We start from the raw sequence: 57,671 nt of genomic DNA on the forward strand, positions 1-57,671 counted from the left end.
CTTGCACCGTGCGGGTGTCGCCGGATTCCTTGTCGCGGGTCCGGACGGTGGACTGCCCGGACTGATCGAAGCATCCGTGGAATCGCCGGACGCGCGGGTGATCTCGGTGCTGGGAAAGGGACGTTCGGAGCCCTCGTCCGCGCTGGCGGCGGTCGCCCACCTGGATGGAGTGGATTGGGCCGCGGTGTTTTCCGGCCGCGCGGTGCAGCGAGTCGAACTGCCGACGTACGCGTTCCAGCGGCGCCGGTACTGGGCGGATTCGATGGCGGGTTCGGGGGATGCGCTGTCGCTGGGCTTGTCCACCCTGAGTCATCCTGTGCTGGGTGCCGTCGTGAACGCGCCGGAGTCGGGCGGTGTGGTGCTGACCGGCCGCCTGTCGCAGCAATCCCAGCCGTGGCTGGCCGATCACGCCGTGGCCGGGGTGGTGCTGCTGCCCGGCACGGGCTTCGTGGAGTTGGCGCTGCGCGCCGCTGACGAGGTGGGCTGTGCGGTGCTGGCGGACTTGACCTTGCAGGCACCGCTGCTGGTGCCGGTCGAGGGCGCCGTACGGATCCAGGTCGTGGTGAGCGGTCCCGAGCAGACCGGTGACCGTAGTGTCTCGGTGTATTCCACCACCGAGAACGGGAACGGGGAGTGGGTGCTGCACGCACGCGGCACCGTTGGGCCGGCCGCGAAGGTGCCGGAGTTCGACTTCGAGACCTGGCCGCCGTCGGGGGCATTGCCGGTCGACGTGGCGGGCGCCTACGACCGTTTGTCCGACCTCGGGTACGGCTACGGTCCCGCTTTCCGCGGTCTGACAGCGATGTGGCAGCGGGCGGAGGAGGTGTTCGCCGAGGTCGTCCTCCCCGGCGTGGCCGATGCGGCAGGGTTCGGCGTGCATCCGGCGTTGTTCGATGCTGCGCTGCATGCCGGTGCGGTGCACGGAAGTTCGGGGTCGGATGGGGACGCGACAGCGGTGCCGTTCCTGTGGGAGGGTGTGTCGTTGTTCGCCTCGGGGGCGACACGGTTGCGGGTGCGGATCTCGCCGGTCGGCACCGACAGCGTCGCGGTGGAAGCGGCGGATCACGCTGGAGCGCCGGTGTTGTCGGTGCGGTCGCTGTCCGTGCGACCGGTGTCGGAGGAACAGTTGAGGGGACCGGGTCGGGGAGATCTGCTTCGGATCGCGTGGCGGGCGGCTGCGGCTGCGGGTTCGGCGCCATGGGCGGAGTGGCATGAGGTCGAAACCGGCGGTCAGGTACCGGATGTCGTGGTCTACCGGTGTGCAGCCCGTTCCGATGGGGTGGTGGCCGATCTGCATTCCGTCAGTGTCGACGTGCTGGAGGCACTTCAGCGGTTGCTGGCCGACGAGCGGTTCGCCGACACGACCCTGGCCGTGGTGACCGAACGGGCCGTCGATGTCACCGGCACCGACCTGGCTGCTACCGGCGCCGAGCTGAATATGGCCCATGCTCCCGTATGGGGTCTCCTGCGCGCGGCCCAGGCCGAACACCCCGGACGGTTCATCGTGGTGGACGTCGACGGCGATCAGTCCTCGACCGCTGCCTTGTCGGTGGCGTTGGCCTCCGGCGAGCCCGAGGTGGCGATCCGGCTCGGCCGGGTCTGTGTCCCTCGGTTGGCGCGCATCGCGCGGGCCGAGATCGGCGAACCAGTCCGACTGGATCCCGATGGCACGGTGTTGATCACCGGTGGCACGGGTGGGATCGGAGCCGAAGTTGCGCGGCACCTCGTTGCGCGGCACGGTGTGAAACGTCTGCTGCTGGCAAGCAGGCGGGGTTCGAGTGCTCCGGGCGCGACCGTTGTGCGAGACGAGCTCGAGGCGCTCGGCGCATCCGTCGATATCCTTGCGTGCGATGTGGCCGACCGAGCGGCACTGCAACGGTTGATCGAGGCGATTCCCGAGGCATGTCCGCTCACCGGGGTGGTGCATGCCGCAGGGATCGGCGACACCGGCCTCGTCGACGCGCTGACCGCAGATCGGATGCACTCGGTGTTGGCTGCCAAGGCGGATTCGGCTTGGTATCTGCACGAGTTGACCGCGGGTATGCCGCTTGGTTTGTTCATGATGTTTTCCTCGGTGGGCGGCTTGGTGTTGGCCGAGGGGCAGGGCAACTACGCGGCGGCGAATGTGTTCTTGGATGCGCTGGCCGCGTATCGGCGAAGCAGTGGACTTTCGGCTGTGTCGGTGGCGTGGGGTTTGTGGTCCGGTGCGGGTATGGGCGATCTGCTGGGTGCGGCACGTATTCAGCGCATCGAACGCCAGGGCATCACACCGCTGTCGGTCACCGATGGGTTGGCGTTGCTCGATTCGACGCTCGGCGTGGCGGATTCGGTCGTCGTGGCCACCCGCATCAGTACCCGAGCACTGGCCGAGCGCACCGACCTGGTGCCCGCTCTGCTGCGTGACCTGGTTCCACCGGCTCGGCGGATGGCCGCGGGCGACACGGGTGATTCCACCAGCCTGCGGAAGCGGCTGACGGGTTCGACCCAGACCGAACAGATCCGCGTGGTCCTCGAGGTGGTTCGTACCCAAGTGGCGGTTGTTCTCGGACATGACAGCGCAGCCGATATCGATCCGGACCGCAATTTCCAGGAGCTGGGTTTCGACTCGGTGACGGCGATCGAGGTCCGCAATCGGCTCAACACCGCCACCGGGCTGCGCCTGCCTGTCAGCCTCGTTTTCGACTACCCGAGCCCGGCCACCCTCACCGAATACCTTGTTCGGAAGCACCTTTTCGCCGACCGACCCGGATCTCCCGATCCCGCGCAGGCACGACTACGGGACATCATCGGCGCGATTCCGCTCGACACGATCCGTCGCGCAGGGTTGCTGCCCGCGCTGCTCGAACTGTCCGGGCAGGCGCCCGACACGGACATGGAATCCGACGGCGATGCTATCGACTCGCTCAGCGCCAGCGCGCTCATCGAGATGGCACTGGAGGACTGATGACCGCTTCGGACCAGACCCTGCTGGACGCGCTCAGGGCGTCGTTGAAGAAGTACGAGACGGTGCGCGCGCAGAACCGGCAGCTGGTGGCCGCCACCAGGGAGCCTGTGGCGATCGTCGGGATGGGGTGCCACTACCCGGGCGGGGTCTGCACACCTGAGGACCTGTGGCGGATGGTGGCCGACGGGCGCGACGTGGTGTCGGAGTTCCCGGCCGACCGCGGCTGGGACGTCGACGGGCTGTTCGACCCGGATCCCGATGCGACCGGGAAAACGTATGCGCGCGAGGGCGGCTTCCTGCATCGGGCAGGCGAGTTCGACGCAGGGTTCTTCGGGATCAGCCCCCGCGAGGCCGTCGCCATCGATCCGCAGCAGCGGCTGGTGCTGGAGACGTCGTGGGAGGCACTGGAGCGGGCCGCCATCGACCCGAAGGCGTTGCGGGGCAGTGCAACCGGCGTCTACATGGGCGTGATGCATCATGACTATCCGCGCAATGACAGTGCGGGCTCGATCGTTTCGGGCCGGGTGTCGTATGCGCTCGGGCTGGAAGGGCCTGCGGTATCGGTGGATACGGCGTGCTCGTCGAGCCTGGTCGCGCTGCACCAGGCGGTGGCGGCGCTGCGGTCGGGCGAGTGCACCTTGGCCTTGGCCGGCGGCGTGACGGTGATGGCGACTCCCGGACTGTTCGTGGAATTCTCGCGGCAGCGGGCCTTGTCGGCCGACGGACGGTGCAAGTCGTTCGCGGAGGCCGCGGACGGTACCGGGTGGTCCGAGGGCGTCGGGGTGCTGGTGCTGGAACGGCTATCGGATGCCCGGCGCCATGGCCGCCGCGTGCTTGCGGTGATTCGCGGTAGTGCGGTGAATCAAGATGGTGCGTCGAATGGTTTGACGGCGCCGAACGGACCATCGCAGGAGCGGGTCATTCGTCTGGCGTTGGCGAATGCTGGGCTGGCCGCGTCCGAGGTGGATGTGGTCGAGGCGCACGGGACCGGTACGGCACTGGGTGATCCGATCGAAGCTCATGCGCTGCTCGCCACTTACGGTCAGGATCGTCCCGTCGACCGCCCGCTGTGGCTCGGATCGATCAAGTCGAACATGGGCCACGCCCAAGCCGCGGCCGGTGTGGCCGGGGTGATCAAGATGGTCGAGGCACTGCGGCGGGGGGTGCTGCCGAAGACACTCCATGTGGATTCACCGTCGTCGCAGGTGGATTGGGACAGCGGCCAAGTGGAACTGCTTGTCGAACACCGGGATTGGGACGAACTGGATCGGCCGCGACGTGCTGCGGTGTCGTCGTTCGGGATCTCCGGAACCAACGCCCACCTCATCCTCGAGCAGGTCGCCGAGCATGATGTCACCGCCGACACGACGGGCTATCGGCCTGTGCTGGTGCCGTGGGTGTTGTCGGCGCGCAGTGCGCAGGCGGTGGCCGACCAGGCGGGTCGGCTGCTGGACTGGGTGTCGTCCCGTCGGGAGTCGGATCCGGTGCATATCGGATGGTCGCTGGCGACGACGCGATCTGTATTCGAGCATCGAGCCGTGGTGCTCGGGCCGGATCGCGACGGCTTGCTGACCGGCACCGTGGCATTGCACGAGGGTGCCACCGCGGCTGCCGTGATCCGAGGTTCGATACAGCCCTCGGGCGGCACGGCATTCGTATTCCCCGGGCAGGGGACGCAATATCTCGCGATGGGCCGCGAACTGCACGGCGCGTTTCCGGCATTCGCCGCGGCATTCGACGCGGTGATGAGCGCCGTCGATGCACACGGTGATCAGTCGATCCGGGACGTGCTGTGGGGGGAGGACCGGAACACACTGGACCAGACGTCCTGTGCGCAGGCGGGCCTGTTCGCCGTGGGCGTCGCACTGTTCCGGCTACTCGAATCTTGGGGTGTGCGCGCCGATTTCGTCATCGGGCACTCCGTCGGTGAGATCACCGCCGCACATGTGGCCGGCATGTTGTCGCTCGACGACGCCGCCGCGTTGGTGACCGCACGAGGTCGGCTGATGCAGGCGCTGCCCTCCGGCGGCGTGATGTACGCGGTGCAGGCGTCCGAGGCGGAGGTGCTGCCGCTGCTGGTGGACGGAGCGGCGCTGGCGGCTGTCAACGGCCCGGAATCGGTTGTGGTGTCGGGTGCGGCGCAGCCGGTCGCGAAGGTGGCCGACCGCTTGGCCGAAATGGGCCGTCGCACCGGTCGGCTCGCGGTATCCCACGCGTTCCATTCGGCATCGATGGAACCGATGCTGGCCGAGTTCGCCGAAGTTCTCGCGGGGCTGGACTTCGCCGAGCCCACCATCCCGATCGTGTCGAATGTCAGTGGGAAATCGGCTGGCTCCGAGATGACCGCACCCGAGTACTGGGTGCGGCATGTCCGGGAGACCGTGCGCTTCGCCGATGGGGTGCGCACGCTCGCCGCGGCCGGGGCACGCCGGTTCGTGGTGGCAGGTCCGGACGGTGGGTCGACGGGACTGATCGAGCAGTGCCTGGAGCCCGCCGATCCGGTGGTGACACCGATGCTGGTGCGGGATCGTCCGGAGGCATCGTCAGTGCTTGCCGGGGTCGCGCGTGTGTTCGTGACCGGAGTGGACGTCGACTGGAGCGCGGTGTTCGGCGGACACGGCCGACACGTCGATCTGCCGACCTACGCATTCGAACGGCAGCGGTTCTGGCTGGAATCGGTGGGGGATTCGGCCGACGTTTCGCGATGGGGACTGGCGGGCGCCGACCATCCGTTGCTGGGTGCGGTTGTGCGACATGCCGAGTCAGGGGACGTGGTGTTCACCGGTCGGTTGTCCGCAGGCACGCAGGCGTGGCTATCCGATCACGCTGTCGGTGGTGTGGCGCTGCTGCCGGGGACCGGTTTTGTCGAGCTGGCGCTGCGGGCGGGGCAGCAGGTGGGTTGCGGCGCCGTGGAACAGTTGACCGTGCAGGCTCCGCTGATCCTGCCAGCGGCGGGCGGGGTGCGGGTCCAGGTGGTCCTCGGTCGTCCCGAGGAGGGCGGCGGGCGTTCGGTCGCGGTGTACTCCTGCGCAGAGGACGAGGATGTCGATGGAACGTGGGTGCTGCACGCGACGGGCCGGGTGCACACAGGGGGAGCAGATACCCTGCCGGACTACGTATTCGAGACATGGCCACCAACGGGGGCGACGGGCGTGGACATCGCCGGAGCCTATGACCGCCTGTCCGACTTGGGATATGGCTACGGTCCCGCCTTCCGGGGTTTGACGGCGATGTGGCGGCGAGGGGAGGAGGTGTTCGCCGAGGTCGTGCTGCCGGAAGTGGCGGACGCGGCCGGGTTCGGTGTGCACCCTGCCTTGTTCGATGCGGCATTGCACGCGAGCGCGCTGGCAGATTCAGGACCGGACGGACAGGCCACGGCGGTGCCGTTCCTGTGGGAGGGGGTGTCGTTGTTCGCTACCGGGGCGTCCCGGCTGCGGGTGCGGATCGTGCCCATCGGCTCCGGCGCTATGTCGGTGCAAGCAGCTGACGGTGCAGGGATTCCGGTGGTGTCGGTGCGGTCGCTGTCCGTCCGGCCGTTGCCACCGAAGCAGCTGGCACAGTCCACACCGGGGGAGCTGTTCCGGGTGCAGTGGCGCGCAGTTCCCCGCGGCGAGCCGGTCTCTGCGGTCGAGTGGGGAGAGGTGGCGCTGTCCGGATCGGTCCCGGAAGTCGTTGTGCTGAAGTGTGACACAGAGGTCGGCGAGGTGGTCGCGGGTCTGCACTCGGCTACCGCCGCTGTCCTGGCGGTGTTGCAGCGCTGGCTGTCGGATGAGCGGTTCGCCGATGCGACGCTTGCGGTGGTGACCGAGCGGGCGGTCGACATTCCGGGGACGGACGTCCATGTGGCACACGCCCCCGTGTGGGGCCTGGTGCGTGCGGCTCAGTCCGAGCACCCGGGCCGCTTTGTGCTGGTGGATGTCGATGGGGCCGAATCGTTGTCGGAGCTGCCTGCCGTGCTGATGTCCGGCGAGCCGGAGATCGCGATTCGGCGGCGCGCGGCGTTCGTACCCCGGTTGGCTCGGATCGCGCAGACCCCACAGCGGGAGCCGGCGCTCGATCCCGATGGCACGGTGCTGGTGACGGGTGGCACGGGTGGGATCGGGGCCGAGGTTGCCCGGCACCTCGTTGCGCGGCACGGTGTGCAGCGTCTGCTGCTGGCCAGCAGGCGGGGTCCGGATGCTCCCGGTGCGACCGCTTTGCGGGAGGAGTTGTCGAAGCTCGGTGCGCATACCGACATCGTCGCGTGCGATGTCTCCGATCGCGGATCGCTCGCGCAGTTGCTCGCGGGAATCCCGGAGTCGTCTCCGCTGACCGGGGTCGTGCATGCGGCGGGGATCGGCGACAGCGGTCTCGTCGAGGCACTGACCGCTGATCGGATGCATTCGGTGCTGGCCGCGAAGGCGGATTCGGCGTGGTATCTGCATGAGCTGACCGCGGGTATGTCGCTGGGTGTGTTCATGTTGTTCTCGTCGGTCGGTGGTCTGGTGCTGGCCGAAGGGCAGGGCAACTATGCGGCGGCGAATGTGTTCCTGGATGCGCTTGCCGCTCATCGCCGAGGTCTCGGTCTCGCGGCGGTGTCGGTGGCGTGGGGTTTGTGGTCGGGTGCGGGTATGGGTGATGCGCTGGGTGCGGCACGTATTCAGCGCATCGAGCGTCAAGGCATCACCCCGCTATCGGTAACCGAGGGCCTCGCCATGTTCGACGCGGCGTTGTCCGCGACCACCGCGCTGGTCGTAGCGACACGCATCGACCCGCAGGCGCTTTCGCGACGATCGACCGAACTACCAGCTCTGCTCAGGGAATTGGTGACGATCCCGCGGCGCCGAGTGGTTGGCGACTCCGACGACTTCGGCATGCTGCGCCGGCGCCTGGCCGGTGTGAGCGAGACCGAACAGCGGCGGGCGGTCCTCGACGTAGTGCGCGCCCAGGTGGCCACGGTCCTCGGACACCGCGACGCCAGCGCTGTCGATCCCGACCGTAACTTCCAGGAACTGGGTTTCGACTCGCTGACCGCCGTCGAGGTCCGCAACCGGCTCACCGCCGCCACCGGGCTACGACTACCAGCAGCCCTCGTTTTCGACTATCCGACACCTACGGCACTCGCCGAGTACCTCCACCGGCACATGGTGGGCGAGGCTCCCGGAGAATCCATTGCCGCGGCTGCGTCATCCGGTGCAGTCGCGGAGCCGGTGGCCATTGTCGGGATGGGGTGTCGTTTCCCAGGAGGTGTGTCCTCCCCGGAGGATTTGTGGCGGCTGGTCGCCGAGGGCCGGGATGTGGTGTCGGGGTTTCCGTCCGACCGCGGCTGGGATGTCGCCGGATTGCCCGTGCGCGCAGGCGGCTTCCTGTACGACGCCGGTGAATTCGACGCGGGATTCTTCGGGATCAGCCCGCGCGAGGCGATCGCGATGGATCCGCAACAGCGGCTCATGCTGGAAACCTCATGGGAGGCGCTGGAGCGGGCCGGCATCGATCCGACGTCGTTGCGGGGCAGCGACACGGGCGTCTTCGTCGGCGTGATCAGCCAGCCGTACGGTCTCGGCGCTGACGATGAGGCCGCGGGCGAGGGCTACCTGATGACGGGGACGACACCGAGTGTGGTGTCGGGCCGAGTGGCGTATGCCCTCGGTCTGGAAGGGCCTGCCGTGTCGGTGGATACGGCATGCTCGTCGAGTCTGGTCGCGCTCCATCAAGCGGTGCAGTCGGTGCGCTCGGGTGAGTGCGCGCTCGCCCTCACCGGCGGTGTGACGGTGCTCGCGACACCGGCGATATTCGCCGAGTTCTCCCGTCACGGCGGGTTGGCGACCGACGGGCGGTGCAAGGCATTCGCGGCGACCGCAGATGGTACCGGCTGGTCGGAGGGTGTGGGAGTGCTGGTGCTCGAGCGGCTCTCCGATGCGCTGCGCCATGGTCACGAAGTGCTGGCGGTGGTGCGCGGGTCGGCGGTGAATCAGGACGGTGCGTCGAATGGTTTGACCGCGCCGAACGGTCCGTCCCAGCAGCGGGTGATCCGGCGGGCGTTGGCGAACGCGGGTGTCGCCGGCACCGATGTGGACTTGGTCGAGGCGCACGGCACCGGAACGACGTTGGGTGATCCGATCGAGGCGCAGGCACTGCTCGCGACATACGGGCAGGACCGGCCTGCCGATCGGCCGCTGTGGCTCGGATCGATCAAATCGAATATCGGCCATACCTTGGCCGCTGCGGGGGTGGCGGGCGTGATCAAGGCGGTGGAGTCCATGCGACGCGGCATCATGCCGCGCACCTTGCATGTCGACGCACCGTCGCCGCACGTCGATTGGGACAGCGGTCGGGTGGAACTGCTTGCCGGGCAACGGGAATGGGACACGGTCGGTCGGCCCCGGCGCGCCGGGGTGTCGTCGTTCGGTATCTCCGGTACGAATGCCCACGTCATCATCGAACAAGCCCCCGAACCCGAGACGATCGATCCTTGGAATACCGAGGAGCCCGGCGCTTCGCGTGCCGTGCCGTGGATGATTTCCGCGAAGAGCGAATCGGCCATACCCGCCCAGGCATCGAAGTTGGTGGAATGGGTATCCGCGCATCCCGAGCCGGATCCGGTCGATGTCGGATGGTCGCTGGCCGAAACTCGGTCTCGGTTCGATCATCGCGCAGTGGTCGTCGGGTTCGAGCGTGCGGAGTTGTTATCCGGGTTGACCGCCCTGGCGGCAGGGGAGCCTTCGGGCGCTGTGGTGCGCGGGGTGGCGGACACCTCGGGCAGAACCGCATTCATCTTCCCAGGCCAGGGGGCGCAGTATCTCGGCATGGGCCGGGAGTTGTACGACGCGTACCCGGTGTTCGCGGCGGCCTTCGACGCGGCCGCGGATCGGCTGGACGGATATCTGGAGTGCTCGCTGCGCGAGGTCGTGTGGGGCGACGACACGGACACCGTGAACGCCACGGCGTTCGCGCAAGCGGGATTGTTCGCCGTCGGAGTCGCCCTGTCGCGGCTGCTCGAATCATGGGGTATCCGACCGGATTTCGTTGCGGGTCATTCGATCGGTGAGGTCGCGGCCGCCCATATCGCCGGCGTGTTGTCCCTCGACGACGCGGCCGCGCTGGTGGCGGCACGCGGCCGGTTGATGCAGGTGCTGCCGGACGACGGCGCGATGTGCTCGGTGGCGGCAACGGAGACCGAAATCATGCCGTGGTTGACCGCCGACGTCGCCGTCGCCGCCGTCAACGGCCCGGGTTCGGTCGTGGTGTCCGGTGCTCGAGCGGCCGTACGAGACGTGGTGAGCCACTTCCAGGGCATCGGCCGCGCAGCGACGTGGCTGCGGGTGTCACACGCGTTCCATTCGCCGTTGATGGAACCCATGCTGGCGGAGTTCGCCGATGTGCTCGCGGGGCTGTCGTTCACTGAACCGGTCATCCCGATCGTGTCGAATGTCAGTGGGGAACTGGCCGGTTCGGAGTTGGCCGCGCCGGAGTACTGGGTGCGGCATGTCCGTGCGACGGTGCGCTTCGGCGATGGGGTGCGCTCGCTCGAGCTGGCCGGGGCGAGCCGTTTCGTAGTGGTCGGCCCGGATGGCGGATTGACGGATCTGATCGAGCAGTCCGCGGGCGTGACAGCGGTACCGGTGCTGCGCAAGGATCGCCCTGAGTCGTCGACGGCGGCGGCAGCCGTTGCGCAGCTCGACGTGACCGGAGAAACCGTCCACTGGCGTGCCCTGTTCGGCGAAGGCAGGCGCCGGGTCGGGTTGCCGACGTATGCGTTCCAGCGCCAACGATATTGGCTCGGCGGCACAGCCACGGCACAGCGGCCCGGCCGCGACCGGGTCGACGGTGAGTTCTGGGCCGCGGTCGAACGCGGCGACGTGAGCGCGTTGGGCGTTGATCCCGGTCGGCGGTTCGACGAGGTGCTGCCGTTGCTGTCGTCCTGGAGGCAGCGGCGCCGGGACGAGTCGGTGATCGACTCATGGCGGTATCGGATCGAATGGACGTTGCTGGCGGACAGCGCGACACAGCCGTCCGGGAGCTGGCTGGTCGTCGCCCCATCCCACAGCATGATCGCCGATGAGGTTGTCGAGACGTTCATCGAATCGGGTGTCTCGGCGCAATCGGTGTCCGTCGATGTCGACGGGATGGACCGCGCCGCGATCGCCGATCTGATCCGGGCAACCCGAGTGGATGAGCTGCACGGTGTCGTATCGCTGCTCGCCATCGACGATCGAGCCGGTGCGGTCTCTTCGGTATCTCGCGGCGTGCTGGGGAATCTCGCGCTGCTCCAAGCACTGAGCGATCTGGCACCGGGCGACCCGGCGCATGGCGTGCCCATCTGGTGCGTGACCAGCGGCGCAATGGCAGCCGTTCCGTCCGATCGCATCGCCGACCCCAGACGTGCCCAACTGTGGGGGATGGGGCAGGTAGCAGGCTTGGAATTCCCCGACTGGTGGGGCGGCATGATCGACCTGCCACCGGAATCGGATCGGACCTCGCTGCGGCGGCTCCTGTCCGTGTTGTCCCGTGACGATGGCGAGGATCAGCTCGCGATCCGCGAAACCGGTGTCTACGGGCGGCGAATGATGCGCGCCCCCGCGCCCCGCGCAGCTCGGACCTGGACACCGCGCGGGACCGTGCTCGTCACCGGTGGAACCGGTGGAATCGGCGGGCACCTCGCGCGCTGGTTGGTGAAAGCCGGTGCCGAACATGTCGTTCTGCTCAGTCGGCGAGGCCGCCACGCTCCCGGCGTGGCGGAACTCGAAACCGATGTCGGCGTCTTGGGCGGCCGTATCACGATCCTGGCCGGTGATGTGACCGACCGCGGCGCTGTGGCCGCGGCCGTGGCGCTGGTCGACCGCGACGCCGGCGCGTTGACCGCGGTGATCCATGCCGCGGGCGTCGCCGCGCACCATCCGCTCACCGAGATCGTGCCCTCGTCCATGGTCTCCGTCCTCGCCGCCAAGGTGCTCGGGGCCGAACACCTCGACGACGTGCTCGGCGACCGTCCCCTGGACGCGTTCGTGCTGTTCTCCTCCGGTGCCGCGACCTGGGGCAGCGCAGGCGCCGCCGAATATGCAGCCGCGAACGCCTTTCTCGACGGCCTCGCCGAGCAGCGGCGGGGTCGCGGCCTGGTCGCCACCGCGCTGGCCTGGGGCGGCTGGGCCGGTGACGGTATGGCCAGAACCGGGGACGCCGGGCAGTACATGACCCGGATGGGTGTCCGACTGATGCGACCCGAACTGGCGATGACCGCGCTCGCCAACGCCATCGGTGGCGACGACATCCGGACCACCATCGCCGACATCGACTGGGACCTGTTCACTGCCGTCTACACCATGGCGCGGACACGCCCGCTGATCGCCGATATTCCGGACGTGCGAGCGATTCGGGAGGCGGATCGACACGACACGGCGGGCGCGGCGTCATCGGCGTTGGGGCAGACACTGGCCGCGATGCGGGAATCCGAACAGCGACAAGCCATTCTCGAGGTTGTCTGTATGCAGATCGCCGCGGCACTCGGCCACGACGGCCCCGACGACGTCGAGCCAGGCCGCAACTTCCGTGATCTCGGTATGGACTCGCTGACCGCCGTCGAAACCCGCAACCGGTTGAAGGCGGCCACCGGGCTCACGCTGCCCGCGACCCTGCTCTTCGACTACCCGACACCACAAGCCGTCGCCGAGCACATACACCGGCAGCTGGACCTCGGCGCAGGCTCGGACGGCGATATCGATCCGGACGAGCGCGAAATCCGGCGCCGCCTGGCCACCGTGCCACTGGCGCATTTGCGTGAGATGGGAATCCTGGACGCCTTGCTTCGCCTGGCCGACACCGACCATCCCGCGCCGCTCTCCGACCGGACCGGCGCGCCGGAGTCGATCGATGCGATGGACTCGGAGAGTCTGGTCGCCCACATCATGAGCAACCGGCTCAGCTGAGAGTGAGGAAACAGCCGATGGCTCTGTCTATCGACGAACTTGTTGCGGCGCTGCGTGTTTCGGCCAAGGACAATGCCGTGCTGCGGCAAGCGAACGACAAGCTGGTGGCGACGATGTCGGAGCCGGTGGCGATCGTCGGGATGGGCTGCCGCTTCCCCGGCGGGGTGTCCTCGGCGGCGGATCTGTGGGACGTGGTGACCGAGGGCAGGGACGTGATGTCCGGCTTTCCGGCCGATCGAGGTTGGCAGGTCGCCGCGTCGCTCGAGGTGCGCGCGGGCGGATTCGTCCATGACGCGGACCGGTTCGACGCGGGATTCTTCGGGATCAGCCCGCGCGAGGCACTGGCGATGGATCCGCAGCAGCGGGTACTGCTGGAAACCTGTTGGGAGGCACTCGAACACGCGGGTATCGACCCGAACTCGTTGCGCGGCAGTGACACCGCCGTGTTCATGGGAGTGGCGGGATCCGGCTACGGGCTGGGGGCGACCGAGGACGACGGAGTCGAGGGCTACCTGCTGACCGGGACCGCGTCGAGCGTGGTGTCGGGCCGGGTGTCCTACGTGCTCGGTCTGGAAGGTCCCGCGGTGTCTGTGGACACGGCGTGCTCATCGAGTCTTGTCGCGCTGCATCAGGCGGTTCAGTCGGTGCGCTCCGGTGAGAGCTCGCTGGCGCTGGCGGGCGGTGTGACGGTGATGGCCACCCCGGCGGTGTTCACCGAGTTTTCGCGGCAGGGCGGCCTGTCGGCCGACGGGCGGTGCAAGGCCTTCGCCGACGCGGCGGACGGCACCGGATGGTCGGAGGGCGCCGGGGTCCTGGTCGTCGAACGGTTGTCGCAGGCGCTGCGCCGCGGCCACCAGGTGCTCGCCGTGGTGCGCGGGTCGGCGGTGAACCAGGACGGTGCGTCGAACGGTTTGACGGCGCCGAATGGTCCGGCGCAGCAGCGGGTGATCCTGCGGGCGCTGGCGAACGCCGGCGTGCCCGCGTCCGAGGTGGATGTGGTCGAGGCGCACGGGACCGGCACCAGATTGGGTGACCCGATCGAGGCGCAAGCGTTGCTGGCCACCTACGGCCAGGGTCGGCCCGCGGATCGGCCACTGTGGCTGGGCGCAGTGAAATCGAACATCGGCCACACCGTATCCGCGGCGGGAGTCGCCGGAGTGATCAAAATGGTGGAGGCGCTGCGCCGTGGCGTGCTGCCGGCCACCCTGCACGTGGATGCGCCGTCGACACAGGTGGATTGGTCCGCCGGTGCGGTGGAGTTGCTTGTCGAACAACGGGAATGGCGCGTCGACGGTCGGCCTCGGCGGGCCGGGGTGTCGTCGTTCGGGATCTCCGGCACCAATGCGCACGTCATTCTCGAGCAGGCCCCCCAGATCGAAGTCACCGACGACACCGTGACATCCGAGGTGGGGCTCGCCGGGGTGCCGTGGGTCCTGTCGGCACGCAGCCGGCAGGCATTGGCGGACCAGGCGTCGCGGTTGTCGGCATGGGTGCGCGAGCGCCCGGACTCGAACCCGGTGGATGTCGGCTGGTCGTTGGCGACCACCCGGGCGCGATTCGAGCACCGGGCAGTCATCGTGGGTGAGGATCGCGCGCAGCTGCTGTCCGGGCTGGCGGCGCTGGCCGACGGCGAGCCGTCGCCGGACGTGGCCGCCGGCGTCGCCGGTGTCACCGGAAAGACCGTGCTGGTGTTCCCGGGCCAGGGCTCCCAATGGGTCGGAATGGGTGTCGAGCTGATGGATTCGGCACCGGAGTTCGCGCGGATGATGACGGAGTGCGCCGAAGCGCTTGCGCCACTGGTCGACTGGTCGCTGCTCGAGGTGCTGCGCGGAGCGCCGGGTGCGCCGTCGCTGGACCGCACCGATGTGGTGCAGCCGGTGCTGTTCGCGGTGATGGTGTCGCTAGCGGAATTGTGGCGCTCGCTCGGGGTGGTGCCGGATGCGGTGGTCGGCCACTCACAAGGTGAGATCGCCGCCGCGTATGTGGCGGGAGCGCTGTCGCTGGTGGACGCCGCACGGCTGGTGGTCGTCCGTTCCAGGGCGTTGACCGAATTGTCCGGTGCCGGTGCGATGGCCTCGGTTGCCTTGCCCGCCACCGCTATCGGTGCGCGATTGGCCGGGCGGGACGGGCTGGCTGTGGCCGCGGCGAACGGGCCGACCACGACCGTCGTGTCCGGCGCACCCGAGCAACTGGAGGAGTTTCTGGCCGAGTGCATCGCGGAGGGCATCTACGTGGGCCGGATCGCGGTGGACTACGCGTCGCACTCGCCCCAGGTCGACTCGTTGCGCGCGGAGCTGCTGGACGCCGCGCGCACCGTCACGGCGCGATCGTCGCAGGTGTCGTTCTATTCCACGGTGACCGCCGCGGCACTGGACACGGCCGAATTGGATGCGGCGTACTGGTTTCGGAATCTCCGCGAGACCGTGCGGTTCGAGGAGGCTGTGCAAGCCTTGCTTGCCGACGGATACCGCACATTCGTCGAGGCCAGCCCACATCCGTTGCTGACCTTGGGAATCGAGCAGTGCCGCGAGGCGGCGGCCGCGGACGAGAAGACCACGATTGTGGGATCCCTTCGGCGCGGCGAGGGCGGGCTGACCCGGTTCCTTGCGTCGGTGGCGCTGGTGGATGTGGTCGGTGCGGCGAAGGTGCGGTGGGACGCGGTCTTCGAAGGGCACGCGCCGGAGCCGGTGACGTTGCCGACGTATGCATTTCAGCGGCAGCGCTTCTGGCTGTCGCCGACTCCTGCCGATACCGCCGACGGTCTGCATGTCGTGCAGTGGCGTGCGATACCGGCACCGCGACGACCGCACCATGTCTCCTTCGCGGACTGGACCTCCATCGATGGCGATGCGGTGCCACCGGTGCTGGTTCTCGATTGCCGGGTCGATCGTGGTAGCGATGTGCCCGCCGAGACGCGGCGGGCCGTGCACGAGACGCTGGAGGTGTTGCAGGCGTTTTCGCGCGAGCCGCGATGGGCATCGAGCACGCTGCTCATGGTTACTCGCGGCACCGTGAAGCTTGCCGGAGAGGACGTTCCGGATCCGGCGGGATCGGCGGTCTGGGGGTTGGTGCGTTCGGCACAATCGGAGGATCCGGGCCGGATCGTGCTCGTGGACAACGACACCGAGGGCGCCCTACCCTCGGAGACCGTCGCCGCGGTGCTGGCATCCGGGGAACCACAGCTTGCCATTCGTCATGGTGTGCTGCATGCGCCGCGGCTGATCCGAGCCGGGGCAAGCGAGGGCACAACCAGAGCGGGAATCGAAGCAGCTCTGGCCGCTGGGACGGTCATGATCACCGGTGGCACAGGTGGTTTGGGTGCGGCGGTAGCTCGGCATCTGGTCGCCGAGTGGGGTGCCGCGTCGCTGATGTTGGTGAGTCGGCGCGGGATGGCTGCGGTGGGGGCAGCGCAGCTGGCCGGGGACCTGACCGATTCAGGGGCTCGGGTACAGGTGGTGGCATGTGACGTGTCGGATCGCGACGCGGTGACAGCGGCGATCGCCGCGGTGCCCGACGAGTTCCCGCTGGTTGGCGTGGTCCATGCGGCGGGTGTGCTCGATGACGGTGTGCTCGGATCACTGACCCCGGAGCGGATCGATTCCGTGCTGGCGGCGAAAGCGGATGCGGCGTGGTATCTGCACGAGCTGACGCGGGACCTGGATCTGGCGATGTTCGTGCTGTTCTCGGCGGCCGCCGGAATCCTGGGAGCGCCCGGGCAAGCCAATTACGCTGCGGCGAATACGTTTCTGGACGGGCTGGCCGCGCATCGTCGCAGCACCGGCTCGGTCGCGACGTCCATTGCGTGGGGTCTGTGGGAATCGAGTACCGGAATGACCGGGCACCTGGGGAGTTCCGATGCTGCGCGGCTGAGTCGTGCTGGTGTGCTGGGGTTGTCGACCACGCAAGGGTTGGCGTTGTTCGATGCGGCCGTGGATCAGGCCCGCGCGGGAGTTGTTGCGGTTCGCCTGGATCAGCGGTCGCTGGCGGCCCAAGCTCGGGCCGGGGTGGTCGCCCCGTTACTGCGCGAACTGGTGCCGGAATCACCGCCCGCGGCGGACGCCACCGCCGGTCCCGCGAAGCTCGCACTGCGGCAGCGGCTCTCGAGCCTGACCAGCACTGATCGGATTCCGGTTGTGCTCGACCTGGTGCGCGCCCAGGTTGCCGGGGTACTCGGTCACACGAGCGCAGCCGACATCGACCCGGACCGCAATTTCCGCGAGCTGGGATTCGACTCGCTCACCGCGGTCGACGCCCGCAACCGGCTCGGTGCCGCAACCGGGCTGAGGCTGCCCGCGACCGTAGTTTTCGACTATCCGACGCCGCATGCCGTCGCGCGATTCGTCCTCGGTGAGTTGTTCGGCGACCAGTCGGATGGCGAGACTGGATCGGTTGCTCCGGCCACCACGGCGGGACCAGCGGAACCGGTGGCGATCGTGGGGATAGGCTGCCGCTTCCCGGGCGGCGTTTCCTCGCCGGAGGACTTGTGGCGCCTGGTGGCCGAGGGACGAGACGTAGTGTCCGGAATTCCCGCCGACCGGGGCTGGGATATCGCGGGATTCGCGGTACGGGAGGGCGGATTCGTCCGCGACGCGGGCGATTTCGATGCCGGATTCTTCGGGATCAGTCCGCGCGAAGCCCTGGCGATGGACCCGCAGCAGCGGATGCTGCTCGAAACATGCTGGGAAGCTGTGGAACACGCCCGGATCGACCCACGTTCGCTGCGCGGGAGCGACACCGGTGTGTTCATCGGTGTCGCGGGCTCCGGATATGGCACAGGGGCAACCGAGGAAGACGGCGTCGCAGGCTACCTGCTGACCGGGACTGCGTCGAGCGTGGTGTCGGGCCGGGTGTCCTATGTGCTCGGTCTGGAAGGCCCTGCGGTATCGGTGGACACAGCGTGCTCGTCGTCATTGGTGGCGCTGCACCAGGCAGTGCAAGCCGTGCGTTCGGGCGAATGCGGACTGGCGTTGGCCGGCGGAGTGACCGTGATGGCGTCGCCGGGGGTGTTCGTGGAGTTCTCGCGGCAGGGCGGGCTGGCCCCGGATGGTCGGTGCAAGGCATTCGCCGATGCCGCGGACGGCACCGGATGGAGTGAAGGCGCCGGGGTACTGGTGGTCGAGCGGCTGTCCGACGCGCGGCGTCGCGGCCATCACGTGCTTGCGGTCGTACGGGGTAGTGCGGTGAATCAGGATGGTGCGTCGAATGGTTTGACCGCGCCGAATGGACCGTCTCAGCAGCGGGTGATCCGCCGGGCCCTGGCGAATGCGGGGATCGCCGCAGCCGAGGTCGATGTGGTGGAGGCGCACGGCACCGGCACCACCTTGGGAGATCCGATCGAGGCACAGGCGTTGCTGGCCACCTACGGGCGGGACCGGCCGAGGGACCGTCCGCTGTGGCTGGGCTCGATCAAATCGAATATCGGTCACACGCAAGCCGCGGCCGGAGTGGCCGGGGTGATCAAGATGATCGAGGCGATGCGGCACGGGTCACTGCCCGCGACCTTGCACGTGGATGCGCCGTCCTCGCATGTGAATTGGTCTGGCGGTGCGGTGGAGCTGCTTGTCGAGCAACGGGAATGGGACGCGGTGGATCACCCGCGTCGCGCCGCGGTGTCCGCGTTCGGGGTGAGCGGCACCAACGCGCACGTGATCCTGGAACAGGCTCCGGTCGGTGAGTTCGGCGCTTCCGATAGCGCAGGCGGTGTCACCGCCATCGCCGAAAGGAACCTTTCGGTGGTGCCCTGGGTGGTGACGGCGCGCAGCCGCGCAGCATTGACTCAGCAGGCAGGTCGATTGCTGGAATGGGCACGGCAGCAGTCGAATCTGGATCCCGCGAACGTTGGCTGGTCGCTGGCAACCACGAGATCGCGATTCGAGCATCGCGCGGTGGTGCTGGGTACCGACCACGCCGAGTTGCTGTCGGGATTGAGGGCGCTGGCCGCGGATGAGCCGTCGGTGGGCGTTGTGCGTGGCGCGCCGGGCTTGTCGGGTAAGACGGCGTTCGTGTTTCCGGGTCAGGGTGCGCAGTGGTTGGGTATGGGTCAGGGTCTTTGTGCGGCGTTTCCGGTGTTCGCGGCCGCTTTCGATGAGGTTGTCGCGCGGTTGGATGTGGAGCTTGGTCGTTCGGTGCGGGAGGTGGTTTGGGGTTCGGACGCGGGGGCGTTGGATGCCACGGTGTTTGCGCAGGCGGGGTTGTTCGCGGTGGGTGTGGCGTTGTTTCGGTTGTTGGATTCTTGGGGTGTGCGACCGGATTTCGTGTGTGGTCATTCGGTGGGTGAGGTGGCGGCCGCTCATGTAGCGGGCGTGTTGTCGTTGGACGATGCGGTGGTGTTGGTGGTGGCGCGGGGGCGGTTGATGCAGGCGTTGCCTGGGGGTGGGGTGATGGCTGTGGTTGCGGCTACTGAGGCGGAGGTGTTGCCGTTGCTGACCGATGGGGTGGCGGTTGCGGCGGTGAACGGGCCGCGTTCGGTGGTGGTGTCCGGTGTCCGGGATGCGGTGTCGGCCATAGTGGATCGTTTTGCTGCGGTGGGGAGGCGGGTGAGTTGGTTGCGGGTGTCGCATGCGTTCCACTCGCCGTTGATGGAGCCGATGCTGGCGAAGTTCGCCGAGGTGGTGGCGGGTCTCGATTTCCATGAGCCCACGATTGGGGTGGTGTCGAATGTGACTGGTGGGTTGGCTGGTTCGGAGTTGCTGTCACCGGAGTATTGGGTGCGGCACGTGCGGGAGACGGTGCGCTTCGCCGACGGAATCCGGACCCTACAGCAGGAGGGAACCACCACATTCTTGATCGCGGGCCCGGACGGCGGCTTGGCCGCATTGATCGTCGAGTCCCTGGAACCGGCGGATGCCGTAACGGTTCCGGTGCTGCGCAAAGACCATTCGGAGCCGTGGACGGCGTTGCAGGCAGTGGCCCGCGTATTCGTCGCTGGATCGAACGTCAGGTGGGACGCGCCCTTCGGGACAGGTAGGCAGCGAATCGCGCTGCCTACCTATGCCTTCCAGCGCCAGCGGTACTGGCTGGACGGTGACGGTCGCGCGGACCGTGCCGGAGACCGGATCGATGACCAGTTCTGGACAGCTGTCGACCGCGGCGACACCACCCTGCTGGGAATCGATCCGGAACTGCAATTCAGCAAGGTCCTACCGCAGCTGTCGCGATGGCGCCGTGATCGCAAGGACCGTTCGGCGCTCGACCTGTGGCGCTACCGGATCGAATGGAAACCCTTGGCCGACAGCCACGGAATGTTGTCGGGGACGTGGCTGCTCATCGATTCGCCCGCCGACCCGCTGCCCCACGACCTTGTGCTGGCCCTCACCGAATCAGGTGCCCGGACACGAAGGGCGACGATTGATGCCGACCGAACAACACGCCTCGAACTCGCTGCGTTGATCCGATCGGAAAGTGCGTCAGGCGAACTGTCCGGCGTGCTGTCGTTCCTCGCCTCGGATGATCTGCCCAGCTCCGCTGCCCCGGCGATGTCCCGCGGCGTCCTGGGGAATCTCCTTCTGCTACAAGGGCTGATCGATGCCGGAGCCGCGGTGCCCTTCTGGTGTGTGACCACCGGCGCGGTTGCGGTGCACCCGTCCGAGCACGTCGGCAGCACCAGACAGGCACAGATGTGGGGGATCGGCCAGGTGGCGGGTTTGGAATTGCCGGATTCGTGGGGCGGTCTGGTCGATCTTGCGCCCGACCGGGACCACACGCTGACTCGCCGACTGGTGAGCGTGCTGTCCCGCACCGACGGCGAAGATCAGCTCGCGGTCCGGGCATCGGGTGTGTACGGCAGGCGAATGATGCGAGCGTCATCGCTGAACTCCCGTTCGACGGAACCTTGGATACCCAGCGGCACCGTGTTGATCACCGGTGGCACCGGCGGAATCGGTGCACAGCTCGCACGCAGGCTGGCACACGGCGGCGCGGAACACGTGGTACTGGTGAGCCGCCGCGGACGGCATGCACCCGGCGCAGAGGAGCTCGAGCAGGAACTCGCGAGTCTGGGCGCCCGAGTGACGATCCGCGCGGCCGATGTCACCGAACGTAGCGATATGGCAGCGATTTTGGCCGCGATAGATGCCGGGGACACACCATTGACCGCGGTCGTCCACGCGGCCGGGGTCGGAGCCCAGTGCCCGATCACCGAAATCGAGCCATCGTCACTGACGGCGGTGTTGGCCCCCAAGGTCATCGGCGCCGAGCACTTGGACGAATTGCTCGGCTCTCGTCGGCTGGACGCGTTCGTCTTGTTCTCCTCCGGCGCCGCCACCTGGGGCAGCGCGGGCGGGGCCGGATATGCCGCTGCCAACGCGTTTGTGAACAGCCTCGCCGAGCGCCGACGCGCACGCGGTCTGGTCGCCACCGCGCTCGCCTGGGGCGCCTGGTCGGGCGCGGGCATGGCGCAAGCCGCAGACGCGCGGCAATACATGAACCGCAGCGGCCTGCGATCGATGGCGCCGGAGCAGGCGATGCAAGCGCTGGAGATGGCAGTCGGCGCCGACGAAACACTGCTCACCATCGCCGATATCGACTGGGAACTGTTCAGCTCCGTCTACACCATGTCCCGGCGCCGCCCCCTCATCGCCGACATCCCCGACGCAGGCCGCGAAACCGCCGAGCATCGCACAGCCGATGCCACGGAACCCCCACTGCGGCAGCGCCTCACCGGACTGACCGAGTCCGACCAGGTGCGGTTGATCCTGGACGTGGTGCGCACCCAACTCGCACTGGTGCTCGGCCACGACGGGCCGGACGCGATCGATGCCGACCGCAGTTTCCAGGATCTGGGTTTCGACTCCCTGGCCGCGGTCGAGACCCGCAACCGGCTCGGCGAGACCACGGGGATCCGGATGACACTCGCGGCGCTGTTCGATCACGGCAGCCCGGCAGCTGTGGCCGGACACATTATGAAAGAGCTCGCGGCAAACGGCTCTTCCCGTGTCCCCGGGGCATCTCGCGCGGCCGTCGACAAGCCGCCCGTGGCAGGCGAAACGCTCGTCGATCTGTTCAAAGGCGCGGTGGCGTCGAACCGGGTGAACGCCGGATATGGCCTGCTGCACGCAGCGGCGCGGCTGCGCCCCGTCTTCGAATCGGACCAGGCGGCTACGGCAACCGCTGCGGTCCGGCTCAGCGAGGGGCCGGGCCCGCATCTCGTCTTCCTCTGCGCACCGACATTTACCGGAGGAATCCACCAACACCTGCGCATCGCCGCCGCGTTCAGCGGCCGCAGGCGAGTATCCAGCGTCCCCCTGCCCGGGTTCGACTCGGCCGACCCCCTGCCGTCCGGCCCGGCAGCCGCGGTCGCCGCACTCGCCGGGGCGGTACTAGAGATCACCGATGACAATCCCATAGTGCTGGTCGGCCACTCGGCCGCCGGATACCTCGCTCAGGCCACCGCGGCCCACCTACGCACAGTGCCGGGCATCGAACTGGGCGGCCTCGTCCTGCTGGACACCTTCGATATGGGCACCGAGGTGCCACGCGCGCAACAGGTCGAAGCCCTGCTCGAGATGGACGTCGCATGGGGCGAACTAACCGGCGCCGGCCTCACCGCAATGGTCGCATGGTCGGAACTGTTACCCGCCCTGAACTGCCACCCCCCGACCAGCCCGACCCTGCTCGTCACATGCACCAAGCCCTACTTCTGGCGCACATCGCCTACCGGCGACCGCGAACCCTTGCTGGCCCGCCCGTGGTCGAGTTCACAGACGCTCCGCATGCTCGACACCGACCATTTCGCCATGGTCGCGGACGATTCGCACCTGACCGCGCGCGCCATGGACGACTGGCTGGACCGACTCTGGAACGAGAGGCCAGGTCAGGCCATGTGAGGCGACCACCGATCTGGGTCGAATTCGCTACGAAAAGCGCCCGGAGGGCGACACGTCGTATCGGCGTCGAGAGATCGGCTTGCGTGGATGTCGGCACCGGTGGTGTCCAGAACGATTGGCTCGTGTTGCATCAACGGGGACCATCGGGGCCAAAGGATTTGGCGGACAACACACCTCGTGCTCCGCTGGCGTCGGCGACCCCCAAACAGGTGCGGCCGCGAAAGAGCCCGAGTTCGTAATCCACGGAGTCATCGCCGAAAGAGCGGACGAGCACGCCGATCTCGTAATCGCCGGGATAGGTGACTTCGCCGAGGTAGTCGATTCGATACGACGACGGTGACAGGTCCAGCACCAGCCCGTCCTCGCCGAGCGCCGCCGCCGTGAACACCGCGACGGCCTCGTCGTACCAGGTGGCCAGGGCGAGGTAATTGACATGCTGATTGGAGTCGACATCGCCTATCCGTGCACGCAGCGGCACGAAGAACGTGTAGTGGTCCCGTTGCCCGCGCTCGGCACCCGGACGGGGCACAGCCGTCTCGCTCGAATCCGGCATGGCCAAGCCGGTGAGATCCGCGATCAACTCCTCCGGGAGCGCAAGCGGCCCCGCGGGACCGAGACACAGCACCGTGGCCCCTCCGCCGCCCACCCGCCTGCCGCCGGCGAACACCGCTTGCTCGTAAGTGAACGATGACCGCCCGATGCGCCGAATCCCGGTGTGCACCTGTACATCGGCGTCGGTGCGGTAGACGTAGGCCAGCCGTTCGACCCTTTGGCTGACGAAAATGATCTGGTAGGGACCGAACTCACCGGCCCCGGTGGCCCGTTCGAATTGGGGCAGTTTCATCCGCATCCGAGCGTCCTCCAGCCAGCGGGCAACCCCGATCGTGCTCACGGCGCCGTTCCGGCCGAGATCGCCCTGCCGCACTCGAATGTCGCACTGGGCCGGAAACGCGGAGGCGCTGATGGAATCCATGAAAACACCGTAGGAAAACCACACCGGCGCACACTTGAACAAGCGCGCCAACCAGATAGCACATTTTCGCCACAATGCACTGGACGTGACCGGCATCGCCGACCCTGCAGGCTCGTTTGACTCGGCTCCAATCGCGGGGAGAACATGGGCGCAAGGAGATCCGGGAAACGAACGCGGAGTGGATCGGTCGGCGATGAACAACACTGGAGCGGAGGTCGCCGACACGCGCGGAGGGTTCTCGCTGGATTCCACCGTCCCCGGCGCGGGATCGCGCGGTTTCGATGTGTTCCGGCGCGGGTGGCAGACGCAGGTCGGCGATGGGTTCCCGCTGCCGACCTTCAGCACGGTCACGACCGGTGATTTTCGGGTCAGGAGCCGCGTGGCGAAGGTGCTCGACGTGGCGATCACCGACCTCGACAGCGCGACCGTCATCCGAACGGGGGGAACTCCGCTCGGCTATGAAGATCAGGCACGGATCTACGTAGTGCGGCGCGGCACATGGGTTTTGGGCGGCTCGCCCGATCGCGCCGAATACACCGTTGCCGCCGGGCAGTTCCTCTTGCGGCACGGACCGCCGTTGCACTTCGGGGCAGCGCCGGACACCACGGTGCAGATTCTCACGCTGCCTTCTGCGATGCTCGAGCCGCGGCTCAGAAACCGGAGCATCACCGAATCGGCGGACTCAGCCGAGATGCGCCTGCTGACGGCACATACGAACATGGTCCACACCACCGTGGCAGCCCTCGGCCCGGTCGGTGTGCACGCCGCTCACGGCGCTCTGATCGAGCTGGCCAAGGCGGTGGTGGCGGGTCGGTTCGACGATACGGAGCCCGGGCTCAGGCCCGCGCTCGTCCAGGCAGCGAAGGTCCTCGCGGACCGTCGCCTCGCCGACCCCGAGCTGTCCCCGGCGATGCTGGCACGTGAGCTCAACGTCTCCGCGCGCACCCTCCAACGGGCGTTCACCTCGGTGGGAGAGTCGGTGACCACCTACATCCGCCACCGCCGGTTGGAACAGGCCCGGCGCGCCCTCACCGCCCCGTGCCGTCGGCCGAACGTCTCCGAACTCGCCGCGCACTGGCAATTCTCCGACAGCAGCCACTTCATTCGCGCCTTCAAAAAACGCTACGGCCAGACGCCCATCGAGTACGCCCGCTCGATGAGGACTGCCGGGACCTGATGACTCGGCGGACAGCACCGATCGACTTCATGAACGAGGACCCCGGCGCATGCTTGTGGCGCAGACGTTCCACCGGTTTGGCGCGATTGTTCACGTGTGCGCCGGAGTCCCTTTCCTAGAGTTCGGAGACATGGTTGGTTTTCGCTTCGGGGTCAACATGGGGTTGCAGGGTTCACGTTTCGAGTGGGTGGACAAGGCTCGCCGCGCGGAAATGCTCGGCTACGACGTCTTCGCCGTGCCGGATCACCTCGGTATGCCGGCACCGTTACCGACGTTGTCGCTGGCGGCGGAGGCCACCGAGCGAATTGGGTTGGGCACCTTCGTGTTGAATACGCCGTTCTACAATCCGGTGCTGCTGGCCCGCGACGTTGCCGCACTGGACCAGTTCAGCGGCGGCAGGGTCGAACTGGGGCTGGGCGCGGGACATGTGAAGGAGGAATTCGACGCCGCCGGGATACCGTTCCCCAGCGCCGGCGCCCGCATCGACCACGTCGAGCAGACCGTGCTCACCCTGCGCAAGCTCTACTCCGCCCCCGAATACCAGCCGGCACCCGCGCAGCCGGAGGGTCCGTCGGTTCTGATCGCCGGGTGGGGAAACCGGTTGCTGCGCATGGCCGCTCAGCACGCCGATGTGGTGGGCCTGACCGGGGCCGCGGCCGCGAAATCCGGTCTGCTGACCGCCGCGGGTGCGGACGAGGTTGCCGAACGCGCCGAATACGTGCGCGGCTTGCTCGGTGAGCGTCGCGATCAGGTGGAACTCAACCTCTTGATATGGGGGGTGGGCACCCCGGCGGAGCGTGACACCGTGGGCGAACGGGTGCGCCAGTCCCTGCCCGGATTCACCGACGACCAGATCGGCGCCGCGCCCGCGGTCATGGTGGGCACACCACAACAGATCGCCGACAGCGTGCGCGAATGCCGGGAGCGTTACGGAATCACGTATTTCACTGTGGTGGAACCGGATCTGGAGAAATTCGCGCCAGTCATCGAACTACTGAAGTAGCCCGGTCGAGCGGTTGCACGGTCGTGTGGCCAGGTCCGGCCATTCCCCGACGGCCAGCACGTGTGCGCGCCGTCCGGCGTGCGTGCGGAACTGACGGTCGAGGACCTGTCGGTCATCGCGAGCCGCACCCTCGTCATCGTTGCGGACGACGACGCGATGAGCCTCGAACACACCATCGCGCTCTACCGCGCGATCCCGAAACTCCGAGCTCGCTGTCGTGCCCGGCGCTTCGCACCTGTTGGTCGTGGAGAAGCCCACCGAGGTTTACCGCTCGGTCGGCGCATTCCTCACCTCCGAGGCGCCGAGGACCTGGCAGCCGATCCGCCGAGCGTGACCTGAGCCGACCCATTTTGTGTTTGCCGGCGACATTGATCTTCGAGACACTGCCGCGGCCGGTTCGGACCGCGCACAGGGCGCTAGCGGTACGAACGGCTCACGAAGCCGTCAGGGCGGACCAGCACCGTCCCGTACGGCCAGCCGTCCACGAGGTGCACCGGAACGTCGGCCTCCACGCCGGGATCGGCCGTGAGTACGCACCACTGCGATCCAACGAGATCCAGCGTGGACACCCCGTCGGACACCCACATGTGCGGCAGACGGGATCCCGGCGACCCGTCGAGGTCGAGGGCGACGTCCTCGGTGGAGGGGAGCTCCGCGCCGCCGTACCGGTAGCCCATGTGCACCACAGGTGCGTTGATCGCCCCCGCTGCCTTGCGCGCCTCTGCCATGTCCGTCCCCCAGTGCAGGGACGGATCGTTGAACCGCAGGCGCGCCTGCTCCATCGTCATCAGGGCCACCGGATGGCGCTCCGCGTGATAAGTCTCCAGCAGTGCGGGCCCGGCCTCACCGCGCAGTACGTGTGCGAGTTTCCATGCCAGATTGTGCGCGTCGGCGATGCCTGCGTTCAACCCGAACGCGCCCAATGGGGGGATGGCGTGCGCCGCGTCGCCCACCAGGAAGACCCGCCCGACGGAGAGCTGATCGGCCACCTGGCCGCGCCCCCGGAACCTCAGCACGCTGCGGATCTCCACCTCGATCGACGGGTCGCCGAGCGCGGTGCGGATGAGGTCGGGAGTCGGCTCGGTGTCGAGGGCGGTGAGGAACACCCACTCGCGTTCGCCGTCGACGGTAACCAGCAGGCCGGTCGCGTCCGGATGCTCGATATTGCACATTGCGAATGGCTTGCGCGGACGCAGATCAGCGTCGAACAGGATGCTCGTCGTTTCCCGACCGATCGCACCGGGACCGGTGAGGCCGGTGCCGAGGATCTGTCGAACCCGGCTGCGCACACCGTCGGCCGCTACCAGGTAGCGCGCCCGCACGACCCGCCCGTCGGACAGGGTCGCCGTGACGCCGCCGGAGTCCTGCTCGAACGAGTCGAGCGCCACGCCGAACTCCACGTCGCCGGCCTTGGTGATCAGCACGCGGTCGAGCCGGTTCTGTGCGCAGGTGCCGCGGATCCGGGCCGGTGTGTAGGTGAGCTCTGCCGCACTTTTCGTCTTCCACTCCGCGCTTTCGGTGAAGTCGGCCTCGGCGAGCGTGCGCCCTCTGATCTTCCCCGCCCGCAAGTCGACCGCGGCCTCGTTGACCGCTTGATCCAGGCCGATCTCGCGCAGGATCTCCACCGACCGCGACCCGATGCCAGTGGCCCTGGGGTGGGGCGAGAGCTCCGGCTTCTCCTCGACGACGAGGGGCTTGACGCCGTGGTGACGCAACAGCACCGCGAGCATCAGCCCAACGGATCCGCCGCCGGCGATCAAAACATCTGTGGATACAGTGTGCCCGTTCATGGGCACACTGTATCCACCTCTGTAGACTCCTGTCCATGTCGCTTATCTGGGAGCGTGAGCCGTACCGGTCGAACAGGCAGGCCCTGAGCGTGGAGCGCATCGTGGACGCGTCCATCGCCATCGCCGACGCCGAGGGGCTCGACGCGCTGTCGATGCGCCGCGTCGCCGCCGAGCTGTCGACCGGCACGACCACGCTCTACCGCTACGTGGACAGCCGCGACGACCTGCTCGACCTCATGGCCGATGCGGTACAGGACGGCCACGTGCCGCTGACCGGAGACTGGCGCGCCGACCTCGAGGCGTACGCCCACCACGAGCGCGAGCTGTGGCTACGGCACACCTGGCTCGCCCCGCTACTGGCCACCCGGCCATCACTGGGCCCCAACTGGCTGCGCGGCCTGGAACAGGCCCTCACCGCAGCCGCGCCGCTGACCTCCGACATCGCCGACGCGGCCTCGGCCGTCGGGCTGATCAGGGACTACGTGCGCGGCGCGGTCATGCGCGAGCTCGCCGAGAAAGAGACCCAGCGGCGCACCGGTCAGACCGAGGACCAGTGGCGCGCCGCCGTCGCCCCCTACATGCGCAAGGTCATCGAGAGCGGCGCATATCCCCTGGTAACGCGCATGACCAAATCCGCCGACCTGAGCCCGGCCGAACAGTTCTCCTACGGCTTGCGCCGCATCCTCACCGGGATCGCAGACTCTCAGCAGACGACAAAGTGATCACGAATGCACGAGGCCGGTTCCGCCCCAACGGGGAACCGTCGACGCGACACACTGCCATTCGGTGATCGTTCACGCCGGTAGGTGGTTGGGGGAGTTGGGGACCGGGATTTCGAACTGCCAGGGGCCCGAGAGGCCGGGGCGGGCGGCGGCCTGGGTATGTAGGTGCAGGTAGTCCGCACGGGAGAGGTCGATGGCGCCGAGGGAGGTGAGGTGGCTGGAGGTGACCTGGCAGTCGATGAGGGCGAAATCCCAGGCGGCCAGTTGGGCGCAGAGCCAATACAGCGCGACCTTGGAGGTGTCACGGGCGCGGGAGAACATGGACTCGCCGGCGAAGGAGCGGCCGAGTGCGACGCCGTAGAGGCCGCCGACAAGGTCGCCGTCGCGCCATACCTCGACCGAGTGCGCATGACCGAGGTGGTGCAGCCGCAGGTAGGCCGCCAGCATGTCGGAGCCGATCCAGGTTCCGGCCTCCTTGTCACGCGGTCCGGCGCAATTCGACATCACATCGGCGAAGGCGCGATCCATGGTCACCCCGTAGTCGGCATTGGCGACAGATCGGCGATAGGACTTGGTCACCCGCAGGTCGGTCGGCACCAGAATGCTCCGAGGGTCCGGGCAGTACCAGTGGATCGTTTCGCCGGGGTTGTACCAGGGAAAGATGCCCGCGGAATAGGCGCCCAACAGCCGCTCTGGCGACAGATCTCCGCCGAAAGCGACCAGTCCGGTCGGATCCGCGAGCTCGACAGGTGGGAAAGGCTGGTCTGGATCGACCAGATACATCCGCATCAGGTCGGTAGCGTCGGTCACCGGACAGACATTACCGACCTCGGAGAACAGGTCCCAGTGAGCGAGCCCATGCCGGCCACAAAGCGGGCTGTCGCTTTATCGCTGCGGTAGTCTGGCACGCTTCCGAAATCCGTAACCCCAAGAGCCCAAGCATCGCAACCAGCGCGAAATCGCACGGGGCGGTCGAGTCCCGGGCCGCGGACAGCAGGGCCTGGCCGAGGACGACGACATCACTACCGCGTACGCCGCCAAGCTCCTGCATGCCGACGCCCAGGGCGATGCGTAGCGGCGCATGAGCCGTCGGCGCAGGCGACCATCGAGGAACATCCGCTTCTCGGCTACTTAAGACTGGCGGTAGGACCGGTGCTCGGCCAAGCTCTGGTCCAGGTGCCCGGTGAGACGCTCCCTTAATCGGCTGCCCGCCGTCGTGTTTGGTGTGGCTCTCTCATGGCTTGCGTCTCACCGGGCGCCGCGCCGGGAGTGGCTCGAAAGGGGTTTGCCCGGGCTCGAAGTAGCGGTGCCCTCCCTAGCCTGAAACACACGTTAGCCAGGGAGGACACCAGTGGCGGTCATCATCGGAATGGATCCACACAAACGCTCGGCCACCATCGAAATCATCGATGACATCGGGAAGGTTCTGGCCCTGGGCCGGTACGGCACCGACAAGGCCGGCTATGCCGACATGCTGCGTGCCGGGCGTCGATTCACCGATCGAGTGTGGGCGATCGAAGGCTGCAACGGCATCGGCCGCCATATCGCACACCGGCTGGTCCACGACGGCGAAACGGTGCTGGATGTGCCGGCAAAACTGTCGGCGCAGGTGCGTGTGTTCGCCACCGGCAACGGCCGCAAAACCGACCCAGTGGATGCGCACTCGGTAGCGCTGGCAGCACTGCATTCACCGAATCTGCATCGTGTCGAGGCGGATTCGGAGCTGATCGTGCTGGGCATGCTCGCTGATCGCCGCGATGGTCTCGGCACGGCCCGCACCGAGACCGTGAACCGTCTACACCGGATATTGCTGGACTTGTTCCCCGGCGGCGCCAAGAAATTCCTCTCCGCAATGCAGGCACGCAAGCTGGTCGCGACGATCAAACCGCGCGATCCGGTCGGCAAGACCCGGCGTCGGCTGGCCGTCGAGTTGATCGGTGAGCTCGAAAGTATCGACCGCAAGATCAAAGCCGCCGACAAAGAACTCCAGCAGTTGGTCACCGACCGCGGCTCGACCCTGACCGACCTGCATGGCATCGGACCCTCCAGCGCCGCACGACTTCTCGCCGACACCGGTGACGTCCACCGTTTCTGCAACCGGGACCGATTCGCCTCCTGGAACGGCACCGCACCCTTGGACGCATCCTCGGGTGAGCAGCAACGACACCGCCTCTCACGAGCCGGGAACCGACGCATCAACCGAGTCCTGCACATCATGGCCGTGGTTCAACTCCGCAATCCCACCCCAGGACGCACCTATTTCGACGCCAGGAAAGCAGCCGGGAAGACCTCGATGGAAGCCATGCGATCGCTCAAACGACAACTTTCCAACGTCGTCTACACCCGCATACTCGCCGACCAGAAACGAAGCGAAACGGCAAGCCCGGGAGGGCAATCGGGAACGACTCTGCAATCCAGCGCGACCGGCCTGACCCCGCACACCGGCCCTTCGGACAAGCCACATCCCGGACCTACCACCACCCAGCCTAACCACCGTCTCCCGGCCATGTCTTGACATAAAGGGGCGGCATTTGCGGATGTCCCGAGACCGCCGACGTATACAGACGACTCGCCTCCGACTCCGGTCCGGCACAATAACGCGGGTGCGAGCCCTCGATCTCGAAAATGCCTTCCTTCGATACCTGGGCAACCACGGCCGCACTCTCGACAACCTCGACGCCACCACCGCGATCGGCTCGATGATTATGTTCTATGCCCATCACCGCGTGACAGATGTCGACATCGACGACGACGGCGACATGCTGCTGTTCCAGTGGGGCACATACGGCAGCGACGGGTTCGGTCTCATTCGCCAGTTGGAGCGAATATGGCTTATCGGTAACCGTGAACCCGTTCGTAAAGACTGGTTGGCCATTTCGCGTTCTGCGGGTCGGCGACATGCCGAAAGCCAGTGGCCCCGTAGCGTCAGGCCGACGCCTGACGCCTCGTCTCTCACTACGTGGAGTCGTCGCGTGGAGGTCGGAACGTAGAGTGCGGTTTCGGGGGACAAGCCGGGACCGCCGTCGGGTGCGGCCCCGGACCGACCTCCTGCCCACTCCGGAGGCCGCCGGCACGACCGCGTGGCCATGACTGAATCGAGGTCGGCGCCCACATGGAGGCCGCAGCGAACTCCCCTGACGCAGTGACGTCCTGTTCACCTGACGCGGCGATATCCCGCGACGCGGCGACGACCCGCGACATGTCGCGCCCGGCGCGCCTGCACGCCCACAGCGCCGTCTCCACGGCCCTGGCGCTGCACAGCGATCACGCGTTGCGCGAGCTCGTGGATGCGGCCGCGCCGATCGGCGCAGGTATCGGCGGGAAGTCGGCGTTGCTGGAGGTCGCCGGAACCCCGGTCTTCGTGAAGCGAGTGCCCCTCACCGACCTGGAACGGCAGCCGGAGCACGTCCGGTCCACGGCGAACCTGTTCGACGTGCCGCTCTTCTGCCAGTACGGCGTCGGCCTCATCGGCGGGCCGGGCTTCGGGGCCTGGCGCGAGCTCGCCGTGCACACCATGACGACGAACTGGGTGCTCGCCGCCGAACACGAGGGCTTCCCGCTGATGTACCACTGGCGGGTGCTGCCGGACACGACGCCACTGCCGGAGGAGCTCGCCGACATCGATCGCGCCGTCGCCTACTGGGACGGCGGACCGCAGGTACGCCACCGGATCGAGGCCCTGCGAGACTCTTCGGCGAGCATCGCGCTGTTCCTGGAGTACCTCCCGCAGAACCTGCACGAGTGGCTGAACGCCCAGATCGAGGCGGGCGAGGAGGCCGCCGACCGGGCCTGCGCCATGGTGGAGCGGGAACTGGCCGCCGGCACCGCGTTCATGAACAGCCGTGGGCTGCTGCACCTCGACGCGCACTTCGAGAACATCCTGACCGACGGTCAACGCCTCTATTTCGGCGACTATGGCCTCTCGCTGTCCTCCGGGTTCGACCTCTCGCCGCAGGAGGCCGCGTTCTTCGACCAGAACCAGAGCTACGACCGCGGCTACACCGCCACCTACCTGGTGAACTGGCTGGTCACCGCCCTGTACGGGCTCCGGCGGGAGGACCGGGAGGTGCGCGCCACGATGGTGCGCGGCTTCGCCGAGGGCAAGCCGCCGCAGGGCATCCCTGAGCAGGCCGCCACGGTCCTCACCCGGCACGCGCCGATCGCCGCGGCGATGTCCGCGTTCATGCGTGCGTTCCAGCAGGCGAGCCGGAGCACCCCGTATCCGGACGAGGAGATCCGCCGCCTGCTGGGCGGCCAGGCCTCTGTGCTCGTTCAGCCAGTGTGACGGACCCGGAAGCGGGTGGCTCGGCGGGATCCCGGTCGACGGCCTGGACGGGCGGCCATACCCATGGCCGTACCTCGATCTGCGGTCGATGCTGCACCGCAGTGTATTTCGTGTCGCAAACCGCCCTGTATGCGGTATGAGCGTGCATGGTTGAGTCCGGATATCGTTCGGTATGTGACCGAATCGCTCTTGTCGGAACTGATGGCCGAACACGCCGCCAGCCGAACTCCCGACAGCTACAACCGTTTCTAGCCCTGTTCCGTTCCAGCACAGTCGGCATTGTCGCTACCGGCAACCTACGGCACGACGAGCGAGGAGGTCTTGTCGCAGGTGATGGCTGGGGAGCGGGACGGACGAACTACGGTGACGGGCGTTCACGCGTGCTGGCTTGGGCTGATCCCGAACTCGCCCTTCACAACTTCGGTCCCCAGTTCGATGCGGGTGTGGCTGGTGACCACAGACCGACGCTCCGTGAAAGTCCGCGATACACCCTGTAATCGGCAGAAGAGTGTGTTCAGTCGGGTCTCGCCGAGTCACCTTGCCGGGCAACCGATCAGTGGTCTCATACCGGTCGTGTGACCAGCCGGGCGAGTTGCTTCACCCGCGGCGTTTTCAGTCGCACTTCCACCCGTCCCGACTGCCCCGGATCGGTCGCCGCCGGGGCGTAGGCGAAGCACACTCGGTTCGGTCGGTCGATGCTGAACTCGATTGTCGCCCAAAGCGGATGCGTCATCGCCACATCGATGTGTTTGAACCGGCCCGCCCACACCAGCATCCGTCGGCCGGTAGTGACCGCGATCGCGCCTGAGGCTGCCTGCCGCTCCCACTCCACGTGACGACCGGATGAGCGGACAAGGCGACGGGTGACCGAACCGGTCAAGCCCTCCTCCAAGAACACAACATCGTCGGACGCGACCAGCGACGCTCGCAGATCCTCTGGCAACCGCCCCGACCCGAGCATCAGCCGCTGCAGGGCATTCACTCATCCAGGGTAACCCTGAATGCCCACCTGATGTCCCTAGATCGCCGGGCTCACAACCGGTTCGTGGCATGACTGCACACATGTGGCGCGTGCACGAGCCGGGACATACGGATCGTGACGAGACGGATCGACCAGATGCAGATCCACCACGCCGATCGCATCGGCGCCGGTCGGCTCGGGCAGGGTAACGACCACCGATACCTGTTGCGATGGTACCGGTTCGGCTCGGGCAACACGTCAACCGCGGCCGAGGCCAGCAGCAAGATCAATAGACCCGAAATACCCTGCCCAACAAGACAATCCCCTCCCGTATCGACGTTGCTCGCCTTCGACCGGCTCAGCCTAGCTCAAATCCCCGCGGCGACACCCACTGCGCGCCAGCGGCATTGGTGTGCACTGTCGGTAGCGCACGGAGATGGTCAGCTTTCCGGTAGTCGGCGCGACGGCCGGACGGCCGGTCCCGTCCGGGCGGTCGCCACCATCACGAGGGGCGGCAGCAGCACGCTGCTGATCACCGGCGAAAAGCAAATGCGCGCAGTCGCCAGTCCATGACCGTGCGGAAGTGCTCGGCGTCCTCATAGAGTGCGGTCATGGATGAGATCCCCTGGTTCGAGTACGACGAGAACGACCTGGACACCGCGCAACGCGCGTTCGTGGATGTTCTGGCCGAACACGCAAGCTCCTGGCAGGTGGACCCGCTCGACACAGTCGTGCTGCCATCGGCGCACACCGTCAACGGCCAGCTGGTCGTCTATCTGGATATCGGTGACCCGCAACGCAACCAGGGAGTCCTGACTGTGGGTGCCCACTTCGACGGCTCCCACGTCCGTGGAGGCGAACTACATAACCAGGACTTCACCATCCAAGGGACCGCGAGTGAGTTCAGCTTCGAAGCCGCGGGCGAGCCTACCGAGCTGGCGAACAGAGCGGCAGAGTGGTTCGAGGCAGTCCTCGCGCGACCTCTGGTTCGATGCGAATGGCATCACGCGGGAAAGATGTTCGCGGTCCGCTACGAGTACGCGGATACGGGGGCGAAGCCTCTGTGAGGGTTTCGAAGACTCGCTGGCACCCCATCCACTGCGGAAAAGACTGGCCGCAGACGGCGTGATCCGAGGCAAAGGCCAGATCGACCATGCTGGCCTGGGCCGACCAGACGTGATCGCACATGTCCGAGGCGTCCGCCCCGACCAGTAGTAGAAGCGCACGCCCATCGGCACTACCAGATGTTCTGAGCCGGACACGCTCCCGACCGCCGGCCACCACGGCGTGGCCACATCGCTCCGCGCGCACAGCGGCAGAAGATCGCTTGGTTTCTCTGCGCTGTGCAAGCGAACTCGCCACTGGCCGTGTGACAGAGTGGCCGTGTCTACTCGGTGTCGTGCTGGCGAAGGTCTGCCGAGCATTGGGTGCCGATGATCAACAATGCGCGGCATTGGATGAAACGACGTGGTGTCCAGCAAGAAGGAGCGATGTGAACGGCGGCTGTCTCTGATCTGTTGACTGCACCAAGTCCTTGTTCGCAACGAAGGAGTTGGTGTGGCAGAGAACGAACTTCGCACGTCCCTGATGAACGGTCTGGTCGAACTCCACATCGACAAACGCAAAGTCGAGCTCGGCGGCTGCGCGCGCCCTTACGGCACCGGCTGCCAACATGAGCACGCCTGCTTCTCTGAAATAACTGACCAGCCCATCCCGGCGTCGTCCGAACGCACGCTCATGCCGAATACAGGATGGTTTTGAAACCCGCCAGTATCGAGAATCGAACGATTTCGCGGCACCACCAGGCAGTGTGCACGTGTCGAGCGCGTGCAAGGGGCACGACTTCACCCAGCGGAGTGTCCGGCTGTTCGTGCCACCGCCGCTTCACCCCATGCCGGCGTCGGGTACCTGCGGCGCTGTAGGGGTGACGGTAAGAACCGTGTCACCCGCCGAGATCTCCGACGCCGCGGTCGACTACGTCGCCCGGCAGGTGGATGTAGAGCGGACCGAGATGCGTTCTACGACTTCACCGGCCGTACCAGCAAGCGCACCGGGTCAAGCGGTGGTGTGGTCGGGAGGTGACCATCGGTAGGCGATAGGTCCGATGAGCAGGGGCTGGTCCAGCATGTCTGCCGTGAACGACACTCCAGTGACCTTCGCCGCCAGGGCGAAGGCTCTCGGCACGACGGTGCTGTAGCTGATGTCCGAGTCGCTCTCGTCTTCATCGGCGTCATAAACATAGTCATGATCGGCCATGTCCAGCTCCATGCCCAGCTCGCGCATGTAGTCGTTGAGCCGGTCGGGGTCGCAACCCCAACGGTCATGCGGGTAACACAGTCGGTGGCCGGTCACGATCGTCCCGTCGATCGCGTACTCGAGGCTGGGCTCGGCGTAGTCGTGTCGGGTGATCGCCACGACCTCACAGTCTCGCGATAGTTCCGCCAGCGCCTTGCGGTCAGTCATCCACCACCCGCACGGTTCGATGGCCACGCTCCATGCACCGGCCCGAAACACGCCCACGTGACCGCCGCCGTGACCGCCGCCAGTCTTGCCGAGGAACTCGACCATCCTGTCGTTGAGCTCTTCGAAGTCCGACTCCTGGCCGGAGTCGTCGCCTTTGCTGAAGCGGCGCACCACCTCCGACGGGTCCAGGTTTCGGAAGAAGCCGACGCTGAAGATCTCGCCCAGCGGGTCCGCTTGGCTCTCGGATGCGTCGAGCCACTGAAACGGGGCCAGGGGATCAGTTGTCGCCACATGGGTCATGGTGGCAGACCCCACCGACAACCATTCGATCGTCTGGAACGCCTGATCGACCCACTGCCCTCAGCGCGGACTTCCCGTGGCTCCGTTGACGTCCGACAGGCTCGCCGGGCCGATCCGCGAGGGTCAGCAGATCACCGGACTTGCTACCACGGGCGACCATCCTTGCCGCGCGGCGAGGTGGCCCTCGGCACCGAGCACATCGGATCGACATCCGAGACCGCCCGAAAGCACTGAAATGCCGCATATCGCGCGGTTCGAAACGGCCACAGTCTCTTTCGAGCTCACCGAGGTGTGTCGAACCACGCCGAGGTTTCTACTCGGCAATGGTTGGGATGTCACGGGCGGAGGCTCGTCCGGAGATGGACCCGAACGCGGGGATGCCGAGGTCGGTTCCTGTCGCAGTTCGCGTGAGCGTGGCGTCTATTTGGGCGAGCTTGTCCTTGACGCCGGCATAGCTGACTTGCAGTCCCTCGACCTCACCAAGCCAGCCTTCGCGTTTGGCTTCGATGATGCGGGCTTCGAGATTGTCCTGGATCTCTTCGAGCCGGGTGCGCTGGGCGGGGTCCGGCCTGAGGAGCGAGCATCTGACACAGGCGTGCTCATGGACGCAGGCCGTGGCGAATGCTCGTGCGCACGTTCCGACCGAGACTTTGCGTTTTTCGAAGTGCGCGAGGAACGCATCCCATTCGGCATCGGTGGGCGTGCGGTATTCCTCGCTGGGGCGCGTTGCCCGGCGTCGGGCAAGGAACGCTCGATGTGCCTCGATCGTCTCGGCCGGGTAGACGGCCTTGTAGCCCATGGTGGTGTCTATGGTTTTGTGGCCGCAGATGATCTGTGCGATGTGTGGGGGCAGGCCGTTCATGATGGCGTCGGTGACGAATATCCTGCGGAAGTCATGGGCTTGAAACCTCAACGGGTCGCCGTTGGCATCAGTGAGCGCGGTGGCGGCGAGGGCATTGATCAGCAGCTTGCGGATGGCGCAGGGGTGAACGCGTGTCGCTCGTTGCCGATGCCGCGCTGAAACAGTACTGGCATCGGTGGGTGCCAGATCTTCTCCCTGATGTCGTAGGAGACGACCACGGGGATGGATCCGTCTGGGCCGCGGAGGCGTTGGACGATGGCGCTGAGAACATCGGCCAGTTCGGGGCTGACCAGCAACATCCGTTCGGTATCGGTCTTGGATGGTGCGATCTGCAGCAGCGGCACCAGCTCTCCGGTGCCGGGCAGCCGGTATTCGGTGATGCTGTGGTGGGACAGTTCGAGCAGTTCTTCGCAGCGGATGCCGGTCAAGCGCAGGACTTCGATGGTAGCGAACGCCCAGAACGCCTCGTCCTCCTCATAGGACAGGTTGCGACGTTTGCCGGTGGCGATGTCCTCGGCCCAGACAATCCGTCCAATCGCGTTGGGGACAACGGCTTTGCGCAGTGCGCCGTTGCTACCGTCGATAACAGCTCCCGGCTCGGTGGCCTCGGCGACGGCGAGTAGCCGTGCTGCCGACAGGCGCCGATCGTTGGCGGTCCGGAACGGCCGCCGCGGCCGCCGCAGCGTCCACCACAGTGGCTGAATCCGGCCTGGCGGGATCTGGCCATGCATTTCCTCCTGGTACAACCTCAGCCAGACGAACGCATCAGCCGAGGCCGGAACCTGCTGGCTCGCGCGGGTGCCCTTGCGCACCACGGTGATCAGCTGCTGGCCGGGGTCGATATCGCACTGCCGGACTCCCAGCAGCTCCGAGGCACGCACCCCGGTCGAGATCCAGAAGGCCACCAGCGCCCGATCGCGATTCGACCTCAGCGCAGCGAACAACTCGTTGAAGCGCTGATCGGGAATCGCGCGTGGAATCCGACGCGGCATCTTCGGCCGGTAGCGCCCGACCCGCTCATGCGCCCATCCATCCATCGGATTTCGATGGGAGTGGGCACGTCGTGACCGTCGAGCACGATCGAGTGGGAAGGGATTGAGTATCGGACCGGTGCCCGCATCCCGATGAAAGTCGTAGAAGCCCCGCAGTACCGTCTCCGAGTGCGCCACCGTCGCGACCGCGTATCCAGTCCCAAGTGTCGGCTTAACTGTAATCGGATTCGGCTGGGCTGCAACACTATTCACCCACCCGGCGCCGTCGACGCCCGTGCGTGGCCTGCGGTGCTTCACCGTCAGCTGGATCCAGCAGCTGAAATCGCGCGCCTCCACTCGGGTTGCACGGTCCCAGTCGACCTCGACAGCCTGCAAGAAGCGCCACCACCGCAGCAGGTCCATGCCGTACGAACGCAGCGTTGCCGCAGATCGCCCCGCCGCCAACAGTTCAGGTAGGAACAAGCTCACCGGCTCCACAATCTCGCCATCCGCATCGAGCAACCGGTAGGGCTCACTGCACCCTCCGGTCGATACCACCCGGCCGTCGCGGGGCACCACCAGAACGGCGAGGTCGCGGTGACTCTTCTCCGATTCGATCACGCGGGCAAGCTACCGACACCTCATAGACCGCGGGTGCCTCGACCAGCCCCAACGCTGAGTTAGTTCAGTCAACGGTGCATACGATGCCCGATGCTCAACATCAATCCGAAGATGTTGCCGCGGTTGGCCGAGATCGAAGCTGACCTGGTTGGGCGGCGAGCCCGCGCTACCCACGAATCCTGGCTTGGCGAGATCGAAGGGATCGATTTGACACTGTCGTTCTTGCGGCAAAAGCGTTCGGAGACAGAACGATTGGCACGGCTAACACCAGCAGGACCGGTGTTGATCACCCTGGCTCCACCGCCTAAAGCCGGCTAGGGGACGGTCGCGCGGGACGGGCAAGCGTGTCCGTCCCGCGCGGCGCGCGAGGTTATCCCAGCGGGGGCAGCCACGAAACTGCATTATGAGCGAAGCTCTGCTTGACCGGCACTAGGTCGGCATGACTATCCAACGCCGTGATCGTGACCCCCACCATGCCAGCTTCATCGCCCTTCGACCCGACCGACGACCCGCACTTCGGACAGAACCCCCGGCAGATCTGCGGGAAGGTCTCGAACCAGGTCGGGGCCCCACCGGGGCCGGTCCACTCGAAACCTTCCTCCGGGAAAGACACCCAGGACATCACTGGCGCACCCGAAAGCCGCTGGCAGTGCGCACAAGAACATAAATGCGGGAAAGCTGGGTCGCCGGTCGCGGAAAACCGGATATAGCCGCAAAGACATCCGCCGGTCACATCGCTCCTTGTTGTTAGGCACCATGCGTGTATGAATAGGGTCGCTCGTGCTTGTACGCGTGAGCCACGACGCTGGCCTCAACCTCGAACAACCTCCGCGCGGAGCAGGCGCCAGCCCACTCTGCCACGCGGTCGTTCGCCACCGTGGAGGACCGCGAGGTTGCCAGTCGTGGAATCTCCAATGGCCGTACAGAAGTGGAACAGGTTGACGCGCTGCTGATTGGCGGATGCCGTGTTACCGAACGACCGATATGCGGCAATACAGTGCGTTCTGGGCCGACAGGCCAGTGCCTGCCGGTAGGTGAGCATTACCGACCGTGGCCTCCGAGCAGGCACCGGTGTCAGAGGTGGATGTGATGATCGGACGATGCACGTTAGCCCCGTTGAAGAGTCCTGGCGACGGATCGACTCATGGCTCGCCGCGCATGCACCGCGTACCTTCTCATCTTTGCGCCCACCCGCCTCGCAGGAGGCCATCAGCGCCGCAGCTACCGAGTTGGGGGTGGAGTTCCCCGCGGATCTGGTCGCGTATCTGCGGCACCATGACGGAGTCTCGCCCGGGGAGCGGGGTTTCGTCTCCCCCGAGGAGGGGGGTTTCAGCTTCCCCGGCTATCAGCCCTACACCCTCGCCGAGATCCTCTCCTCGGGCCGGATGCACCACGAACTGTGGGGCCGGCACGGCGAGGACCTACCATTCGAGGGCTACTGGCACCAGGATTTCGTCTCCTTCGCCCGCACCTCCAGTGTGGACGCACTCGTCGTGGACTGCCGTCGAGGCGAGTCGTTCGGCGCGGTAGGCAAGCATGTGGAGTCCGAGGGTACGAGCTTCGGGAACTGGGAAAGCCTCGCAGCCTTCCTGGAGCAGATCGCCGACTCTCTCGAGGGCGGAACCGCCATAACAGTGGGGCTAACGTATGTGCCTGTCGTCGACGACGGGATGCTGCTGTGGGAGTACGCTCCCGAACGGCGAGCCGAGCCTCGGTCCCTGTTCGACCTCGCGCTCGCCGGCCCGGTCATCGCCGCGCCAGGCCGGACGACTTCCCACGCCACGCTGAACAAGACCTGGCCCAGCGGTTACGACAATTTCTGCCTGACCTTCGCGCAGGACTTGGACGAGACCGAACTCCTGCGCCGGTTCGGCGCGTTGCCCGAGACCCGGCGCCCACGGTGGAGGGAGGAGGCAGCAATTCCAGACCAGCGGCAGGACCCTCGCGTGCTGCTGCCGGTGGTCCGCGTGGGAACCCACGGCGGTTGGGCGTTCAGCATCGAGGAAGGTCTTCATCTTTTCGAGGGCACACGCGAGGAGGTGCTGCGCCGTGTGTCCTGTGGCACCCGCGCGGTGTCCGTAGGCTATTGGGGCGACGGCACGACCTCGGTGTCCCTTTTCGACAACGGCGAACTGGTGACGAGGTACGACACCCGACCGCCCGTCCCCCACGGCGCGCGCGACCCGTTCGAGGTCTTCCCCGGTCTGCCGACGCCCGTTCCGGAACCCACACCCGAGCAGCGGCGGGAACGGCTGCTGGCGGTGTGTGACGCGGTCGTTCGCCGCTGCGGCATCCCACTGCCACCGCCCGGCCTGGAGGGGGAACTCGACAGCGCGCGGATCCTTCCCCTGCTCCCGGACAACAACTTCGGGCTTCCGGAGAACAACTTCAAGACACCCGTGCCTGACCGGTTTGCCTCCCTCGTCGACGCCGCGACGCCCGAGCGCCTGCGCCGCGTACTCGCCACACAGATGTCGTCACTGGCCACCGAGACCGGACTCGACACCTATGACGAGGTCACTGCCGCACTGTCCCTGCTGAGCGAGGAGGATCACCCCGGCGTTACCGACGATTCCGCCCTTGACCTGCGGCTGCGCCGCGTGCACGCCGAGGCCCAGGTGATATACACCGACTGGAAAGACCGGTCCCTCTGGCAGGACCGCGCCATGGCCGCCCGCGCCCTGGCCGACGCGCTCAACCTGTCGGCCCGGGAAGCCCTGGGCTTGGTCGTGGGGCTGCGTCAGGACCCCCATTGGCGGCAGGAGTTTCGCAAGCAGTTGACCGACGACTGATTCCTGCATGATCCTTGGTCGCTACTGGGGAAGCCGGATACCCCGCTGCGATCCGCCATCCATGCCGTGACGGAGAGCAATGTGCGGACGCAAAATCAGGGCGCGGCCCAGCCAGCACGACGAGCGCAGGTAGCGGCAGTAGCGCGCGTTGGGAAGCGCTGTCGGCCAACAGGTTTGGACGGCCGACCAACGCCCGGGTCGCGGCATTTGCGGACATGTCGAAGTAGAGCCGGAGTAGTAGCTGCTCTCACCAATTCTCGGCCTGCACGCATGCCGAACTTGTCGGTGGCTGGTTGTAGCGTTCGCGGAATGAACTGGAGACCGTGGTTGGAGTTGTGGAGCGAGGAATGGATCTCCCGCAGAGATCTCGAGGAGCTGGTCGTTGTATGACTCGCACTACCCCGCCACGTCCGGTCGATCTCGAGGCCGTCTTTCCTGAGCTGGCGCCACTGGCCCGCACCGCGACTCGACTGCACCCACGTCCGGGAGTCCCCTCGCCCCAAGACAGTTCGATCGGCGGCCCACTGTTGTGGCCGGCGAGCGAGCCATGGCCGCACTGTTCCGAGGACGGCCACGACGCGGGACCGATCCCGCTGATGTCGTTGGCGGACGCCAGGCTGCGACGGCGCATCGAATTGGCCAGAGAAAGCAGGGAGGAGTGGGGATACACCACCGAGGAGCAGGCGCTCCTCCAACGGATCGAGAAGGTGGACGTCCCGGAGGGGCCCATCGCGATGCTGCCGGTCGCCCAGTTGTACCTGCGTGACGTGCCCGGTCTGCGTCCACCCGAGGGTGCGGATCTGCTGCAGGTGTTGTGGTGCCCCTTCGAATTTCACGGCGACGGAATGCCCACGACCGCAGTGTTCTGGCGGTCCGCGGCGGCGGTGACCGACATTCTGCTCGCCCCACCGGAACCGGCGGCAGTGGACGGCGTGGCCTACGTACCCGAGCCGTGCTTCATCCATCCGGAAGAGGTGATCGAATACCCGAGCTCGCTCGAGCTCGGGCGGGAGATGCGGGAACGACTGGACCGGCGGGCCATCGACGAGCTCGGCATCGAGTACCACAACTTGTGTATCGCGCCCGGCTTCAAGGTCGGAGGCTACATCAATTGGGGCATGACAGATCCATATCCGAACCCCTGCTCCACCTGCGGCACCCCGACCGAGCCGCTGCTGACGATCGCCGGCACGGAGTGGAACTTCGACGTCCACCACTGGATCCCGTACGAGGACCAGGCCGCCAACATCGCGTGGGGTCCTATACAAGGCGGCCCGAGCAGTCCGACCCGGATCTGTGTCTCCGACGACAACGCCCAAATCATCCGAGTCTGCCCGACATCACACGAGCACCCACACATCCAGATGATGCAATAAGCCACGCCCCGACCGATCGGTTCCACGTACCCCGCACCACCCTCACATCGGCACCCGAAATCCTGGAGCCGGTCCCGTTGGACAGCTGAATCACGAGTGTCCGAGTACGGGCGGCGGTAGCGCGATCGTGGCGAGGGCGCCACCGCCCGCCGCGGGCTCCATTGTCGCGGTGCCGCCGTGCAATTCGGCGATCCACGCCACCAGAGCCAGCCCGATGCCGCTGCCGCGACCGCCGGTCACCCCGCGCTGGAACGGATTGCCGGCCACCTGCGGGTTCAGCCCGGGGCCGTGGTCACGCACGCTGACCCGCCCCTCGGCCACATACACCTCGACGGGTGCGCCGTGGTTCATCGCGCCGTGCGTGACGGCGTTCTCGAGCAGATTGCGCACCGCGAGGCTCAGCAGGCCGGGATCCCCCACGACTACCGAGGGCTGGGTCCGCACGACAATGCCCGCATTCGGGAACTCCTCGATCACCGCCTCGGTGAGCTGGTCGAGCAGCAACTGCACCCGCTCCATCTTGGTGACGCCCGCCTGCATCCGTGCCCGCGCGAGCAGTCCCGCCACGATCCGCTCCATCCGGGAACCGAGGGCCCGCGCGTCGTCCAGCGCGCGCTCCACCTCGTGTGGGTTGCGCCTGCGCGGCGCGGTGACCAATCCGAGCGTGGTCAGTGGGGTGCGCAGTTCGTGGGCGGCGTCGCCGAGGAAGCGCTCCTGTTCCTCGAGCATGACCGTGACCTGGCGCATGCTGCGCCCGGAGAGCCAGTGCGCGGCCATACCCGACAGGATGACAAGGGTGAGCCCGCCCACCACCAGTCCCCACAGCAGCAGCGCGCGTTCCCGGTCGAAGACACCCGGATTGGCGCCCGCGATGACGACCGCCTCGATCGGGGAGTCGTCCCAGATCATGTGCTGGGCGACCAATCGCACCGGCCTGCCCTGACTGTCGATGCCGTCGCGGAAGATGGTGTCGGTGGCCACGGTGGCGTCGTCGACCACGCCTTGGACGACCTCCTCCTTCGGCAGCCAGGAGCGCAGGTGCGAATAGCGTTCCTGCCACTGGCCCGCGCCGTCGTTGGACAGCACCAGCACCGCGGTCTCGCCATTGGCGAGGTCGTAGTTCTCGACCTGGCTGATATCGAAGGTGTCGTCCTCGAGCAGGCCGATGCTGCGGTTGACGCCCGTGGCCACCCGGTCGATCGCGTCGTCCATGGCCTTATCCCGCGAGCGGGCGTCGATGGTGGTGGCCACCAACCCGAGGAGGATCAGGCAGGTCGCGGTGACGGCGGTGATCAGCGTGGTCAGCTGCCACCGGGTGCGGCGCAGCCGCCGGACGGCGGGGCGCGCGTCGGAGGTGGCGATCACGGTACGAATGGTTCACCTCCGATCATGAAGCCCGCGCCGCGCACCGTCTCGATCACCGGCGGTGCGCCGAGCTTGCGGCGCAATTGCGCGATCACCGCGTCGACCACGTTCGACGTGGGTTCGGCCATCTCGTCCCAGCAGCATTCGATCAGCTCCGAGCGGGTCACCACGCTGCCCGCGCGGGTGGCGAGCAGTTCGAGGACCGCGAACTCCTTGGGGGTCAGCGACCGCAGAATGCCGGCCCGCTGTACGCGGCGGCGGGGAAGATCGATATCGATATCGCCGAGTCGCAGGCGCGCCGGAGCGGGGTGCTCGCGGCGGCGGCACAGGGCACGCACCCTGGCCGTCAGTTCGGGCAACGCGAACGGCTTGACCAGGTAGTCGTCCGCGCCGTTCTCGAAGCCGGCGATGCGGTCGGCCAGACCGTCGCGCGCGGTGAGCATCAGCACCGGGACCCGGTGGCCCGCGGCGCGGTGCGCGGCGACCAGGTGTAGGCCGTCGCCGTCTGGCAGGCCGCGGTCGATCACCAGGCAGTCATAGGTATTGACGGAGATCTTGAAATCGGCGTCGGCGAGGTGACCGGCGAGGTCGACCGCGAAGCCTGCGTAGCGCAGGCCCGCCGCCACTTCGACGCCGAGCCTCTCATCGTCCTCCACGACCAAAACCCGCACGAGATCAGACAATAGGGCACTTCACAAATCGTTCGCCGCCGGAGTTCGGGTGGCCCGACCCCTCCGGGCCACCCGCTCACCGAACCGGTCGGCTCAGTAGGTGTACAGGTCCCAGCCGTTGGCGACCTCGACGCACTCCCATTGGGTGCCACCGGTCTTCGGCGAATTGCCGTCCGCGGCACAGGCCTCGTAGGTGGCGTAGTTACCGATGAACGGGGTGTGCAGCGGGGCGGGCGCGGCGGCGGCGACACCGGCGCCGGCGGCCACGGCGCCGAGGGTGAGTGTGGCAGCGGCGATCGCGGACTTGATCTTCATGGGGTGGATTCCTTTCCCGCGCGGCGTCTCCGCGCTGGGGACAGAAAACCAAGCCCTCCGTGAGATTTTCATGATGAACGCGACGCCGCTGCTCAGCCCGGCGGCTGGACGCGACCGGTGCGCATGGCCGACCATGGCTGACATGTTGCTCACGCGCGAGGCCGATCTGTTCGAAAGCTCCAGGGGCCGCCTGGAGGCGATCGCCTACCGCTTGCTGGGCTCGGCCAGCGACGCCGAGGACGCGGTGCAGGAGACGTATCTACGCTGGCAGGCCGCCGACCGCGAGTACGTGGAGACGCCCGAGGCGTGGCTGACCAAGGTGCTCACCAATCTCTGCCTCAACCAGCTCACCTCGGCCCGCGCGCGCCGGGAAACCTATGTGGGGCAATGGCTTCCGGAGCCAGTGCTGGCCGGCGACCCGATGCTGGGCCCGGCCGACACCGTCGAACAGCGTGAATCGGTGTCGATCGCCATGCTCACGCTCATGGAGCGGCTCACCGCCAAGGAGCGCGTGGTGTACGTGCTGCGCGAGGCCTTCGGCTACCCGCACCACAAGATAGCCGACCTGCTCGACATCACCGAATCCCATTGCCAGCAGGTCTATCGCCGTGCCAAACAGCACTTGGCCGTGGAACGGGCGCGCATCGAGGTGGACGAGGCCGCCGCCCGCCGGATCGTGGAGGAATTCCTGACCGCGGCGGTCAGCGGCCGGACCGACGAGCTGGTGCGGTTGCTCGCCGATGACGCCGCCATCATCGGCGACGGCGGCGCCTTCTTCGCCACCTTGAACAGGCCGCTCGTCGGCGCCGAGCGCATCGCGCTGTTCGTGCGGCTCGCCATCAAACCCTCGGGCGCCAAGTGGGACAAGCTCGGCGGCAAGCCCACACCGTTCGCCGCGATCGTCAATGGCAGGCCCGCGCTGGTCCTGGTGGCCGAGGATCGGATCGTCGGCGTCGTGGTGCTGGAGGTGACTGCCGACGGCATCGCCGCCGTGCACGGCCACGCCAACCCCGACAAGCTGGCGCACGCCAATCGCCAGTGGGCCACGTACACACCGGGAGCGCCCCTGCCCGATCTATGGTGACCCATGTCACGGTCGGCTCCTGTCAGCATTCGTGAGGCTGTCCGGTTCGAGTTCCGAACCCACCGAGACAGGAGCAACACCATGAAGCACCGCATCGTCGTTCTTGGAGCCGGGTACGCCGGAGCCACCGTTGCCGGCCGCCTGGCCAAGCGACTGCACCGCGACGACGTCGAGATCACCCTGGTCAACGCCGATCCCGACTTCGTCGAACGGGTGCGCCTGCACCAGCTCGCCGCCGGGCAGGACCTGCCGGTCCGCCCACTGCGAAAGATGTTCGCGGGCAACGGTGTTCAGGTGCGCATCGCATGGGTCGATTCGGTGGACGCGGACCGCAAAACCGTCGAACTGATCGGCGAGCAGGGGGCCGAGACCCTCGCCTACGACACACTCGTCTATGCCCTGGGCAGCACCGTCGCCGATTTCGGCGTCCCCGGCGTCGTCGAGCACGCCCACCAGGTGGCGAGCAAGCAGGCCGCGCTGCGGCTACGGGAACGCCTGAACCAGCTGCGGGCGGACGAGACCGTGCTGATCGTGGGTGGCGGCCTGACCAGCATCGAGATCGCCACCGAGATCGCGGAGGCGCGCCCGGATCTGAAGGTCGCCATGGCCGCGCGCGGCGGTGTCGGCGAGTGGCTCGACGAGAAGGCGCAGAGCCACCTGCGCGGCGCGTTCGAACGCTTCGGTATCACCGTCCACGAGCACGCCGACGTCACCTGGGTCACCGAGGATGGCGTGGCCACCCGATCGGGCGTGGAGATCCTCGCGCAAATGACTGTCTGGACAGCGGGATTCGCCGTGCACCCGATCGCGGCCGCCAGCACGCTCACCGTCTCCGAGGCCGGGCGGATCGTCGTCGACGCCACCCAGCGCTCGGTCTCGCACCCGGACGTGTACGCCGTCGGCGATGCCGCGCACGCCGCGGGAGTGGGCGGCAAGACGCTGCGCATGGGCTGCGCCACCGCCTCCCCGATGGCCTGGCTGGGCGCCGACGCCATTGCCGCCCGGCTGACCGGACGTGAAGTCCCCGATGCCCCGATCGGCTACAACAGCCAGTGCATCAGTCTCGGCCGCCGCGATGCCATCGTGCAGAAGGTGACCAAGGAGGATCAGCCGACCTCGAAGGTCGACGTGGGCCGCAAGGCCGCCCGCGTGAAGGAGCTGATCTGCTCGATCGCGGCCTGGTGCGTGAAGCACCCGACCCTGCTGGCGCCGAGCCGGCGTCGCCGGGTCGTCGAGACCGGCGCGGCGGCTCCGGTCGCGACCGTCTGAGCGCGCGGGTGCGGAACCGGCACAGGTCCGCCCCAGCCGGAACGAGCTGGGGCGGACCGGGATGCGGCAGACGTTCAGTGCAGCCCCGGCGCGGGGCACGATCGCGGCGTCAGTCCTCTGTCTCCCTATGCGATTCCATGCGCGCCAGAATGTGGTCGATCTGTTCGCGCACCCACTCGGTGAGGCCGTCACTGCTCATCGCGGTGGCGACCGGGGCCGGGTGGTCCAGCGGCATGACGTAGCGGCCGTCGTCGGGGAGGTCGCGCCAGAGCATGCCGGCTTCGATCAGGCCGCGCGGGCCGTACTTGGAACGGCCCTGCAGAACCTTGACGATTCCGGTGCTCACCGCGGGGGTCGCGAAGAAGGCGTCGCTGCGGACTGTGTCGTCGTCTGTGTCGTCGTTGTCCATGACACCGGACGACGGGCCTTGGTTGACGATCGTGGGTTCCGAGGTCGGCAGGGCGAGCTGGATGTCGTCCAGACTGCCCGCATTGCATGTGGGCAGCAGCCCGAGCACGGTATCGGCCAGTGCGTGCGGGTCGCATTCGACAGCGTCGAAACCATCTGCGTGCATGAGGGTTTCGCCGGGGCGCTGGGTGATGATGTACCCGCGGGCGCGCTGCCGGACGGCATGCACCCGAGTGCGCGCTTCCGGGTTGTCGAAATCCTGGTCGTCCCAGGCGTGCGCCACGATGAAGATGTCAGGTCGGGCGATGGCGCCCGCCATGGCGTCCAGTTCGTGGTCGAACCGTTCCCGCAACTGCTGCTGGACCTCGAACTTCTCCCGCTCGTAGTCGTCCGCCAGCCGGGTGCGGCTGGTGAAGACGAACGGGGCGGGCAGTTCGCCCTGCCGCACCTCCTCGCACAGCAGATTGAACTCCAGATCGGTGAACTTCCAGGTTCGGCTCACGAGTCGATCACCGGCTTCACTCGGTCCGGCACGGCGCCGATGGCGTCGTTCAGATGCGCTTTGGACTTCAGGTACTTGGCCGGCTTTTGCGCGGTATCGCCCTGCGCGCCGCCGCCCGCGGGGGCACCGGCCGGACCCATCATCGGGGGACCGCCCATCCCGTGCGCGCCCTGGCTCGCTGCCGCTGTGGCCGGGTACAGCGGATGTTCGGCGCCGGGCAGCGACGCGCGCGGAAACGCACGGGCCTGCTGGTAAGAATGCTCGGACAGACCAGCTGGGCTGCCCACACCACCGGAACCGGCGCCACCGCCGCCCGCACCGGACGCCGGATCGACCGGCAGATCGCCCACGGCGGCGGCGAGCGCGGCCGGGTCGAACCGGCGCAGCATCTCGTGCAACTGGTCCGCGCCGGGCAGGGTGGCACCGAGCTGACCGAGCGACTCCAGTCCCTGGGTGAGCGCCTTACCGATCTGGCCGAGGAAGTCCCTGCCCGCCTGGGCGAACGACGCCGGGCCGCCGTCGGCGCCCGTCGGCTGACCGGGCAGCCCGGCCACGGACGACTGGCCCGGCAAGCCGGCACGCGAGGACGAGTGGTCACTCGTGCCGGTCGCGGCCGCCAGCGCCTTCTCATCCAGCGCGTCCGGCAGGTTGTCCAGCACCGACCGCACCTGCGCCGGGTCGAGACCGGTGAGCTTCGCCAGTTCGCCGACGTCGGCCACCTTCGGGATGTTCTTCAGCACCGAGCGCACCTGTTCCGGGGAGAGGCCACTCTTCTTGGCCAGGGTGTTCTCGTTCAGCAGCTTCGGCAGATCGCCGAGCATCGAACGCACCTGGGCCGGATCGGCACCGGTGGCCTTGGCGAGCGCGTCCTCCAGCCCGCTCGCGCCGGATCTGCCCGCACCCGCCCCCGATGACCCACTGCCCGTTCCACCGCTGCCGGACGATCTGCCCGCCGCGCCGTTGGGCAGCGGAGCGGACCCGAGCGACGGGACGCTGGGCATGCTGGTGCCGCTGCCTCCGGAGGGCGAGTCAGCCGACTCGCCGGGAAGACTGCTGCGTGGGAACGGATTTCCCGAACTCGACGGGCGCGACTGCGTCCCGGCGCCGTCCGGCGAACCAGCGCCGGACGAGCCGACCGGGGTCGCCGCACCGCGGGCGCCGGCCGCGGCGGACTCGGCCTTCCTGTGCGCGGCTTCGTAGCCAGGTGGGAGCTGCCCCTGCGACCTGGAACCCTCGCCGCTGCCGCCACCGCCCTTGGCGCCGTTGGGCAGCGGGGCACCCGCGCCCGATCCCGTGCCGCCCGATCCGGTGCCGTCAGTGCGCGGGCTTGTGCCGGAATCCGGTGTGCCGTAACCGGACTGGCTCGCCGGGTCGACCTGCCCGTAGCCCGGCTGGTACCTCGGATCCGGCTGCTGGTTCCCGTAGCCGTCCTGGTTGTTCCCGTACTGGCCGTTGCCGTTGCCGTACTGGCCGTTGCCCTGCTGGTCGTTCCCGGGCTGGTTCTGGCCCTGACCACCCTGCGGCGCCGGTTGGGCAATCGGACCGTTCACCGCGGGCATCACCGAGACGGTGTTCTTCATGCCCTCGCCGTAGTGCTTCTGCCACTCGTCGCGGTACCGGCGGGTCACCTTGCCCGGGCAACAGTCACCGGGATCGGGGCTGGAGGGCATGCTGAGCCTGGTGAGGTGCAGCCACTGCGCGCTGTAGTCCAGGTTCTGGCTCATCGCGATCATCGAGGTGGCCAGCGGTTGCACGCCGTCGGAGTAGTTCTTGATCGCCGCGGCCGCCGCGGTCGCGCCCTGACCCTCCCATGCCTCGGTGCCGGTGTTGATGGCGTTCACGAAGGTGTTGAGCTTGCCGAGCAGGTCGTTGGCCATGCTGTGCCAGGTGCTCGCGGCGGCCAGCACCGGAGCGGGGTCGAGATCGCGTCCCAGCTCGTATAATTCGCTGAAGGCGAGGCTGTCCTTGTTCTCGACGCTGGCGGTGACGCCCGGATCCTTCTCGCCCTGGTAGTCCTTCAGCGAGGCGGGGAAGCTCTCCGCGTTCGCGTTGCTGACATGCGGTTTGCCGTCCTTGCCCTTCCAGGCGAATCCGCCGCTCGCCTTGTCGAATTCGGCGTCCGGCCCGCCCGGCTTGCGTGCGCCGGGGGTGTAGGGACTGGCCTCGGTCGGCATCTTCAGGCCGTCGAGCGCCTTGAAGTCGCTCTCGGACTCACCCTCGGCGTTCGCGTACGCCTTGCCCGCCGCGATGTAGGTCTCGCCCATGTCCGTGACGATGTCGGCGTGATCTTTGAGGATGGTTCGCAGCCGGTTTCCTTTGGCGGTGAACGCCATCGCCAGCTGGGTGCCGGAGGTAAGGGTGCCGATCGGCGCGAAATTGTCGAGGCGCAGGTTCGTCGCGGCCTCGGCCATACCGAGCAGATCGTCGACCAGATCGGCGCAGGCGCGAGCGGCGGCCAGCGCGTCGGTCGTGTCGAACTTCAGATACCCGGCCTGCGCCTGGTTCTTCAGGCCCGACCACGTGCCTGGTTCGAGAGCCATCCCGTTCACCCTTCTTGTTGCACGGACGCACCGCATGCGCCGCGTCAGTCGTCGTTGTCGGCCACCATGGACCGGGGCGCGCGGGCGCCGGAACCGTCGTCGTCGGGCCAGCGGCTCGGGTCCGGCGCAGTCAGTGGCGGTGGCGGCGCCGTCGGCATGAGCGAGCCCAGATCCGGTGCGCCCTCGATGATCTCGGAGAGTTTCGGCAGGGCGTTCTTGCGTTCCAGCAGCGGGAGCATGAGCTCCCGGCTGCGCTCGGCCACCTTCGCCGCGGCGGCCTGCACCGCCGCGGTGACGTTCTCCGCGATCTCCTCGAGGGTCAGATCCAGGACGTCGTCGGCGAACTTGGTCTCGATCAGGATGCCGTCGGCGTTCACCGTGACCTCGATGCGCTGATCGCACACGCTCACCGTCTCGGTGAGCCGCGAACGCCGCTGCTGCAGTTCGGCGATACCGCGGAACTGCTCGCCGAGACCCTCCACGAGCGTCCCCATGTCGGCGCGCAGGCGTTCGTTGACTGTGGGCTGCCCGGTCACGGCGTCGGCTTCCCGAACTGGCCGGCGTTGCCGGAGTCGGTAGCGGCCAGCGCGTCCGCGGCATCACGCTGCCCGGTCGCCATGTCGCCCAACGTGGTCGCGGCGCCGATGGCGCCCTCGATCAGGTTGTCTCGCGCCGCCTTGTAGCCCTTGTCGCCGTCGAAGAACTTGTGGCCGCGCTTGTCATCACCCCACGGCATGACGGTGCCGTCGGACTCGATACCGCTGAGGGTGTTGCGCAGCTTCTCGGCAACCCCCTTGGCGTCGTTCGACAGCTCCCGGGTCAGATCCGAGGCGTGGCGCAGCTTCTGGGGATCGATCTCCAACCGGTCCGCGGCCATGGCGCTCCCTTCTGTGTCGTCGGATTACGGGGTGAACGGGACGTCGACCTGCTCGTCGGCGTTCTCGGGTGGCGCGGCGCCCTGGGCCGGCAACCACTGCTGCCCGGAGGAGCCACTCGACGATGGCGGTGAATACGGCCCGGGCAGCGGTTCCACCCACGGCCACTGCTTGGGCCGCGGCTTGCCGCGCACGTCCTTGCCCTCGCCCAGGAACGGTTCGCCGCGGTGGGTGGCGGTCGAGCTTCCGTTGCCGCTCCCGCCATTCACTCCGGTCACCTGAGCACCGGATGGGAGCGGGGGTCGCTGCGCACCGCCGGAGCCGGAATGCCCGCTGGTCGACGAGGATGACGACCCCACCGGCGCCGGGGGAGCGGCGTGCGACGATCCCGAGCCGGACGAAGACGGTGGGGTCCAGCCGCCGTCGACCGAGGACGACCACGAGGTTGGGGGTTGATTGGTGCGGGCGTCGTGGTAGACGCTGTTGCCCGAGCTACTGCTCGAACTGCTTCTACCGCTCGAACTGCTCCCACTGCTCGAGAACGAGCTCGCGGCGTCGTGGTAGACGCTGTTGCCCGAGGCGCTGCTGTGTGAGGACTGCGGCCGGCTCGACGAGCCCGCAACGGTGGAGTGCACCGGCTGAACCGAGGACGACACGCTCGCACCGGAACCGCTGGCCGACCGGCCGGACGACCGGGAACTCGACCCGCTGGACGAACCGTCGCTCACCGGTGGCCGGGGCGCCCCATTGCCGGAATTGGGTTTCGGCATCCAGACATAGGAGCGAATGTCGCCGTGCCCCGGCGGAATCGGCTTGCCGATGGCGAAACCGCCGCGCGCACCGCCCACCACCGCACCCCGCGTGATACCGCCGACCCAGCCCGGCCCGGAGGCGAAAGACGAGAAGTCTCTGGTCGCCGCGCCCACGGCCAGGTTGCCGAAAACGGTGCCGACCGCACCGGAAACGCCGCCGATCACCACGCCACGACCGACCCGGCCCGGGATGTTGTTCAACTGCTTGCCCGCGACCTTGTCGATACCGTGCCCGAGATAGCGCCCGAATTCGCGCCCGGGCACCACGCCCGCGACACCAGCGAGGATGGACAGCCCGAACTCCTTGCCGTTGAAGTGCCGTCGTTTGCCCGCCGCGAGCTGGCCGACCTGCACCGAGCCGTTGATGGTGCCGACGATGGCGGTCGCCTCTATGGCCCGCGCACCGTAGACGCCCCAGCCCTTCGCGGTGGGAAAGACTGGCCGCAGCCGCGCGGCCTGGGTCCAGAAGTGCCGTTTGGCGGTCGAAGCGCCCAGGCGCGCAGCGAGATTGGTGATCGCCTTCTGCACGAAGTCCTCGAACACCTTGAGGAAGGAGCGTGTAGTGGTGATCGCGGCTGCCTCCACCGCGGGCGCGGTGGGCGGAAAGAGCCAGGCCCACAAGATCTCCAGCGCCAGCCAGGCCAGCGTCACGATGACGGTGATCTTGGTGGCCTGGACCTCGGTGCCCATGTCGAAGGTGCTGTCGCCGACAGTGCTCATGAAGTTCGTCAGCGCCTCGATGGAATGTTCACCGGTGCGCAGCGCGTCGTAGCGGGCGCCCATCGCGGTACCGCCCTCGCCCTGCGGATAGGCGTCGATGGTGGCCTGTTTGGCCGCATCGACATCGGCGAGCAGGGCCGTCAGCTCCGCGCTCGCCGTCTTCCATGCCTCCGACACCGCCCATGCGACGTCCTCGTCGCCCTCCGGCCAGGTGGTTCCGGCCACCCAGGCCAGCCACTGCAACCCCTCGGGCATGTGAATGGTCATCGCTGCACCGCGGCGGCTCCGTACCGCCCCATCGGATTGCTCACCGCAGCTCTCCTCTCGGCGTTCGATGTCGTGGGATTAGAACGCAGACAATTGAATTCGCAATGACGGGCAAACGAATTCGCCGCACCGGCGCCGTTCGCTCCCGAGTGGTAGCGTGCGGGCCCGATCGAGGAGGTGCCGTTTTTCATGACCGCAGAAGAGGATTCGCTCCTCGCCGATTCCGAGTCACCGCTCGCCGACGCGGCGAGCCGCCGGATCGCCGCGGAATTGCTCGCGCTCGCCCCGCCGGGCTGGCACGAGATGCAGGCGGTGTTCGCGCTGACCGCCGTATCGGAGCTGGCGTCGGTCTTCTTCACCGACGAGCAAGGCCATCCGGCCCAGGTGCTGCCCTCCGAGGAGGTGCTGGCACTGGTCCGGCGACATCGTGAGGCATCGGCCGCCCTGCCCGGTGGCCCATGGTGGCGCTACCTGGTTACGGCGTCGGCGTCCGGCGAGATCGGTGCCGAGCACGACTTCGGCGCCGAGCCCTTCCCGGACGACCACCTCTTCCCGCCGGAGGTGTATCGGGCTGACCTGGAGGCGTTTCCGCGGGCGCGGCTCCCGATCTGGCTGGCAGCCCATATCGGGCACGAGGACCGGCAATCCCGGCCCACCGAGCAGGCGGGGGCACTGGCCCGGACCGCCACGCTCACCCCGGAAATCGAGACGACATTGCCCGCGCTGCCATTGCTGGCGATGCGCTGGGCGGTGATCGCCGCGGCGTTCGTGGCGGCCGGATCTCCATGGGGGCCGCGGGTTCTGCCCGCGCTCGGCCTGTTCGAGGGCGCCGAGCGCAGCGGTTCCTCGCTATGGCTGGTCCCTGGCGACCGTGCGGTGCTCTCCGGCGGAATATGGAACGACCCGGTGCTGGACGCGGTCTACAACGCCGGCGCTCCCATGCCGGATCTCTACGCGGGCGCGCCGGGGTGGGTGGCGAACCCGCTGCTCAACCCGCGCGCCGGGTCTGGGTTGCTCTCCTTCTGCTACTGGTGGGAGGGCGCCCACTGGTATCGTGGCGCCGCCCCGCCCGCGAGCGAGGTCGCGGCCGCGATTCCCGGGGTATGGACCAGGGAGAGCGCAGCCGACATCGTGGCGTCGCTCGCCGAGGAATCAGGCGTCGAAACGCGGGACGCGGCACTGGAACTGGTGCTGGCCGCGGAGCACGGCGCGGCCGAGCGCGCACTGCTGGTGCGGCTCTTCGGCGAGCGCGAGGATGTGGACGGCGCGCTACATCAGCTACTCATGGCGGGCGCGGCGGACTAACCGTCAGGGGCCTCACCGGAGCGCCCATCCGATATTCGATGGCCAAGGCCGGGCTGCACTCGCCGACCCAGCACCTGGGCATGGAACCGGCACCGTACAAGATCAGGTGAACGCGATCGGCGGCCTCCGCGTGCGGCGGGCAAGATCGAAGCCGCTGTCGCACAATGCTTTTGGGTCAGCCCCCACGCAAGCGAGCACGCAATGTCGATTGGGGCAGAGGCGTTCCCGTATCGGGGTCGTTGCGTTGATTTGGGCTCACAGTGGGTTCGTAGACCCTTCTTTCCCGGCGTCCCCCGTTGGCCTTCCCGAAAGGGAATCGAGCAGTTGTGTGAGCACCTGGCGGTCGTCGGCAGCTAGACGTGCGGTATAGGGCGCGAGGGCCGCGTGAATCTCCTCCTGCACCCGTTGCACGAGTTCGCTGCCCATCGGAGTGATGAACACATCGACCACCCGGCGATCCTGGGGCGACTTGCCCCGTGCCACAAGGCCTCGGCGTTCTGCCCGCTCGACGAGGCCGGACATCGTGGACTTGTCCAGCCCCAGGAACGCCGCCAGATCGGTCATGCGCGGTCGGCGGTCGCGCAGCAGGCCGAGCAGCCGCAGTTGGGTGAGGGACAGATCGTGCTCCGAACCGATGCGGGTGAGCACGGCCATCACCCGGAATGACGTCCGGACGAGAGCGTCTTCGAGCGCGTCGTCAGATCCCATGCCGGAATCCTACTTGACATGGTTTGTATTACCAACCAAACTGAATCTAGTTTGTAATACCAACCAAATACGAGGAGTTGCCATGCACGCCGCTGTTGTCACCAGCTTCGACGCTCCGCCGAAGTACGGCGAGTACCCCGCCCCGGTCGCCCAGGAGAACGAGATGGTCGTGGACGTTCTCGCCGCAGGTTTGCACCAACTGGTCAGGGCTCGGGCGAACGGCACGCACTACAGCAGCACCGGCACGTTCCCGTTCGTTCCCGGCGTCGACGCCGTCGTACGCGACCAGCACGGAAATCTCAGGTACACGGTGGTGGACGACAGCGATCTGGGCACGCTCGCCGAGCAGACTGTGATCGACCCCCGCCGCAGCGTGCTACTGCCGGACGACGCCGACCCGGTGCGCATCGCCGCCGCGATGAACCCGGCGATGTCGTCCTGGGTCGCGCTGCGCCGCCGTATCGCGTTCCAGAAGGGTCAATGCGTCCTCGTCCTCGGTGCCACCGGCAGCGCCGGCAGCATGGCGGTGCAGATCGCCAAACGGTTCGGTGCCGCGTACGTGATCGCCGCCGGACGCAACGCTTCCCGGCTCGAGGCACTGCACGACCTCGGCGCGGACGAAACAGTGACCTTCGAGCGCGCCGACCGCGCCGCCGAGGTCGACATCGTCATCGACTACGTGTGGGGAGAACCGTCCGCCCGAGCGATGACCGCGATGATCACCGCCCGCCGCGACCGCAGCGTTCCGCTGGACTGGATCCAGATCGGATCCGTTGCCGGTCAGACGATTCCCGTCGACTCCGCGCTGCTGCGCGCGTCCCGGCTGCAGATCTGCGGCAGCGGAATCGGCTCGGTACCGGCCCGCGACTTCCTCGCGGAGCTGCCGGAACTCGCCGACGCGGTGCACACCGACGCGATCGCCGTGCGTGCCCGTCCCGTGCCCCTCGCTCAGGTCAGCGAGACGTGGAACGCCCAAACCGACGACCGCATCGTTTACGTCCCGTAGCGCACCAGCCCGCCAGTCCGGATCTATTCCTCAGCGGCATCGACCTGTTCCTCACCGGCAGTACCACCGTCCATCCACCCACCAGGTGAACGCCACACCAGCAATGGATCAGTGAGTCGGCCCCGCACACGCGGGGCCGACCCCCGCGGCGACGTCCGGTGTTATGGCGAGGCTTGTCGGCCCCGCGTGCGGGCATGGTCCACTTGGTGCAAATACCGAGCGATCCTGGAGACCGTGCGGCCCGCACGCGCGGGGATGGGTCTGGTAAGGCGCAAACGAAGAGCATCGAAAGGTGCGGTGGACAGCGCACGGACGAGGAAATAGACCGCGACGACGATCAACGTCCAGAACCCGACCATGCCGATGCGGCACAGAGTTTCACGCGCGCCGTTGTTTGCACCGTGCCACCCGGCGATTCCCTCGACCGTCCGCGGGCCTGCTCGCTCTGGAAATCTCTGTGCGGCGTTGGCCGAGCCGGAACCGGATCGGGGTTCGGTCAGGGTGTTCCCCGATAGCCCTGCCGGTCCAAAGCTGCCTACGGTGTGATCGAGAACCAACAGGCAAGGGGCACAGACGATGTCGGACCGCCGTGCGTCGGGCCTCTTTATCGTCTTGGTGCTGGCGATCTCGTTGATGACGGCGAACATAGCGGGTGGGCTCATCCTGGCCCTGTCGCCCCTGCTCGTCACAGTGATCATGCTGGGGTTGACCGGTGAGGCGACCAGCCGAGCCGGATGGTCGCGACTAGGTATGGGCCGCAGCGGGATTCGGCACTGGCCCGCGGCGATCGGTGCGAACGTCGCGGTATCGGTGATCGCCACCTGTCTGGTGGTACTGCTCGGGTTCGCCACCTTCACC

At 67.5% G+C, this 57,671-nt stretch carries 37 protein-coding genes (1 of these 37 running past the window's edge); 20 read left to right on the top strand and 17 right to left on the bottom strand.

What is annotated here, in order from left to right; genetic code table 11:
• From NL1_RS02205 to NL1_RS38860, 3 genes are all read left to right on the top strand, one after another.
• Window positions 1-2,944 (top strand): type I polyketide synthase (locus tag NL1_RS02205; protein WP_156094607.1); only part of this gene is annotated, 2,944 nt, incomplete at its 5' end.
• On the top strand, window positions 2,944-12,846 hold the full coding sequence (locus tag NL1_RS40100; protein WP_084510235.1) for a type I polyketide synthase: 9,903 nt from the start codon (window positions 2,944-2,946) through the stop codon (window positions 12,844-12,846). The genes NL1_RS02205 and NL1_RS40100, both read left to right, overlap by 1 nt.
• Before the next feature lie 17 nt (window positions 12,847-12,863).
• Window positions 12,864-22,670 (top strand): type I polyketide synthase, encoded by a 9,807-nt coding sequence (locus NL1_RS38860; protein ID WP_067833649.1) that lies wholly within the window; start codon window positions 12,864-12,866, stop codon window positions 22,668-22,670.
• 130 nt (window positions 22,671-22,800) lie between these two features.
• Here the strand turns inward: NL1_RS38860 and NL1_RS02220 are convergent, their stop codons facing one another.
• Entirely contained in the window at window positions 22,801-23,739 is a 939-nt protein-coding gene (locus NL1_RS02220) for a hypothetical protein (protein WP_245673046.1), read from the bottom strand.
• On the opposite strand from NL1_RS02220, the gene NL1_RS02225 reads away from it, so the two are divergent.
• Window positions 23,729-24,820 carry a helix-turn-helix domain-containing protein gene (locus NL1_RS02225; RefSeq protein WP_245673047.1) on the top strand — a complete coding sequence of 364 codons (1,092 nt, stop codon included), beginning with the start codon at window positions 23,729-23,731 and terminating at the stop codon, window positions 24,818-24,820. The genes NL1_RS02220 and NL1_RS02225 overlap by 11 nt on opposite strands.
• Window positions 24,821-24,869: 49 nt before the next feature.
• Window positions 24,870-25,823: an LLM class F420-dependent oxidoreductase gene (locus tag NL1_RS02230; protein ID WP_245673048.1), complete on the top strand. Its 954-nt coding sequence runs from the start codon at window positions 24,870-24,872 to the stop codon at window positions 25,821-25,823.
• Window positions 25,824-26,239: 416 nt separating this feature from the next.
• Here NL1_RS02230 and NL1_RS02240 read toward each other — a convergent pair whose 3' ends face one another.
• On the bottom strand, window positions 26,240-27,613 hold the full coding sequence (locus NL1_RS02240) for an FAD-dependent monooxygenase (protein WP_156094609.1): 1,374 nt from the start codon (window positions 27,611-27,613) through the stop codon (window positions 26,240-26,242).
• Window positions 27,614-27,648: 35 nt separating this feature from the next.
• Here NL1_RS02240 and NL1_RS02245 point away from each other — a divergent pair, with 35 nt between their 5' ends.
• Window positions 27,649-28,335, top strand: a complete 687-nt coding sequence (locus tag NL1_RS02245; RefSeq protein WP_067833661.1) for a TetR/AcrR family transcriptional regulator — start codon at window positions 27,649-27,651, stop codon at window positions 28,333-28,335.
• A 72-nt stretch (window positions 28,336-28,407) separates the two neighbouring features.
• Here the strand turns inward: NL1_RS02245 and aat are convergent, their stop codons facing one another.
• Window positions 28,408-29,145 carry a leucyl/phenylalanyl-tRNA--protein transferase gene (aat, locus tag NL1_RS02250; protein ID WP_245673049.1) on the bottom strand — a complete coding sequence of 246 codons (738 nt, stop codon included), beginning with the start codon at window positions 29,143-29,145 and terminating at the stop codon, window positions 28,408-28,410.
• 541 nt (window positions 29,146-29,686) lie between these two features.
• On the opposite strand from aat, the gene NL1_RS02255 reads away from it, so the two are divergent.
• The 3 genes from NL1_RS02255 (at window position 29,687) to NL1_RS02265 (ending at window position 32,620) form a co-directional block, all read left to right on the top strand.
• Entirely contained in the window at window positions 29,687-30,850 is a 1,164-nt protein-coding gene (locus NL1_RS02255) for an IS110 family RNA-guided transposase (protein ID WP_084510238.1), read from the top strand.
• Window positions 30,851-30,938: 88 nt separating this feature from the next.
• Window positions 30,939-31,325, top strand: coding sequence for a hypothetical protein (locus NL1_RS02260; protein ID WP_067833664.1), 387 nt, complete (start codon window positions 30,939-30,941; stop codon window positions 31,323-31,325).
• 209 nt (window positions 31,326-31,534) lie between these two features.
• A complete protein-coding gene (locus NL1_RS02265) occupies window positions 31,535-32,620 on the top strand; it encodes a protein kinase family protein (RefSeq protein WP_067833667.1) in 1,086 nt (361 codons plus the stop codon).
• 562 nt (window positions 32,621-33,182) lie between these two features.
• On the opposite strand, the gene NL1_RS38865 is transcribed toward NL1_RS02265, so the two are convergent.
• Window positions 33,183-33,395, bottom strand: a complete 213-nt coding sequence (locus tag NL1_RS38865) for a hypothetical protein (protein ID WP_218024336.1) — start codon at window positions 33,393-33,395, stop codon at window positions 33,183-33,185.
• 321 nt (window positions 33,396-33,716) lie between these two features.
• Between NL1_RS38865 and NL1_RS37155 the strand changes: the two genes are divergently transcribed.
• The 3 genes from NL1_RS37155 (at window position 33,717) to NL1_RS38870 (ending at window position 35,342) form a co-directional block, all read left to right on the top strand.
• The gene (locus NL1_RS37155; protein ID WP_156094610.1) at window positions 33,717-34,154 is read left to right on the top strand and encodes a hypothetical protein; all 438 of its coding nucleotides are present in this window, start codon (window positions 33,717-33,719) and stop codon (window positions 34,152-34,154) included.
• Window positions 34,155-34,192: 38 nt separating this feature from the next.
• Window positions 34,193-34,648, top strand: coding sequence for a hypothetical protein (locus NL1_RS02275; protein WP_218024337.1), 456 nt, complete (start codon window positions 34,193-34,195; stop codon window positions 34,646-34,648).
• Window positions 34,649-35,138: 490 nt separating this feature from the next.
• Window positions 35,139-35,342 (top strand): hypothetical protein, encoded by a 204-nt coding sequence (locus NL1_RS38870; RefSeq protein ID WP_084510239.1) that lies wholly within the window; start codon window positions 35,139-35,141, stop codon window positions 35,340-35,342.
• Window positions 35,343-35,636: 294 nt separating this feature from the next.
• Here the strand turns inward: NL1_RS38870 and NL1_RS02280 are convergent, their stop codons facing one another.
• The 3 genes from NL1_RS02280 to NL1_RS39210 form a co-directional block, all read right to left on the bottom strand.
• Window positions 35,637-36,335 carry a DUF6461 domain-containing protein gene (locus NL1_RS02280; RefSeq protein ID WP_067833959.1) on the bottom strand — a complete coding sequence of 233 codons (699 nt, stop codon included), beginning with the start codon at window positions 36,333-36,335 and terminating at the stop codon, window positions 35,637-35,639.
• A 322-nt stretch (window positions 36,336-36,657) separates the two neighbouring features.
• The gene (locus NL1_RS39205; RefSeq protein WP_245673050.1) at window positions 36,658-37,257 is read right to left on the bottom strand and encodes a site-specific integrase; all 600 of its coding nucleotides are present in this window, start codon (window positions 37,255-37,257) and stop codon (window positions 36,658-36,660) included.
• Window positions 37,258-37,304: 47 nt separating this feature from the next.
• Window positions 37,305-38,798, bottom strand: a complete 1,494-nt coding sequence (locus tag NL1_RS39210) for a site-specific integrase (RefSeq protein ID WP_245673051.1) — start codon at window positions 38,796-38,798, stop codon at window positions 37,305-37,307.
• A 90-nt stretch (window positions 38,799-38,888) separates the two neighbouring features.
• Here NL1_RS39210 and NL1_RS36120 point away from each other — a divergent pair, with 90 nt between their 5' ends.
• Window positions 38,889-39,116 (top strand): recombinase, encoded by a 228-nt coding sequence (locus tag NL1_RS36120; protein ID WP_084510240.1) that lies wholly within the window; start codon window positions 38,889-38,891, stop codon window positions 39,114-39,116.
• Window positions 39,117-39,168: 52 nt separating this feature from the next.
• Here the strand turns inward: NL1_RS36120 and NL1_RS02295 are convergent, their stop codons facing one another.
• Complete coding sequence (locus tag NL1_RS02295) at window positions 39,169-39,531, bottom strand: GFA family protein (RefSeq protein ID WP_218024338.1); 363 nt, start codon at window positions 39,529-39,531, stop codon at window positions 39,169-39,171.
• Between the two features lie 448 nt (window positions 39,532-39,979).
• On the opposite strand from NL1_RS02295, the gene NL1_RS02300 reads away from it, so the two are divergent.
• Both NL1_RS02300 and NL1_RS02305 read left to right on the top strand, forming a co-directional pair.
• Window positions 39,980-41,590: an SMI1/KNR4 family protein gene (locus tag NL1_RS02300; RefSeq protein WP_162272674.1), complete on the top strand. Its 1,611-nt coding sequence runs from the start codon at window positions 39,980-39,982 to the stop codon at window positions 41,588-41,590.
• Between the two features lie 386 nt (window positions 41,591-41,976).
• The gene (locus tag NL1_RS02305; RefSeq protein WP_067833679.1) at window positions 41,977-42,966 is read left to right on the top strand and encodes a hypothetical protein; all 990 of its coding nucleotides are present in this window, start codon (window positions 41,977-41,979) and stop codon (window positions 42,964-42,966) included.
• A gap of 90 nt (window positions 42,967-43,056) precedes the next feature.
• Here NL1_RS02305 and NL1_RS02310 read toward each other — a convergent pair whose 3' ends face one another.
• The 3 genes from NL1_RS02310 to NL1_RS02320 form a co-directional block, all read right to left on the bottom strand.
• Window positions 43,057-44,331: a sensor histidine kinase gene (locus tag NL1_RS02310; protein WP_084510242.1), complete on the bottom strand. Its 1,275-nt coding sequence runs from the start codon at window positions 44,329-44,331 to the stop codon at window positions 43,057-43,059.
• Entirely contained in the window at window positions 44,328-44,987 is a 660-nt protein-coding gene (locus NL1_RS02315; protein ID WP_245673053.1) for a winged helix-turn-helix domain-containing protein, read from the bottom strand. The genes NL1_RS02310 and NL1_RS02315 overlap by 4 nt, the downstream gene beginning before the upstream one ends.
• Before the next feature lie 108 nt (window positions 44,988-45,095).
• Window positions 45,096-45,317: a hypothetical protein gene (locus NL1_RS02320; protein ID WP_067833685.1), complete on the bottom strand. Its 222-nt coding sequence runs from the start codon at window positions 45,315-45,317 to the stop codon at window positions 45,096-45,098.
• Between the two features lie 142 nt (window positions 45,318-45,459).
• Between NL1_RS02320 and sigJ the strand changes: the two genes are divergently transcribed.
• Together sigJ and NL1_RS02330 are read left to right on the top strand one after the other, a co-directional pair.
• On the top strand, window positions 45,460-46,401 hold the full coding sequence (gene sigJ, locus NL1_RS02325) for an RNA polymerase sigma factor SigJ (RefSeq protein ID WP_067833688.1): 942 nt from the start codon (window positions 45,460-45,462) through the stop codon (window positions 46,399-46,401).
• 81 nt (window positions 46,402-46,482) lie between these two features.
• Complete coding sequence (locus tag NL1_RS02330; protein ID WP_067833690.1) at window positions 46,483-47,670, top strand: NAD(P)/FAD-dependent oxidoreductase; 1,188 nt, start codon at window positions 46,483-46,485, stop codon at window positions 47,668-47,670.
• A gap of 109 nt (window positions 47,671-47,779) precedes the next feature.
• On the opposite strand, the gene NL1_RS02335 is transcribed toward NL1_RS02330, so the two are convergent.
• The 5 genes from NL1_RS02335 to NL1_RS02355 are packed head-to-tail and all read right to left on the bottom strand — an operon-like array spanning window position 47,780 to window position 53,794.
• On the bottom strand, window positions 47,780-48,580 hold the full coding sequence (locus NL1_RS02335) for an ESX secretion-associated protein EspG (protein WP_067833694.1): 801 nt from the start codon (window positions 48,578-48,580) through the stop codon (window positions 47,780-47,782).
• Window positions 48,577-51,120, bottom strand: coding sequence for a PPE domain-containing protein (locus NL1_RS02340; RefSeq protein WP_067833697.1), 2,544 nt, complete (start codon window positions 51,118-51,120; stop codon window positions 48,577-48,579). Before NL1_RS02340 ends, NL1_RS02335 begins: the two co-directional genes overlap by 4 nt.
• A gap of 44 nt (window positions 51,121-51,164) precedes the next feature.
• On the bottom strand, window positions 51,165-51,656 hold the full coding sequence (locus NL1_RS02345) for a YbaB/EbfC family nucleoid-associated protein (protein ID WP_067833700.1): 492 nt from the start codon (window positions 51,654-51,656) through the stop codon (window positions 51,165-51,167).
• The gene (locus NL1_RS02350) at window positions 51,653-51,997 is read right to left on the bottom strand and encodes a hypothetical protein (RefSeq protein WP_067833703.1); all 345 of its coding nucleotides are present in this window, start codon (window positions 51,995-51,997) and stop codon (window positions 51,653-51,655) included. The genes NL1_RS02345 and NL1_RS02350 overlap by 4 nt, the downstream gene beginning before the upstream one ends.
• Window positions 51,998-52,021: 24 nt before the next feature.
• Window positions 52,022-53,794 (bottom strand): WXG100-like domain-containing protein, encoded by a 1,773-nt coding sequence (locus tag NL1_RS02355; protein ID WP_067833706.1) that lies wholly within the window; start codon window positions 53,792-53,794, stop codon window positions 52,022-52,024.
• A 189-nt stretch (window positions 53,795-53,983) separates the two neighbouring features.
• Here NL1_RS02355 and NL1_RS02360 point away from each other — a divergent pair, with 189 nt between their 5' ends.
• Window positions 53,984-55,099, top strand: a complete 1,116-nt coding sequence (locus tag NL1_RS02360; RefSeq protein WP_067833709.1) for a hypothetical protein — start codon at window positions 53,984-53,986, stop codon at window positions 55,097-55,099.
• 255 nt (window positions 55,100-55,354) lie between these two features.
• Here the strand turns inward: NL1_RS02360 and NL1_RS02365 are convergent, their stop codons facing one another.
• The gene (locus tag NL1_RS02365) at window positions 55,355-55,807 is read right to left on the bottom strand and encodes a MarR family winged helix-turn-helix transcriptional regulator (protein ID WP_067833712.1); all 453 of its coding nucleotides are present in this window, start codon (window positions 55,805-55,807) and stop codon (window positions 55,355-55,357) included.
• 82 nt (window positions 55,808-55,889) lie between these two features.
• Here NL1_RS02365 and NL1_RS02370 point away from each other — a divergent pair, with 82 nt between their 5' ends.
• Both NL1_RS02370 and NL1_RS02375 read left to right on the top strand, forming a co-directional pair.
• Window positions 55,890-56,813: a quinone oxidoreductase family protein gene (locus NL1_RS02370; protein ID WP_067833714.1), complete on the top strand. Its 924-nt coding sequence runs from the start codon at window positions 55,890-55,892 to the stop codon at window positions 56,811-56,813.
• A gap of 633 nt (window positions 56,814-57,446) precedes the next feature.
• Window positions 57,447-57,671: the 5' portion of a hypothetical protein gene (locus NL1_RS02375; RefSeq protein WP_156094611.1), read on the top strand. The gene runs 159 nt beyond the window's last position; the window shows 225 of its 384 coding nt (coding positions 1-225); its start codon is at window positions 57,447-57,449; its stop codon lies beyond the right edge, outside the window.

Source organism: Nocardia lijiangensis NBRC 108240, assembly GCF_001613045.1.
GTDB classification, from domain to species: Bacteria; Actinomycetota; Actinomycetes; order Mycobacteriales; family Mycobacteriaceae; genus Nocardia; species Nocardia lijiangensis.

What these genes read in the sequence shown, in the direction of transcription:
- NL1_RS40100 (WP_084510235.1), top strand. Translation starts at nt 2,944, where the DNA reads ATGACCGCTTCGGACCAGACCCTGCTGGACGCGCTCAGGGCGTCGTTG.
- NL1_RS38860 (WP_067833649.1), top strand. Translation starts at nt 12,864, where the DNA reads ATGGCTCTGTCTATCGACGAACTTGTTGCGGCGCTGCGTGTTTCGGCC.
- NL1_RS02220 (WP_245673046.1), bottom strand. Translation starts at nt 23,739, where the DNA reads ATGCCGGTCACGTCCAGTGCATTGTGGCGAAAATGTGCTATCTGGTTG.
- NL1_RS02230 (WP_245673048.1), top strand. Translation starts at nt 24,870, where the DNA reads ATGCTTGTGGCGCAGACGTTCCACCGGTTTGGCGCGATTGTTCACGTG.
- NL1_RS02240 (WP_156094609.1), bottom strand. Translation starts at nt 27,613, where the DNA reads ATGAACGGGCACACTGTATCCACAGATGTTTTGATCGCCGGCGGCGGA.
- NL1_RS02245 (WP_067833661.1), top strand. Translation starts at nt 27,649, where the DNA reads ATGTCGCTTATCTGGGAGCGTGAGCCGTACCGGTCGAACAGGCAGGCC.
- NL1_RS02265 (WP_067833667.1), top strand. Translation starts at nt 31,535, where the DNA reads ATGTCGCGCCCGGCGCGCCTGCACGCCCACAGCGCCGTCTCCACGGCC.
- NL1_RS38865 (WP_218024336.1), bottom strand. Translation starts at nt 33,395, where the DNA reads ATGCTGGTGTGGGCGGGCCGGTTCAAACACATCGATGTGGCGATGACG.
- NL1_RS02275 (WP_218024337.1), top strand. Translation starts at nt 34,193, where the DNA reads ATGGATGAGATCCCCTGGTTCGAGTACGACGAGAACGACCTGGACACC.
- NL1_RS36120 (WP_084510240.1), top strand. Translation starts at nt 38,889, where the DNA reads ATGCTCAACATCAATCCGAAGATGTTGCCGCGGTTGGCCGAGATCGAA.
- NL1_RS02305 (WP_067833679.1), top strand. Translation starts at nt 41,977, where the DNA reads ATGACTCGCACTACCCCGCCACGTCCGGTCGATCTCGAGGCCGTCTTT.
- NL1_RS02320 (WP_067833685.1), bottom strand. Translation starts at nt 45,317, where the DNA reads ATGAAGATCAAGTCCGCGATCGCCGCTGCCACACTCACCCTCGGCGCC.
- sigJ (WP_067833688.1), top strand. Translation starts at nt 45,460, where the DNA reads ATGTTGCTCACGCGCGAGGCCGATCTGTTCGAAAGCTCCAGGGGCCGC.
- NL1_RS02330 (WP_067833690.1), top strand. Translation starts at nt 46,483, where the DNA reads ATGAAGCACCGCATCGTCGTTCTTGGAGCCGGGTACGCCGGAGCCACC.
- NL1_RS02340 (WP_067833697.1), bottom strand. Translation starts at nt 51,120, where the DNA reads ATGGCTCTCGAACCAGGCACGTGGTCGGGCCTGAAGAACCAGGCGCAG.
- NL1_RS02350 (WP_067833703.1), bottom strand. Translation starts at nt 51,997, where the DNA reads ATGGCCGCGGACCGGTTGGAGATCGATCCCCAGAAGCTGCGCCACGCC.
- NL1_RS02355 (WP_067833706.1), bottom strand. Translation starts at nt 53,794, where the DNA reads ATGACCATTCACATGCCCGAGGGGTTGCAGTGGCTGGCCTGGGTGGCC.
- NL1_RS02360 (WP_067833709.1), top strand. Translation starts at nt 53,984, where the DNA reads ATGACCGCAGAAGAGGATTCGCTCCTCGCCGATTCCGAGTCACCGCTC.
- NL1_RS02365 (WP_067833712.1), bottom strand. Translation starts at nt 55,807, where the DNA reads ATGGGATCTGACGACGCGCTCGAAGACGCTCTCGTCCGGACGTCATTC.
- NL1_RS02370 (WP_067833714.1), top strand. Translation starts at nt 55,890, where the DNA reads ATGCACGCCGCTGTTGTCACCAGCTTCGACGCTCCGCCGAAGTACGGC.